Origin of the sequence: Micromonospora sicca (genome assembly GCF_003172935.1) — a bacterium.
Taxonomy (GTDB): Bacteria; Actinomycetota; Actinomycetes; order Mycobacteriales; family Micromonosporaceae; genus Micromonospora; species Micromonospora sicca.
In genome coordinates this window covers 1-51353 of the sequence record NZ_QGKS01000211.1, presented here as the reverse complement: position 1 = coordinate 51353, position 51353 = coordinate 1, and the positions used below count along the sequence as shown (strand labels likewise).

At 69.0% G+C, this 51353-nt stretch carries 43 protein-coding genes, 1 tRNA gene and 1 pseudogene; 24 read left to right on the top strand and 21 right to left on the bottom strand.

The window, feature by feature from the left end; genetic code table 11:
• The 4 genes from DKT69_RS14140 to DKT69_RS14130 all read left to right on the top strand — a co-directional run.
• A partial coding sequence (locus DKT69_RS14140) for a DUF4192 family protein (protein WP_146231078.1) occupies nt 1–190 on the top strand: 190 nt, incomplete at its 5' end.
• A gap of 47 nt (nt 191–237) precedes the next feature.
• On the top strand, nt 238–654 hold the full coding sequence (locus DKT69_RS38310; protein ID WP_161557837.1) for a hypothetical protein: 417 nt from the start codon (nt 238–240) through the stop codon (nt 652–654).
• A gap of 146 nt (nt 655–800) precedes the next feature.
• On the top strand, nt 801–1334 hold the full coding sequence (locus DKT69_RS14135; RefSeq protein WP_109802025.1) for a hypothetical protein: 534 nt from the start codon (nt 801–803) through the stop codon (nt 1332–1334).
• 395 nt (nt 1335–1729) lie between these two features.
• Nucleotides 1730–2095: a hypothetical protein gene (locus DKT69_RS14130; protein WP_109802024.1), complete on the top strand. Its 366-nt coding sequence runs from the start codon at nt 1730–1732 to the stop codon at nt 2093–2095.
• 461 nt (nt 2096–2556) lie between these two features.
• On the opposite strand, the gene DKT69_RS38305 is transcribed toward DKT69_RS14130, so the two are convergent.
• The 4 genes from DKT69_RS38305 to DKT69_RS14115 all read right to left on the bottom strand — a co-directional run bounded on the left by DKT69_RS38305 (nt 2557) and on the right by DKT69_RS14115 (nt 5359).
• Nucleotides 2557–2721 carry a hypothetical protein gene (locus DKT69_RS38305; RefSeq protein ID WP_161557836.1) on the bottom strand — a complete coding sequence of 55 codons (165 nt, stop codon included), beginning with the start codon at nt 2719–2721 and terminating at the stop codon, nt 2557–2559.
• A 33-nt stretch (nt 2722–2754) separates the two neighbouring features.
• A complete protein-coding gene (locus tag DKT69_RS14125; protein WP_109802023.1) occupies nt 2755–3597 on the bottom strand; it encodes a transposase family protein in 843 nt (280 codons plus the stop codon).
• A gap of 78 nt (nt 3598–3675) precedes the next feature.
• Complete coding sequence (locus DKT69_RS14120) at nt 3676–4125, bottom strand: hypothetical protein (RefSeq protein WP_146231077.1); 450 nt, start codon at nt 4123–4125, stop codon at nt 3676–3678.
• A gap of 208 nt (nt 4126–4333) precedes the next feature.
• Nucleotides 4334–5359, bottom strand: coding sequence for a DUF2637 domain-containing protein (locus DKT69_RS14115; RefSeq protein ID WP_109802021.1), 1026 nt, complete (start codon nt 5357–5359; stop codon nt 4334–4336).
• Nucleotides 5360–6006: 647 nt separating this feature from the next.
• Between DKT69_RS14115 and ltrA the strand changes: the two genes are divergently transcribed.
• On the top strand, nt 6007–7797 hold the full coding sequence (gene ltrA, locus DKT69_RS14110) for a group II intron reverse transcriptase/maturase (RefSeq protein WP_109802020.1): 1791 nt from the start codon (nt 6007–6009) through the stop codon (nt 7795–7797).
• Nucleotides 7798–8050: 253 nt separating this feature from the next.
• On the opposite strand, the gene DKT69_RS14105 is transcribed toward ltrA, so the two are convergent.
• From DKT69_RS14105 to DKT69_RS14085, 6 genes are all read right to left on the bottom strand, one after another.
• Entirely contained in the window at nt 8051–11233 is a 3183-nt protein-coding gene (locus DKT69_RS14105) for a LysM peptidoglycan-binding domain-containing protein (protein WP_236647910.1), read from the bottom strand.
• A 301-nt stretch (nt 11234–11534) separates the two neighbouring features.
• On the bottom strand, nt 11535–13676 hold the full coding sequence (locus tag DKT69_RS14100) for an AfsR/SARP family transcriptional regulator (RefSeq protein ID WP_236647900.1): 2142 nt from the start codon (nt 13674–13676) through the stop codon (nt 11535–11537).
• 69 nt (nt 13677–13745) lie between these two features.
• A complete protein-coding gene (locus tag DKT69_RS14095; RefSeq protein WP_236647892.1) occupies nt 13746–15548 on the bottom strand; it encodes an Hsp70 family protein in 1803 nt (600 codons plus the stop codon).
• A 104-nt stretch (nt 15549–15652) separates the two neighbouring features.
• Nucleotides 15653–15823, bottom strand: a complete 171-nt coding sequence (locus tag DKT69_RS38300; protein ID WP_161557835.1) for a hypothetical protein — start codon at nt 15821–15823, stop codon at nt 15653–15655.
• 1385 nt (nt 15824–17208) lie between these two features.
• Nucleotides 17209–17550: an STAS domain-containing protein gene (locus DKT69_RS14090; protein WP_109802017.1), complete on the bottom strand. Its 342-nt coding sequence runs from the start codon at nt 17548–17550 to the stop codon at nt 17209–17211.
• Between the two features lie 2 nt (nt 17551–17552).
• Nucleotides 17553–18014, bottom strand: coding sequence for an ATP-binding protein (locus tag DKT69_RS14085; protein WP_109802016.1), 462 nt, complete (start codon nt 18012–18014; stop codon nt 17553–17555).
• A 278-nt stretch (nt 18015–18292) separates the two neighbouring features.
• Between DKT69_RS14085 and DKT69_RS39750 the strand changes: the two are divergent.
• From DKT69_RS39750 to DKT69_RS14055, 6 genes and pseudogenes are all read left to right on the top strand, one after another.
• A pseudogene (locus DKT69_RS39750) lies at nt 18293–18596 on the top strand (XRE family transcriptional regulator); the annotation flags it as partial.
• Between the two features lie 93 nt (nt 18597–18689).
• Nucleotides 18690–20903, top strand: a complete 2214-nt coding sequence (recD2, locus tag DKT69_RS14075; protein ID WP_109802028.1) for an SF1B family DNA helicase RecD2 — start codon at nt 18690–18692, stop codon at nt 20901–20903.
• 42 nt (nt 20904–20945) lie between these two features.
• Nucleotides 20946–21188, top strand: a complete 243-nt coding sequence (locus DKT69_RS14070; protein WP_236647911.1) for a hypothetical protein — start codon at nt 20946–20948, stop codon at nt 21186–21188.
• Between the two features lie 743 nt (nt 21189–21931).
• Nucleotides 21932–24748 carry a serine/threonine-protein kinase gene (locus DKT69_RS14065; RefSeq protein ID WP_109802015.1) on the top strand — a complete coding sequence of 939 codons (2817 nt, stop codon included), beginning with the start codon at nt 21932–21934 and terminating at the stop codon, nt 24746–24748.
• 665 nt (nt 24749–25413) lie between these two features.
• Nucleotides 25414–26037: a hypothetical protein gene (locus tag DKT69_RS14060; protein WP_109802014.1), complete on the top strand. Its 624-nt coding sequence runs from the start codon at nt 25414–25416 to the stop codon at nt 26035–26037.
• Nucleotides 26038–26554: 517 nt separating this feature from the next.
• On the top strand, nt 26555–27571 hold the full coding sequence (locus DKT69_RS14055) for a DNA-methyltransferase (RefSeq protein WP_201749662.1): 1017 nt from the start codon (nt 26555–26557) through the stop codon (nt 27569–27571).
• Here DKT69_RS14055 and DKT69_RS14050 read toward each other — a convergent pair.
• From DKT69_RS14050 to DKT69_RS14030, 5 genes are read right to left on the bottom strand one after another with little or no spacing between them, the layout of a single operon-like run.
• Complete coding sequence (locus tag DKT69_RS14050) at nt 27568–27987, bottom strand: hypothetical protein (protein WP_109802013.1); 420 nt, start codon at nt 27985–27987, stop codon at nt 27568–27570. The genes DKT69_RS14055 and DKT69_RS14050 overlap by 4 nt on opposite strands.
• Nucleotides 27984–29936: an AAA family ATPase gene (locus DKT69_RS14045; protein ID WP_109802012.1), complete on the bottom strand. Its 1953-nt coding sequence runs from the start codon at nt 29934–29936 to the stop codon at nt 27984–27986. Before DKT69_RS14045 ends, DKT69_RS14050 begins: the two co-directional genes overlap by 4 nt.
• On the bottom strand, nt 29933–30214 hold the full coding sequence (locus tag DKT69_RS14040; RefSeq protein ID WP_109802011.1) for a hypothetical protein: 282 nt from the start codon (nt 30212–30214) through the stop codon (nt 29933–29935). The genes DKT69_RS14045 and DKT69_RS14040 overlap by 4 nt, the downstream gene beginning before the upstream one ends.
• Entirely contained in the window at nt 30207–32354 is a 2148-nt protein-coding gene (locus tag DKT69_RS14035; protein ID WP_109802010.1) for a DEAD/DEAH box helicase family protein, read from the bottom strand. Before DKT69_RS14035 ends, DKT69_RS14040 begins: the two co-directional genes overlap by 8 nt.
• Nucleotides 32351–32941, bottom strand: coding sequence for a hypothetical protein (locus DKT69_RS14030; RefSeq protein ID WP_146231076.1), 591 nt, complete (start codon nt 32939–32941; stop codon nt 32351–32353). Before DKT69_RS14030 ends, DKT69_RS14035 begins: the two co-directional genes overlap by 4 nt.
• Before the next feature lie 202 nt (nt 32942–33143).
• Between DKT69_RS14030 and DKT69_RS14025 the strand changes: the two genes are divergently transcribed.
• The 4 genes from DKT69_RS14025 to DKT69_RS14010 all read left to right on the top strand — a co-directional run bounded on the left by DKT69_RS14025 (nt 33144) and on the right by DKT69_RS14010 (nt 37611).
• A complete protein-coding gene (locus tag DKT69_RS14025) occupies nt 33144–33833 on the top strand; it encodes a hypothetical protein (protein WP_146231075.1) in 690 nt (229 codons plus the stop codon).
• A complete protein-coding gene (locus DKT69_RS14020) occupies nt 33830–34939 on the top strand; it encodes an XRE family transcriptional regulator (RefSeq protein ID WP_109802007.1) in 1110 nt (369 codons plus the stop codon). The genes DKT69_RS14025 and DKT69_RS14020 overlap by 4 nt, the downstream gene beginning before the upstream one ends.
• 270 nt (nt 34940–35209) lie before the next feature.
• Nucleotides 35210–35938 carry a TIGR02391 family protein gene (locus DKT69_RS14015; protein WP_109802006.1) on the top strand — a complete coding sequence of 243 codons (729 nt, stop codon included), beginning with the start codon at nt 35210–35212 and terminating at the stop codon, nt 35936–35938.
• 146 nt (nt 35939–36084) lie between these two features.
• Nucleotides 36085–37611, top strand: a complete 1527-nt coding sequence (locus DKT69_RS14010; RefSeq protein WP_146231074.1) for an AlbA family DNA-binding domain-containing protein — start codon at nt 36085–36087, stop codon at nt 37609–37611.
• 114 nt (nt 37612–37725) lie between these two features.
• On the opposite strand, the gene DKT69_RS14005 is transcribed toward DKT69_RS14010, so the two are convergent.
• The 4 genes from DKT69_RS14005 to DKT69_RS13990 form a co-directional block, all read right to left on the bottom strand.
• Nucleotides 37726–38397, bottom strand: a complete 672-nt coding sequence (locus DKT69_RS14005; RefSeq protein WP_109802004.1) for a 2'-5' RNA ligase family protein — start codon at nt 38395–38397, stop codon at nt 37726–37728.
• Nucleotides 38394–39734, bottom strand: a complete 1341-nt coding sequence (locus DKT69_RS14000; RefSeq protein WP_109802003.1) for a helix-turn-helix domain-containing protein — start codon at nt 39732–39734, stop codon at nt 38394–38396. Before DKT69_RS14000 ends, DKT69_RS14005 begins: the two co-directional genes overlap by 4 nt.
• Before the next feature lie 259 nt (nt 39735–39993).
• Nucleotides 39994–40923, bottom strand: coding sequence for a phosphotransferase (locus DKT69_RS13995; RefSeq protein WP_109802002.1), 930 nt, complete (start codon nt 40921–40923; stop codon nt 39994–39996).
• Entirely contained in the window at nt 40920–41507 is a 588-nt protein-coding gene (locus tag DKT69_RS13990) for an HD domain-containing protein (RefSeq protein WP_109802001.1), read from the bottom strand. Before DKT69_RS13990 ends, DKT69_RS13995 begins: the two co-directional genes overlap by 4 nt.
• Before the next feature lie 36 nt (nt 41508–41543).
• On the opposite strand from DKT69_RS13990, the gene DKT69_RS13985 reads away from it, so the two are divergent.
• On the top strand, nt 41544–41990 hold the full coding sequence (locus DKT69_RS13985) for a hypothetical protein (RefSeq protein WP_109802000.1): 447 nt from the start codon (nt 41544–41546) through the stop codon (nt 41988–41990).
• Here DKT69_RS13985 and DKT69_RS13980 read toward each other — a convergent pair.
• Nucleotides 41980–42591, bottom strand: coding sequence for a hypothetical protein (locus DKT69_RS13980; RefSeq protein WP_109801999.1), 612 nt, complete (start codon nt 42589–42591; stop codon nt 41980–41982). The two genes, DKT69_RS13985 and DKT69_RS13980, sit on opposite strands and share 11 nt — an antisense overlap.
• Before the next feature lie 474 nt (nt 42592–43065).
• Here DKT69_RS13980 and DKT69_RS13975 point away from each other — a divergent pair, with 474 nt between their 5' ends.
• The 7 genes from DKT69_RS13975 to DKT69_RS13945 all read left to right on the top strand — a co-directional run bounded on the left by DKT69_RS13975 (nt 43066) and on the right by DKT69_RS13945 (nt 50316).
• Complete coding sequence (locus tag DKT69_RS13975) at nt 43066–44472, top strand: APC family permease (protein ID WP_109801998.1); 1407 nt, start codon at nt 43066–43068, stop codon at nt 44470–44472.
• A gap of 5 nt (nt 44473–44477) precedes the next feature.
• Nucleotides 44478–45482, top strand: a complete 1005-nt coding sequence (locus DKT69_RS13970; protein ID WP_438361836.1) for an acetamidase/formamidase family protein — start codon at nt 44478–44480, stop codon at nt 45480–45482.
• Nucleotides 45483–45491: 9 nt separating this feature from the next.
• A complete protein-coding gene (locus DKT69_RS13965) occupies nt 45492–46175 on the top strand; it encodes a GOLPH3/VPS74 family protein (protein ID WP_109801996.1) in 684 nt (227 codons plus the stop codon).
• Between the two features lie 30 nt (nt 46176–46205).
• Complete coding sequence (locus DKT69_RS13960) at nt 46206–46835, top strand: GNAT family N-acetyltransferase (RefSeq protein WP_109801995.1); 630 nt, start codon at nt 46206–46208, stop codon at nt 46833–46835.
• A gap of 234 nt (nt 46836–47069) precedes the next feature.
• Nucleotides 47070–47585: a hypothetical protein gene (locus tag DKT69_RS13955; RefSeq protein WP_109801994.1), complete on the top strand. Its 516-nt coding sequence runs from the start codon at nt 47070–47072 to the stop codon at nt 47583–47585.
• Nucleotides 47586–48364: 779 nt separating this feature from the next.
• Nucleotides 48365–48637, top strand: coding sequence for a hypothetical protein (locus DKT69_RS13950; RefSeq protein ID WP_109801993.1), 273 nt, complete (start codon nt 48365–48367; stop codon nt 48635–48637).
• Entirely contained in the window at nt 48634–50316 is a 1683-nt protein-coding gene (locus DKT69_RS13945) for a recombinase family protein (RefSeq protein ID WP_109801992.1), read from the top strand. Before DKT69_RS13950 ends, DKT69_RS13945 begins: the two co-directional genes overlap by 4 nt.
• On the opposite strand, the gene DKT69_RS13940 is transcribed toward DKT69_RS13945, so the two are convergent.
• Nucleotides 50298–50381 (bottom strand) — tRNA-Leu (locus DKT69_RS13940). The two genes, DKT69_RS13945 and DKT69_RS13940, sit on opposite strands and share 19 nt — an antisense overlap.
• A 243-nt stretch (nt 50382–50624) precedes the next feature.
• Here DKT69_RS13940 and DKT69_RS13935 point away from each other — a divergent pair.
• On the top strand, nt 50625–51353 hold a 729-nt coding region (locus DKT69_RS13935; protein WP_201749661.1), incomplete at its 3' end, for a tetratricopeptide repeat protein.

Sequence of the window (51353 nt, the reverse complement as noted above, 5' to 3'; positions counted from 1 at the left end):
CGCCAGCCTGCTCGCCTTCGCCGCCTGGCGCAGCGGCGCCGGAGCCCTGGCCTCCGTCGCCGTCGACCGGGCCCTGGCGGCCAACCCCACCTACTCCCTCGCCCAGCTCATCGACCGGGCGCTACGCGAAGGGCTCCCGCCATCCGTGCTCGACGGCTGGCCCGACCAAGGCTTCCCCACCACGCCCTGAACCGCGCCCGGCACCACGTGTGAAGCCCCCACTTTCGGAGGAAACCTGTGTCTGACCACCTTGACGTCCTGCGACGACTCACCCGCGGCGAGGGTTATGCCCTCGACGCCGACGAGCTGGACCAGACCTGCGCGCAGCATCCCGACGCAGTGTGCGCGCTGATCTCGGCCGTCGGCACCATCGCTGCCGCCGACGCGCAGATCGCCGTGCTGACCGCCGCCGCGAACCTGCTCGCCGACGTTCACGGTGGCGGGGACGCCGACAAGGTCCTGTCCCTGCGGCAGCGGCTCGACCGCGTCGCCGACACCGTCACCTGCGCCTTCGCCCAGCGGGACAGGGCCACAGCCCGCCTACGCCACGAGTGCGACGCCCTCGCCCAGCTAGGCACCGGCCTGATCGCCCGCCCCGACGACGGCTCCCCGCCGGCTGACCGGCACGACGACCCAGCCCCGCCGGCACACTGACCACAGCGGCACCGACACCCGTCGGCACGAACCGACGCTCTGCCGGCACTGACCTGGCCGCCGGCAACTTCCACGCCCCGCGCCCATCCCGGCTGCGGGCGCCCGCACGTCCACCCCACTGACACCCGACGAGGAGACCGTCACCGATGACCAGCGCGGAAAACCCACCCAGCCAGCCGGCACTCGAAGCCGTCCTGCGCACCATCTGGGAGGCCTTCCACCCCGGCCAGTCGGCGCCGCTGGGCTGGCTCACCCACACCACCACACAGGTCCTGTCCCACCTGCGGCCCACCCACACCAGCACCCCGCTCACGCCGGGCACCGCCCGGCGCCCTGAGGCGCTGGAGCTGTTCCATCGGCAGGTCCGTGAAGCGCTCGCGGACGCCGTCTGCCAGGAGCAGCTGAGCATCGGCGTCGCGAACACGCTGCTGGACGTCCTCGATCTGCCGCTGCTGCCCCGCCGCTGGCAGGTCCGCCTCAGCCTTCCCCTGCTCATCGACGTCACCGCCACCACCCGCGAGGACGCCTTCACCACCGCGGAGAACACCATCGAAGCCGCGCTGGCCGATCTCCCCACCCAGATCGAGTGGGACGGGCAGGACGGCTACGAAGCCATCGGCGGTGACCTTGACGCCGACGAGCCACTGGTACACGAGGGCCGGAGCACTACCCACACCTGAGGGTCGGGCCCTGCCATGCACACGAGCCCGGCGCCGGCGCTGCACCGCCTCACCGACCTGGTGGCCGTCCGCCAATGCCCCCAAAGGTAAGTCCGGACTCCGCAAGATCACGCTAATTGGTAGATCCGCAGTCCGCAGGGTTTGGCTTGCTTGACACGAATGAGCAATCGGTCACCCCGTGCTAACCAGCTTGCCCAAGGGCCAACCACGGCGCCCAGTCACAGCCACGCGACCGCCTGAGCCCCGCCAGGACGTGGCCGCGACGACTTGATCTATCCGCAAAGTCGAGCGTCACTCATCGCGGTCGCCACCCCGGCGAACCCGACGGCGGACACCGTCCGACGGCCGAGGTGGCGACCACCCGAGCCGACCTCGCTACGAAGGGCAGTCGCCTGATGTCGCAGCCGCACCGCCGCGCCGTACCCCGCACCGTCACCGACGTCCTGCTGTGGCTCCTCGCCGCCGACGTCGCCGCCGCCCACCTACCCGACCCCGACCGGCCCGGCCGCTGCGTCAACCTGCGCTGCACCCGCGAGGCGTACCCATGCCCGCCGGCGCTCGATGCCCAACACGCCTGCCAGGCAGCGACCAGACCCACCCTCCTCGCCCGGGGCCGAGCGCAGGTCATCGCACCGGTCACCGCCGCAGCCGCACGGTTCGCCGGCTGGTTCCCACCCACCCGGCCGAGTACGACGCCAAGCCGCCTGCCCGCGCCACAGCCGCCACATCACCGGCCGCTCCCGTCGCCGCGGGCCGCCTGAACTGGCGCGCCCTCGGCGATCCCGGCCTTCCTGACACCGGCGACACCGCCGTCGCCGGCCCCCGCAGCCTTCAAGAGGGGTCATGAGTTTCCGCACCGGGATGCTCTCGGCCGTCGACCTCCGCCGGATGACCTACATCTTCCACAGCGGGTTCGCCCCGCAGTATCTGCGGGCGTTTCTCGAACCCCTGGGTCGCTCCGTTACGCGCGTACGACCGCACCCGCGAACCTGGTGAGCGCCTACCAGGCCGCGATCGGTTCGCTGGAGCGCCGGCCGGACGTCCTCGCCTATGCAGCGGCCCGTGTCGTGGCCGGAGTGGAACTCCGGCAGCGGAGCCCAGGCAGCCGCGACCTCTACCACAGCAAACGGCCCGGGCCGGAGCGAATGCTCCGGCCCGGGCCGTTTCGGTCAGGCGAGCTGACGAGGCACTGCTCCCAAACTCGTTCTCGGCGCCAGCGACATCAGCTGCTGTCGCGGCCGCGATAACGGCTGACCATGATGAGAACCATGGTGACGGAGCCCGCCAACCCAGCGAAGGTCAGCAACCAGAGCCCGGACCCGACGCTCACCTGTACAGCTGCGCTCATCGCCTTTCCGATGCCCAGGACATCGTCCTCCCCGGACATTTTCGCTCGCATATCCGCCTCAGTGAAGTGATCTCAACAAGATTCGGGTAGGTAGCGGTACTCGAAGTGCGTGAGATGGAGTGCGGCGCGGACGATCGCGCCCATTCTGCGGGGGCTTACGGTGCTGTGGCGCAGGGTGCGCCAGCGTCCGGTGAGGATCGCGAAGCCGCGTTCTCCTTGGCAGCGCAGCGATCGAAGCAGGCTGTTGTGGGTGCGGTTGTCGACGGCGAGGCGGCGGCCGTCGGCGGGTTGCTTGTAGGGGGTGTGAATACCCTGGCCAGCGCCTTCGTAGCCGGAGTCCGCCAGGGTGGGCAGGTCCAGCTGCGAAGCGGCCCAGTAGAGGGCGCCGGTGACATCCAGGCGTTGGGCGCAGGTCAGGTCGTGCAGGTGCCCGGGCATCGCGTCCGAGGTCCAGATTGGTAGCCCGTCGGGGCGCATCACGGCTTGGATGTTCGCGCCGAAGTCGCGGTGTTTCCCGGAGTACCAGGCGTCGATCGTGTCGCCTTTGACGCTGGTGGTGGTCTCGGCGAGGCGGTCGGTGTCGAACAGCTTGCCATCGAGGATCACGTGAGACCAGCCGTCGGCGGCGACCCGCGCCAGGGCGTCGTGCAGGGTGGGGGTCTGCACCGCCAGGACACGCACCGCTTCGGCGACGTACCGGTAGGCGGTGGCGCGCGACACGCCGAACCCGGCGCCGAGGGTGGCCTTGTCCTCGCCCTTGCGGAACCACACCAGGACCAGCAACGCCTGGTAGAAGCAGGTCAAGGCGCGGGTTCCGGGACGGGTGCCCACCGCCCGGCGTTGAGCGCGTAGCAGCGACGCGACGTGCCGCACGAGTTCCCTGGGGACGTCGAGCCTGGCAGAATACGTGATCACGTGGAGCCCTCTCGGAGACTGATCTTGTCGCAAAGACCTGTCTACCGATGGCTCCACGCCCATATCCAATACTGTCCGCTATGGATGCAATGCCCGTGTCGCCCCGATCGGCGCCGCGACCCTTGTTGAGATCACCTCAGTCGCCTGCAGGTCAACAATCTTCCATACGCCTACACCAAGCAGCCCGAGAGCAGCGAGAACGGCAAGGACGGGCACGGCCATGGGCGTGCGCTGGCCGCGCAGGCTCATGCCGGCGTAGACGACCAGCACCAGGCCGAGACCCGCCGTGATCCAACCGTCCGATCCGTCGACACCCGACACAGTGACCGTGCCAAGAATTGGTGCGCTCACTTTGCCCCACGGCATGAATGAGCCGATGACGGCCGCAATACCGGCTCCCAACACGGTCCATTCACGGACTGGTCGTGCTGCGGTGGGCACAGCCGCAGCCGGGGCCTCGACGGGTTGGTCACCGGACGGCGGTTGGTTGGGCGGCGGCGGTACGGGCGGGGTGGAAGGCTGCGCCATTTCGATTCCTCTGAATGTCGATGCCTTCTCACCTCTCGAGGCAGGCATGAGGACTGCAATCTAGAACAACGCTGGAGCAAGAACTAGCGGCCGTACGGGTGGTCAGAAGTAAGCGGAAATATGGCCGGAGTGGCCGCGAGACTTGCCGACCAGAGCATGAAGTCGATCTTTTTTGCGTTGGAGGGCCGACCGGTTGCCGGAACGGGCGTCAGCGGCGCAGGCCGTCAGCGACGTGGCGAGCGTGCGGGCCGTTGACGGGAGGCGTGGCGGTGTCTGTGGGCGGCGGCCAATGCCGGCGTACGGTGCGTTCGGATCGGCCGATTCGCGCGGCGATCTCCGCCGGATGCAGATCGGGATCCCGCCGGTACCAGTAGGCCACAGCGGCAGCGGTTGTCGAGGGCACGTGGCCTTCCGTCGCCTCGTCGTTCGGCACGCCGTTGCTCACCAGCGTGCGCGGTGGGCGATCGTCAGCCGGGACGAACGCGGGGACGTCACCGCTGGCAGCAGGTGCCCGCGGGCTGTGCTCCTCGTGGCGTGCATCGGATTCCGGTGGCGGTGTCCGCTCGGCAGGTGGGCCTTCGATGCCCCTCGTCGCGGACGGCGGATCAGCAGCATGCGCGGGACCGGAGGGCACGGCTGACTCGGCCCGCCGGTGCTCGCCTGCGTCAGCCGCGGGACCCGCCACTGTCTCATCAGCGGAAGCAAGATCGGGTCCTGTCACCGGTTCGGCCGTACGGGCGGCGGCTGGTGTCGCGGCAGCCGGAAGAGTGTCCGCGTCCGGACGGTGCGCGGCGGTGGCGAGTGTGGGAGTTGTTGTCGAGGGCGGTGCTGGCGTGACCGCAGGGGGCACGGACGGTACGGGCTTGGGCCGGGCGATCGACGGGGGGCCGTGTTCGGGTGTGGCCGCGCGGATCCGTGCGGTGATCTCGACAAGGCTGACGCTGGCGACGATGACGAGTCCGTCGACGGAGACGGGTAGCAGGTACGCGGCGGCGGCCTCGGTCTCCCCGTACCGCACGGCGACGCCGACGAGATGCCAGTAACTCACCCATGTCGCGATGCCGGCAATGATGGCGGTCGCGACGATCCGGATCGCGCCCAGGGAGCGGCGGTGGTGCGGGACGCGGGAGATCAGCTCGACGGTGAGCAGCAGCGCCAGTGGCGGCCACGCCGCGATGATCTGGCTGATCGGGTTCGGTCGGGCGTGCAGGACGTGTGCGACACGAGGTCGCACGCGGTGAGTGAGTGCGTTGAGGAGGTCGGCTGATGCCGATGACGTAGCTACAGGTCAGTGCTCGACCTGTCCCCACCGTGACATGCGTGGCCGGTTCTTGACCGGTCGGGTGTGAAGCTCACGGGAAAGTCCAAGGGCTGTCGTTCCAACCATGGCGGCTACAGGCGAGGGGAAGGGCCGGAGGGGCGACTAACAGGGAACTCTTGATGATGCCTCGTCAGCACGACATCCCGGGTTGGGTAGCGGTACCGGGGTGGTAGGGGCCGGCCGTTGTGAGGCGGCAGGCGGCGGTCGCGGAACGTACGACGACCAGTGGAGCACCGTTGCCCCCGGGGTAAAGAGAGCGCCCTACCGGTCCGTATCTCACGCGTGCGGAACGTGGAAACCCCGTTACGGGTCCGCTGCGGGTGCGCAGGTAGGCGTGTCCGTGGCGGTAGGCCGACCGTAAGGAGGGCGGAAGTCCCCGGGCGGGTAGGGGTGCCCAAGAAGCGAATGCCGGCGGCCGAAAGGCAGCGGGAAACCAGCAATCCGCAACACCGGGGACTCCCCCTCGGGTGGGTGCTGGATAACCGGCCGGATACCGGGCCGTGGTGCCCGGAGCCCGTGAGGGCGCTGACGTGGGCAGGTGAATCTGTGAAGCGAAGCGGATGGAAGTGCCGGAACCACAGGACAAGTTAGACACTTCGGTGAACGGACCTGAGGACTCGCGTCTCGGGTTCGACGGTGACGCCTGGGAACGGGTGGACTGGCGGACTCATGAGGAGCGGGTACGGCGGCTGCGGCGCAGGATCTTCACGGCGGTGCGGCAAGGGCGCCTGGCTGAGGTCAGGAGCTTGCAGAAGCTGATGCTGCGGAGCTGGTCGAACACGCTGGTCAGCGTGCGGCAGGTGACGCAGCGCAACACGGGCCGCAGGACCGCGGGAATCGACGGGCAGGTGGCGTTGACCAGCGCGGCCCGAGCCGAGGTGGCGGTGCAGGTGCACGCCAGCCGAGGCTCGTGGACGCCGTCCCCGGTCCGGCGGGTGTACATACCGAAAGCCAGTGACAAGTCCAAGAAACGTCCGCTCGGGATTCCGGTGATCATGGACCGGTGCCATCAGGCGCGGGTCCGCAACGCGCTGGAGCCCGAGTGGGAAGCCCGGTTCGAACCCCGGTCGTACGGGTTTCGGCCGGGTCGGGGCTGCCATGACGCGATCGAGTTCCTTCACGTCACCCTGCGCGGCGGGGCCAAGCGGGTGTGGATTCTCGACGCTGATCTGGCGGGCGCGTTCGACAACATCGACCATGAGCGTCTGCTCGCGGTGCTCGGCGACTTCCCCGCGAGGAGGATGATCGCCGGGTGGCTGCGGGCGGGGCTGGTCGAGCCTGGAAAGGGGTTCTCGCCGACGATGGCGGGAACGCCGCAGGGTGGGGTGATCTCGCCCCTGCTGTTGAACATCGCCCTGCATGGGCTGGAGGAGGCCGCTGGTGTCCGCCGATACATGCGACCCGGTAAACACTACGGGGAACTGGTGGGCACCTGTCCGGCGCTGGTGAGGTACGCCGACGATCTGGTGGTGTGCTGTCACACCAGGCAGCAGGCCGAGCAGGTCAAGGCACGGCTTGCCGAATGGCTGCGGCCTCGGGGCCTGACCTTCAACGAGGCCAAGACCAGGATCGTGCGGCTTGACGAGGGGTTCGACTTTCTCAGCTTCACGATCCGCCGCTATCCGAACGGCAAGACGCTGATCAAGCCGAGCGCCAAGGCCGTCAAGGAGTTCCGTCTACGGCTGGCCAGGGAGTTCCGGTCTCTGCGGGGTGCCAACGTCCAAGCGGTCATCGCGAAGATCGTTCCGATCGTTCGCGGGTGGGTCGCCTACTACCGGACGGTGGTGTCGTCGAAGGTGTTCAACACCTTGACGGCGTACCTGTGGAGGCTCACCTACAAGTGGGCGTGCTGGACTCACCCGACCAAGCCGAAGCACTGGATTGTCGACCGGTACTACGGACGGTTCAACAAGTTCAGGAACGACCGGTGGGTGTTCGGAGACCGGGAAACCGGCCTGCACCTGCCCAAGCCGTCCTGGACGCCGATCACGCGGCATACGCTGGTCAAGGGATGGGCGTCTCCGGACGACCCCGAGCTGACCGCGTACTGGGCACAGCGTCGCCGGAAGGTGAAACTCCCTCTGGACGCCTACAACGAGCGCCTGCTCACCAAGCAGGACGGACGCTGCGGGCTATGCGGAGAGAACCTGCTGACCTTGGAGGACCCACCCCAGACCCCGCAGGGCTGGGAGTGGTGGTTCCTCTGGGTCGTGAAGAAGGCGATCACGGTGGACTATCTCGTTCACCAGGACAAGCCCGGCACGCCCCGTGACAGACGGACACACCTGGTTCACGCGAGCTGCGCACGGATGAAGAACCCCGTCCGGGCGGCAGTGAGCCCCGCGATGTGACAGCAGAATCCGCAACGCCCTCGTGGCTTGCTTGGGCCGTGTGCGCGGAAACGTGCATGCACGGTCCTGAGGGGGGCCCCGGTGCGGCAACGCACCGGGGCTACCCGACTCGCTGCCACCGAGGCGGCGACGCCGAGGGTGAGCGTGGCGCGTACGGCCCACCGCAGCCGACGCAGATGCGCTCCGGTGTCAGCGGACGCTGTGGTGCTCGCGGCGGTGGCGCCGCCCGGCGGCGGGGTGCCCGGCGTGGCGCTCATCTGGGCGCTCCGTCCGTCTCGGATGGGCGGCGTGTGCGCGAGTCGCGTGCTGATCGGCGCAGGTTGGCGGCGAGTTGGTCGGCTAATGCGTGGGTGTTGTCGCTGGGTTCGGCGTCGATCTCGGCGAGCCGGCGGGTCAACGTCCGGCGCAGAGCGCGCACGGCGTCGAGGTCGTCGAGTTGGGCGCGGGCGCGCATCGCTGCCTGGTACAGCGCTTCGGCGTAGGGGTGGTGGCCGATCGCGGCGTCGAGGACGGTGAGTTGGTCGGAGGGTTGGCCGGCGAGCTCCTCGGTGAGGGCCACGGCGGCGTCGAGAGCCTCCTGGCGCACGGCCTCCCGGTAGGGCTCGAGCCATTCGTACTCGCAGCCCTCAGCCAGTGGCTGGCGGTACGCGTCGACGGCGCGGCGCAGCGCCGCGACCCGTCCAGGTTTGGAGGTGGCGGTGTCGGCGGCGCGGATCGCGCGGCGCATCCGCCACAGGTCGATGTCGAAGCGGTCGGGGTTGAGTTGGTATCGGCGGTGGGGGTGGGTGAGGTAGCTGCCGGGGCCGCCGTTGTGCCGCAGGACGCTGCGCAGGTCCGAGACATAGGTGTGCAGCCGGTGCACGGCTTTGCTGGCGGGCGCGTCGGGAAGCAAGTCGTCCAGGATCGCCTCCGTAGACGCGCTGCCGTCGCGGACCGCCAGATACACCAGCAGTTCGAGGGACTTCGCGCGCAAGTTGCGCTGCGGGTCGCCGTCGATGATGCCGGGTTCCCCGAGCACGCTCACCCCGACCCGTCCGGGCTGCGGCGCCGGCTCGGGATCGACGTCGCGGTCACCTGCGCCTCGTGACCGCGAGCCGACACCGCGGGCGGAGGGGCCGTCGATGGCCGCGGCCGCGTCGTCGGGTGGGCGGGGGTGGCCGGCCTCGCCGGCCGCGGCGGTCAGCTCGGCGGGAACCCCCGGGGCGTCGCTGATGCTGCCGGTGGCACCCGCGAGGGTCCGCTCGTTGTCGGTGTCACCGCTCTCGTCGTGGCCAGCCTCCTCGTCCGGCTCAGCGTTGGCCTCCACGGAGGCCATGCGAGGTGGCGGGTCGACCAGCCCGTCTGCCGGTGTGGACGCGTGGGCCGGCCGGGCGGGTGTCGCGGGCCGCAGCGGCGTCGGTGCGGGTTCGGTCGGTGCCGGCGTCTGAGGTTGGCCGGTGTGCGACTCGGCGAGGGTGGCCAGGAGGTCCGCGGCCTCGCGACGGTTGAGGATGGCGAGCCGGCCGATGTCGGCGGGGTGCGTGCCGTGGCGGAGGCTTTCCCCGTCGGCAGGGGTGGTGACGCCGTCGTCGGCCACCACGACGGTGTTGTCGGGCCATGCGCCGAGCAGCACGCCGTGGATGTCCAGGCGTTGGCCCTGCGCCAGCAGGGCGGCGACGCGGGCGCGTTCGTGGCGGGTGTTCACATCGGCCAGGAGCATGATCGGCGGCTGCGGCTCCTCGTAGGGGTCGGCGTGCCGCAGTGCGGCGACGGTGTCCACCTCGTGCCGCTCGGCCAGCCGAGTACGGTGCATGGTCTGCGCTTCGAGGATCTCCAGGGCCTCGTCGAGGCCGGCGGTGACGGTCAGCCGGGGCGTGCGCGGCAGGTTGACCGCTGCGGCACCGACCAACGTCGCCGCGGTCGCGGACGGCATCACCACCTCGGTGCGGGCGTCGGGGTCGTCGAGGCCACCGGCGGCCAGCGCGGTGGCGAGGAACCCGCGGGCGGCGGCGTGCGCACCGGGACCGGTCAGTCCGAGTCCGGCGGGCGGCCACAGCGTCGACAGCGGGTTGGCCAGCGTCGGCACGACCGGTACCTCACTGCTCGCTGTGGTTTCGCGGCGGTCGTCGGCCTGGTTCGGCTCGTCAGAGCCGCGGCCGGCATCGGCTTCCGCACCCGCGCCCGAGTTCTTGAGGGCGGCGGCGCCCACGGCAACGTCTTCGCGGTCGATGTCGACGTCCACGTCGGTGATCACATCGGGGGCGTCGCGGGTCGGCGCGTCGGCCTGGCTGGCGGTGAGCCGGCGCAGTCCTCGGCGGATCTGGCCGATCAGCGGCGGCATCGGCGCGAGATCCGGATCGGCTGTGCGGGTGGTGGTCGAGGGGGGCCGGGGGATGTAGCGGCGCTGGCGGTGCGCCCACACCAGCGCCACAGCGGCGGTGATGGCCAGGGCCAGGCCGAGGTCGACCCAGCTGCCGCTGGGCAGGGACACGCCGCGGGCATCCCGGTCGCGGGTGGGGGCATGATCTGCGTCGGGGTTGTCGGCCCAGCCAGTGGCGGTGGGACTGGTAGGGGCGGCATCCGGGACACCGCTGCTGGAAGGTGCGGCCGTCGTGGTCGACGCGGGGGCATTCGGTGTGACGGTGGCCGGCGCCGGGCTGGCCGGCATCGGGGTGGCCCCGTCCGACGGAGGTTGCGATGCCTCGGCGTCCGGTGAAGCCGGCGGCGGCAGCTGCGGCGGCCCCGGCCGCCGCGGCTGGCCGTCTCGGGTGGCGTCGGCAGGCAGGTCCAGGATCCAGCCGGGGTAGATCAGGTTCGGGTTACGCAACGTCCCACCGACGTCGGCGAAGTGGGTGCCACGGTTGAGGGCGAAGATCTCCGGCCAGCGGCGGGCGTCGCCGAGGCACCGCTCGGCGATCTCGGAAAGGGTGTCCCCGCGTTGGACCGTGTAGGTGTTGTCAGGGCGTCCCGGGACAGGGGTGAGGATCGTGCTGCTCGCCGCCAGGTGAGCGGCGAGGGTGGGACCGGCCATCGGCGGGGTGGGGTACGGCGCGTTCTGCTGGTCGGAGGTGACGCCGATGCCGGCGGAAGCGGCGTGGGCGGGGATGCCGCCCGTGGTGGCGGTGACCGCGGTGGCCCCCAGCACGGCTGCGGTCAGTCCCTGCAGCGGTCCGGGTAGGTGCAGTGTCGGTAGCCACCGCAGCGTGCGGGTGACCCGCGTGTAGATGCGGGCGAGGACGGCGGTGGCGAGCAGCACCCAGATCAGCCAGGCGCCGGCTTGCGCGAGACCGGCGAGGAACCCGGCGGTCAGCGGCTGTCGGACCCAGTCCCGCAGCGCGGCGCCCAATGGCAGTTCTGGCGTCGGCCATCCGCCGAGGTGCAGGAGCGCGGTCGGAACGGCCGCGAGCAGGAGCACGGATGTCGTCGTGGTGACCACAGAAGCTGCTCTGGTTCGCATCGTTGCCTCCTTCCTGATCGGGTGCCGCCTCGCTGGACCCGTGCGCCAGCTGGGGAATGGCAGGCGTGGAGTCGCAGGGGCGGCCGACGATGAGTTGCGGTGCCTGGCCGGTGGGTCGACGGTATGGCCGCAGGCCGTCCTGGAGGATGTGGTGAGGGCTGACAGGGCCTCACACAGCCTTACGGGACCTCACACCAGCAGGTCATAGGCCCGCGACACGGGCCGCTGGCAAAGGAGGCGCTGATGTCGACGCGCGCGTCGATGCCTCCCATGGCGAGTGGGTGAGGCACTCAGGTCGGTGCTATCGGCCGGACACGGGGTCGGCGTTAGCCAGGTGGGCTACCGCGTCACGGATGTCGTCGCCGGGTTCGAGTCCGGCCGCGGCGAGGCGGCGGGTGTAGCGGTCGCACAGATCGGTGATGGCGGTGTGGTCGCCGAGGGCCGCGAAGGCCTTCACGGCGCGCCGGTGCAGGTCTTCGTTGTAGGGGTCGACGCGGATGCCACGCTGGAGCAGGGCCAGGGCGCACCGGGGGTCGGACTCGGCGGTGGCCAGGGCCGCGTAGGCGTCGATGACGTGCCGGCGGGTGGCTTCTCGGGTCGGCTCGAGCCAGGGCCAGGCGTGCCCGGCGGCGAGGTCGCCGGTGTAGGCGTCGATGACCGCTTGCCAGGCGGCGGCGTGGTCGGTGACGGCCGTGGCGGCGTACTGGGTTGCGGCCCGCAGCCGCCACAGGTCCGCGTCGAGGTGTGTCGGATTGATGCGGTAGCGGTCGTCGGTGTGGTCGATGACGCTCAGCCCGCAGGCGGACCGCGCGATGCTACGTAGGTCGCTAAGGGTGGTGTAGAGCCGGCCGGTGAGTGTGTGGGCGGGCGGGCCCGGCCAGATGGCCTCGACCAGCTGCCGGCTGCTGGCCCCGTCGCGGTGGACGGCGAGCAAGACGAGGGTCTGCAGGGCTGCGCTGCGCCGGATGGTCAGCGGCTCACCGTCGAGGAGCAACGTCGGCTCGCCGAGGACACGCAGGTCCAGCCGCCGGGCCACCGCCGTGGCGGTGACACGTGGGCGGGATGTCGTCTCGTCGCTGGTCGCCTGGCGCGGGACCCGCGGGCGAGATGGCGTGACCGCGCGTTCGGAGGAATTGTGGGGACGCGTGTCGGGTGATGGTGGGTGGGCGTGGCCGATCACGGTGAGCAGGTCGGTTGTCGCGACCGGGTCGAGGACGCACAGCCGGGGCCCTGCCTGCGTCGGCTTGCCCGGGTCGAGGGTGTGGCCTGCCGCGTCGACCTGCCAGGTGACACCGGCGGGCCAGGCATCCAGGACTACGACGACGGCGGCGCCGGCGACAGCGAGCCGGCCGGCGACAGCGGGTGCAGGTGGCGCCTCGACGATCAGGACCGGGCGGACACCGGCGGGTGTGTTGCCCTCGTGCCGCTCCCCCGGTTGGGTGGCGGGGTGAGTCGGGCCGCCGCCGTTTGGGGATTCCAGGAACGCCACGGCGTCCTCGACGGTGGCCGCCACGCGAAGGCCTGGCAGTCGTTGCCGGACCGTCTCGGCGGCGGATCCGAGCAGAGCGGTCAGGGCGGTGTGGGTGATGACGAGCGGTGCCGCGTCCGACGGGTGTCGTACCCCGGCCAGTAGGACGGTGACCAGTACTCCCCTGGCCGCGGCGAGGGCGCCCGGGCCGGTGAGACCGACGCCGGCAGGCGGGAATCCGGCGACCGGTCCTGGCAGCGCGCCGGAGGCGTCGCCGGTGAAGGCGGGGGTCGGCTCGGCCGATGGTGGCGAGTGGGTGCCGTCGGGGGCGAGCGCGGCTTGAACGACCGCGACGGTCGCAGGCAGGGGCATCAGGTCCGGATCGTCCCGGCCCGGAGAGGCTGGTGGGCGGAGCCGGTAGGCGCGGCGGCGGCGTAGCCACACCAGCGCCGTGGCGGCGCTGACCTGCTCGGCGACCTCCCGTGGCAACCAGCCGCCCGACACCGCGATCCCGTCGCCGGCGCGGTCTGCGACCGGTTGGCTGCTGTCGGCGGGGTCAGTGTGGTCGTGGTCGTCCAGTGTGCCGGCGGCCACGGCAAGGGGATGATCCGGCGGCGCCGTGGTGGTGGCGTTGGTGCCGACACCGAAGGCCGCGGCCCCGGCCATGCCGGTGGCAGTGGCCTGCAGGGGTGTGGGCAGCGGCAGGCGCCGCAGCCAGCGAGCCCCGGCCCGCATCCGTGTCAGGACCCTGAGGGTGACCGTGGCGGCCAGGAACAGCCAGACCAGCCAGGCCAGGAGCGTCAGTGCGGCGGTCAGGGTCTGCTCGGTCAGCGGCTGCGCGACCCACTGCCGGGCCTGCCGCATGCTTGGCCAGTCGTCCAGGGGCCAGCCGATGATCTCCACCAGCACCACCGGTGGGACGGCCACGAGCAGCGCGAGGAACAGCAGGGACGCCACCTGTCGCGGCCATCGCACCTCACTCACCTCCGCCCGGTGTCGCGACCCTGCTGGCGGCGCACACTCGCCGCCCTGCGGTGGAGATGGTCATGTTGCGCGGACCGGCGGCCGGCCGGGGCGGACGATGCGCGTCCACACCTGGCGGATCCACCACAGCGCCACGGCGATGGCGTAGATGACACCGAGGATCCCCGAAGCGGGCCGGCTCACGATCGCGGCGGTGATGACCGCCAAAGGGGCGGCCAGGATCATCCGCAGCACCAGTGGTGACACCACGGCCATGACCACCCCGACGCCGAGCAGCAGGCCACCAACCCGACCGGCGATGTCGATCCACAACACCCGCTCCGGCCACCGGTCGGCCGTCAGGGAGTACTGGATCAATGCCATCCCGACGGCACCGGTCACCACCGAACCCGTCGGGAACGCCAGCAGTTCCGACCAGCCGCCGCGGGGTGTGCGCCACTGGCGGGCCGCGACCAACGCCATCACCGCGGCCACCACGACGATCGGGGCTACCGGCAGCAGCGCCCAGCGGAGGAACGGGCCGACGTCGGCGCCGATGTACAGGCTGCCGACGACCGCGTACATGCCGGCGACCGCCACGCCCAGTGACGCCGAGGCCAGGATGCCGGTGCCGACCTGACCTCCGGGTGAGGTCGGCTCGGTGGTGCTGCGGGATGCGATCGCGGAGGCGATGACCGTGCCCGCGCCCAGGCTGGCGATTACGGCGAACACCGCGGCCATGGCCAGTTCACCCCAGTTGAGCACGGCCCAGGGGCGCAGCAGGCCACCGTGCCACTCCGGGCTCAGCAGGAACTGCGATACCAGTCCCAACGACGCGAAACCCGGCACGGCGATTGCCGCGGCCCGCCGCACCGGCGGTAGCGGCGGCGGAGCGTCGACGGGCACGTCGGTGGCGGGGCCTGCCGCGCCGGCGTCGGCGGCCCCGCGCGCCGCCGCGAGGGCGGGGTCGGCGACCAGCACCGGGGTGAGGCCGGCGTGCTCGGTGAGGATCTTCTCGGTCAGGGGCATCTGGGCGGCCCCTCCGACGCAGTAGACGCCGGCGATGTCGGCCGGGCTCATCTCGGCCGCGGCGATCGCTTCGGTGGTGAGCTGCGCGGTGCGCTGCAGCACCGGCTGTGCCGCCTGCTCCAGCACGGCCCCGTTCACGACCGCCGCCGGCCCGGCGGGCAGTGGCACTGTGACGGCGGCGTGGTCGGTGAGGGCATGCTTCGCGGCGTGGACGCTGGCGGTCAGCGCCCACCAGGCGCCCGCGTCGACGGTCGGGCCGGCCTCGTCGCCTGCCAACAGAGCGGTCAGTGCGTGGTCGATGGCGGTGCCGCCGGCGGCGGGGTCGGCGAGGGTGGCGAGCACTTCGAATCCGGCCGGCCCACGTCGCAGGACGCTGGCCTCGGCGCCGCCGCCCACGTCACACACGACGATGAACGACCCGACCGGTAGCTGCACGCCCGTTGCGAGGAGGTGCGCTGCCACGGCCACTGGTGCTTCCACCAGGCGGGGCTGCGGTAGGCCGGCGCGGTGGGCGGCGTGCCTCATCCACGTGCGCCGCCGTGGCCCCCACCCGGCGGGCACCACCAGCCGCACGTCCTCGACCGGAGAACCCACTGTCCGCCACGCCTCGGCGGCGACGCGCCGCAAAGTCGCGGCGACCAACCCCAGGGCCTCGACGTCGGTGCCGGCGACCGTCATCTGCTGTTCGACGGATCGGCGGGGCGCGGGGATGAACCGTTCTGGTTGCGCGACCGCGGCCTGCCAGGCCCGTTGTCCCGTCAACAGGTTCCCGTCATCGCACAGGAACACCGCGCTGGGCAGCGCCGGTTCGCCGTCGAACATCAGCGGTATCCAGGTGCCGTCGGGCCACGCCACCACCGCGACGGTGCTAGCGCTGCCGCAATCGATCGCTAACCGCGCCTCCCCCGGTCGCATAGACCTCAGTCAAACATGAGGATCGCCTTCACGTCACCCACGAACTACCCGAAGCCATCAAGCGGGGCGGCCCCACCAAGCAGCACGTCGTCAACAACGTCGAAGCGATCGAGTGTCGTGAACGCCGCGAGCCCCAGGAAAGCGCCTGGGTCAGGCTCACAGTCGGCGTAGGGGTCGACGCCGATCGCCACCAGGATCAGCACGAGCTTGCGCACGGGATCGAGCTCAAGGATCCCTGCCCGCCCTTTCAGCGGCTCAGCGCGACGGTCAGTATCGCGATGAACCCCACCAGAAGGGTGATCCCGCCGAACACGCTGTAGGACCACCACCGACTGGAGGGCGGCAGCTGCGCGGCGGTGGCCGGAGGTGGCGAGTCCCGCCGTGGCGGTGAACCGAGGCGACGCCGCGACTGCGGGGCGACCGCTGCGGTGACGGGGTTCGCGGTGTCGGCTGAGCCATGGCTACTCCCGGCGGGGCGTCACTGTGCGTTGTTCGGACCAGAGCGGGCGGGACCCGGGGGTCGGGGGTCCCGCCCGCCACGGAGGCCGCGCACCCCGACCTCCACAAAGCACAGGCGTCGAGCTTCGCAGTGCCGTTACAGGGGAAACCGCCACCGCTGACGGCGGTCAGGAAACTTCGTCGCCGTTCCGGCGGGGTTTGGTCATGTCGCGCAGCGCGTCCTGCGGCACCGCCCGGGACAGGTAAGTCCCGGCGCGTTCTCTGCCGTGACGTGCGGCATCGGCCGCACGCTCACGGCAGCGGCCACCACCGGCCGCAGATCCAGCACCGCACCCGTCGATCCACGCAAGCACCACCGCCGAAGGCATCGGCGAGCAGGGTCGACGGTTCCGGTGACGACCACCGCAAGCTAAGATCATATCTACAGAGGACAGTCCATCGACCGGTGGCCATACCTGGTCACCCGGCCGCTGCAGGACCTGCGAGCGGCGGCTGCAGGCTAGTGCCGGGCATGTCATCGCGAGGCCCGTCGAGGACGGCATCGCGGCGCTCCAGGCGGTGCCGGTGTTCCGACACGGGGCGGGCGGCGTGGCCTTCGAGCGTTGCTGGGGCGGGGCGGAGGGGTATCTCCGAGCGGGCCGGCGGTGCGACGCCGCGCTCGTATCAGAGGCGTTCACCGCGTTCGTTGTTCTGGGACGCCTTGAGACGCTCACACCGTGGGCAGGAATTGTAGGGATGGGCCACATGCATCCGCACTACGTAAAGGCTCTCCTCATGTGCGCGAGCACGGGAAGCCTCCTGAAGTACTGCCTCCCGATCTCGAAAGCCGTACCGACCGGACTTCGTTGCCAGCCGTCCCAGCCGGGCAACAGTGACGGTGCATTACCTCCGCTGTGCGAGTCGTGCCGCCATCTGGCCCTGAGTCCTCAGCGGCTGCAGGACAGGGTCGCGGAACGTGCGTTGACAGGCTGGGATGAGCACCACCGGGTGGGAGCGGTGGTTATCGGTTGCTAACCGGACAGGCCGCAGCAGCCCGAAGGCGTACAGCTCGCCAGCAGCCCCATGGAGCCGCACGAGCGCCAGCGGAGCCGTCGCCGCGGGCAAACGGCCACGGCTGCCCGCACGTCGCGGCTTGCACCGTTCAGGCCGAGGGATCAGGCGGCGAGGGCATCTCGCCGAGCGTGTGCAGGATGCCGGTCACGGCGAGGACCCGGCGGACCTGACCGGTGAGGTTGACCAGGGTGAACCGGACGTCGAGGTCAGCGGCGTGCCTGTGGGCGGTGACCAGGGTGTTGATCACCGCCGAGTCGATGAAGGTCAGCTGCGCCAGATCCACGTCGACGCGGGCGGCCTGGGCGATGGCCTTGCAGAGCACGTCGCGCAGGCGATCGGCTCCGGCCATGTCGATCTCGCCGAGCAGCCTCACGACCGTCCGGTCGGGCTCGATGTCGCAGCGCCACTGCCAAGTCGTTTCCTGTTCCACCGTCACCGTCCCTGAGCGGTTGGCCGTCGCGGTGTGATGCGCGTCGTGACGGACGCGGTCACCCCGCCGGGGCTGCTGTCGATCACGAGGGCGCCGCTGAGCCGCTGCGCCAGCCAGAGCCCCCGGTGGCCGGCCTCCTCTGGCGCGGGAAGGCGTATCGCGACGTCGTCGAGGCCGGGGCCGCGGTCGGTGACTTGGCACGTCAGCACCTCCCCGTCCTGGCGCAGCAGCAGTTCACCGGCGCCGCCGCCGTGGCGTACGACGTTGGTGACCAGCTCATGCACCGCCAAGACGAAGTCCTCCAACGCGCCCTCGGTCAGGCCTGCCGAACCGGCTGCGGCGGTCACCGCGTGGCGCAGGCGTGCGAGCGCAGCCGCGGTGATCACCTCCGACACCAGCGTCACCGCAGCCTGCCCGCCACCGTCTGGATCGTCCTCGCCAGCGTCGTGGTCACCGCTGCTCATGTCACCGGACGGTACACGGCGGAGATTCACGCAGCGTGACGCTTGGCGCCGCCGGCACGCCGACCGCTCGATCCATACGGCAAGCAGGCGGGCGTCGCGCACGGCCGTCTGATCAGACTTGATCAACGGGGGGTGGGTGCGATCTACCCTGAGGGAATGCGACGGCTCATGGAGGGTCACGACTGAGGATGGGCCCAGTGGCGAGCACACCGCAGGCGGCCTTCGCCCAGTTCGTTCGTCGGGCAGTCAAAGACGCCCGGCAGGAGCGCGGCTGAACTATCGGCGACGTCGCCCGGCACACCGGCGTCAGCCGCTCGACCACTTTCCGCTGGCTCGCCGGCAACTGGCAGCACTATCCCGAGCTGGCCAAGGTAAGCGGCCTGTGCCCGGCACTCGACCTGCCCGATCGCGGCGGCGAAGCGACCGCTCGCGCTGCCCGACCCCTCCCGCCGGGGCGGCGACCGCGGCGCGGAGGAGGTCGAGGCCGACATCAGGATCATTCGACAGCGGGTGGCAGACAACTCTGTCCCCGAGGCCGAGAAACACCAGATCCACGACCTACTGCGCTACCTGGCCCGCCGCGGCCATCCGGCAAGCTGCCCGCCCTGGCCGCCACCGCCGCATGGCACGGTCGCGTCGACGCCGGGTGGCAGCCCACCGTCTGGAGGCGGCAGGATGGTCGCCGTGACCGCTCCCACCCGTCCGCCCCTGGCGGTACTGGACGCGGTGCTGGAGCGGTTGACCTACGTCAACGAGGAGACCGGCTACACCGTCGCCCGGGTCGCCACCGACCGCAGCAGCGACCTGTTGACGGTGGTCGGTGCGCTGCTCGGCGCTCAGCCCGGGGAGAGTCTGCGCCTCCAGGGACGATGGTCGTCGCACCCGCAGTACGGGCGGCAGTTCGAGGTCGACTCCTACACCACCGTCCTGCCCGCCACCATCCAGGGCATCCAGCGCTACCTCGGCTCCGGCCTGGTCAAAGGCATCGGCCCGGTGTTCGCCGAGCGGATCGTCGCCCACTTCGGCCTCGACACCCTTCGGGTCATCGAGGAAGAACCCGCCCGGCTGGTCGAGGTCCCCGGCCTGGGCCCGAAACGCACGGCGAAGATCACCGCGGCGTGGGAAGAGCAGAAGGCCATCAAGGAGGTGATGGTCTTCCTCCAGGGCGTCGGCGTGTCCACGTCCCTGGCCGTGCGGATCTTCAAGAAATACGCCGACGCGTCGATCTCGGTGGTGCGCAACGAGCCGTACCGGCTGGCCGCCGACGTGTGGGGCATCGGCTTCAAGACCGCCGACACCATCGCCCAGGCCGTCGGCATCCCGCACGACAGCCCACAGCGGGTCAAGGCCGGCCTGCAGTACACCCTGTCAGAGGCCACCGACTCCGGGCACTGCTACCTGCCTGCCCCGCAGCTCGTCGCCGATGCCACCAAGATCCTGAACGTGCCCGGCGACCTCGTCGCCCGCTGCCTCGACGACCTCACCGCCGAGGAGGGCGTCGTCCGCGAGACGCTGCCCGGCCCTGACGGCGAGCCGGTGCCGGCGGTGTACCTGGTGCCGTTCCACCGCGCCGAGCAATCCCTGGCCGGGGCGCTGCAGCGGCTCCTGGGAGTCCGCGTCGACCGGCTGCCCCACTTCAGCGACGTCAACTGGGACAAGGCCCTGGCCTGGTTGAAGGCCCGCACCGGCGCTGACCTGGCTGCGGAGCAGGAGCAGGCGGTCCGCCTCGCGCTCACCTCCAAGGTCGCCGTGCTGACCGGCGGGCCCGGGTGCGGCAAGAGCTTCACCGTCCGGTCGATCGTCGAACTCGCCGCCGCGAAGAAAGCCAAGGTCACCCTCGCCGCCCCAACGGGGCGCGCCGCGAAGCGCCTGTCGGAGCTGACCGGCCATCCTGCGGCCACCGTGCACCGGCTGCTGCAGCTGCGCCCCGGCGGCGAGGCCACCTACGACCGGGACAACCCTCTCGACGTCGACCTCCTGGTCGTCGACGAGGCGTCGATGCTCGACCTCGTCCTGGCCAACAAGCTCGTCAAGGCCGTCCCACCCGGCGCGCACCTGCTCCTCGTCGGCGACGTCGACCAACTCCCCTCCGTCGGCGCCGGGGAAGTCCTCCGCGACCTCCTCGCCGCCCCGGCCATCCCCCGGGTGCGGCTGACGCAGATCTTCCGCCAAGCCGCCGAGTCCGGCGTGGTCGCCAACGCCCACCGCATCAACGCCGGCAAACCACCCCTCCTACAAGGCCTCAGCGATTTCTTCCTGTTCGCCTGCGAGGACACCGACGCCACCGCCGCGCTGACCGTCGACGTCGCCTGCACCCGCATCCCCGCCAAATTCGGCCTCGACCCGCGCCGCGACGTGCAGGTCCTCACCCCCATGCACCGGGGCCCCGCCGGAGCCGGCGCCCTCAACGGGCTGCTACAACAGCGCCTCACTCCCGCACGGGACGGGCAACCGGAACGCCGGATGGGCGGGCGGGTGTTCCGGATCGGCGACAAGGTCACCCAGATCCGCAACAACTACGACAAGGGCCAAGCCGGCGTCTTCAACGGCACCCTCGGCATCGTCACCGCCCTCTCCACCGAGGAACAGGCCCTCACGGTGCGCACCGACGAGGACGAGAGCATCGACTACGACTTCGACGAACTCGACGAACTCGCCCACGCCTACGCCATGACCATCCACCGCTCCCAAGGCTCCGAATACCCCGCCGTCGTCATCCCCCTGACCACCAGCGCCTGGATGATGCTGCAACGCAACCTGCTCTACACCGCCGTCACCCGCGCCAAACAACTCGTCGTCCTCGTCGGCTCCCGCCGCGCCCTCGCCGCCGCCGTCCGCACCATCGGCGCCGGACGCCGCCACACCGCCCTCGACCACCGACTTACCTGACACCAGCCAGTCGAACGCTTGTACGATGCCGGGGTGGAGGAAATGGCGGGACGCTGGTGGAACGGAATTTGGGGCCGCCTGGCCCGCCGGGACGTCTGGCTGACCCGCGAGATCCGGTGGAAGGTGATTGCCCGCGCCGGGGACAGCGAGACAGGCCGCGTGCTGCGGTGGGAGTTCGACACGGAACCCGAGGCCCTCGCCATGGTCAAGCGCCTCCTCGCCGCCGACGCCGGCGGCCAGTGGCGCAAGCAAGCCGGCGAGGCTGCGTCGTCACCACCCCAGTGACGGCACCAGGCCCCGCCGGCGGTCCCGCTGTCCAGAAGGACGCCGCCGCCGGCCGGGGGTACGCGGCCAGGAGCTGCAGGTGTTGAGCATGCTCTGCAGCTCGGACCTTTCTCCGACGACTGCAGGGTCAGACCCCAGCCATCTTCAACCCGACCGGACCGCAGCAGGTAGCACAGGCCGCATGTAATCGGGCATTGTCCGTCATCCACAGCCCTCGCGGCAGGCCGACCAGCCCGGCTTGCGTTCCAGGAGCATCAGCGTGAGAGATATCCAAAGGTCCGGGGCGGCCGGTGGCGTGGCCGACATGTGCCAGGAAGGCTGAGCCAGTCAGCGAGGTCGCCGCCCGGCTGCTGGCCACGGCCACGCACAGGTGGAGCAGCCTCGGCCGCGGGCCACCGACCACCGGCCCCGCGGCCTGCCAGCCGGTCAGCGAGGTGCGGCAGGCGCTCGAGGTGCAGGTATCCGCGGCGCGGATGCCCGAATGCGCCGACTACGGCTTTGTTCTCGCCGTACACGAGCCTGGTCACCAACGCGGTGCGGTACGGGGGCGGCCACGGGCACGTCCACCTCCGGCGCCAGGATAATGTGCTGGTCTGCGAGGCTACCGACCACGGACCGTTGCAGCATGCCGGTGCGGCTTCGGCGGCAGATGGCCGCCCGGCTAGCAAGGACGGGGGTGGCGGCCGGTTAGTTCATTCTGAAAACCTACCGGCGAGGTCGGCACCATAGGCGAAAGGGCCAGCATGGCAGTCCGCGACGATGACAAGGCCAGCGACCCGCGAAACAGCCTCGTCACTCGCTATGGCCAGCTCATGAACGGGGGCCTGTCCGACGGCGAGCGTGCCACGCAACTGACAACGCTCGTCCTCGATACCTTGCGTTCAGGAGGCCTCGCACCCCGGAAGACAGCCCGGGCGTTCATCACGTCCGGCCCTGGCATCGGCGTTAGGGTCGACGGCCGGGATTATCTGGTCGACGTCATCTGGTTTTCGAAAGCCGCGTCCGTATCCCAGGTCCGAGCCTTCGGGCGCGCAACCCAACCGGTGCCTCACGCGCAGCCCGTCATGCTCTCCGTGTCGGGGTTCGCCCGCGGCGCAGTCGAGGCTCTGCGCGACGCGAATTCGCAAGCGCTGCTCCTGGACCGCGCCCATCTCGAAGCGATGATCTCCGGTTTGCTGCCGCCGGCGGAACTGTTCGAAGAGGCCACGGCGAGGCTCGTAGGCGGTGGCAGCCCGCACACTCCCCTGACTGAGCTTCTCGTTGATCGGGAACGAGCGGAACCCGCTGAAGGGTTCGTCCCGCCGCATCGGGTGGCGGCACCGCCGCCGTGGGAGGCGCAGACGGCCTCTGGCGTCGAGGCCCAGTTGGTCCTCGTCGGCGAGGGTGGGTGGCCGGAGCCCTTGGGGCTGGCCGTGCGGCACGATCAGAGCCTCCTCGTCACGACCGAGGACGGAATTGCCGAAGTCGACGCGAAGCGCGGCACCAGCAGGTGGCTGCTGCCGATTGCCGGCTGCGCCGGCTCCGCCCTCGCAGAGGCAGACGGGGGCGTGCTGACAATGTGTCGCGGCACAGTCGTGCATTGGAAGGACCAGAGGTTGACGGTCGTCGCCGGTGGTTTCCCCGGGCCCGCCAGTCTGGTGGCCGGAACCGGCGTGGAGACTTGGGCCTTGTCGGGTTCCGGCGTGACATACGGCGTTGGTGCTGGCAGCCTGGCCTTGAATCTCTTGGGCAGGGCGCTGGGAGAGCAGCAACGGTATGACGTGGGTTTCGGCGCGGCCGTCCGTGCGGCGGGCCAGCTAACCGGCCGCCGGTTCTTCCTGGCAGCCGGCGGACACTCCGCGGTCATCGACCTTGCCAGGACCAGCGCGGTCGGGCGCACTGACTGGATCCTCTCACCTCAGTCGTACCCGGCTCACCTGGTTGTCGTGGGCGAGGAAACCGTGCTCACGGCATCGCCCGACATGCACGGGGTACGGGCCACGATCTACCGCACTCATCCCGCCACAGGCGAGAGCGAAATGATCGCCACCCTGCCGGTCAACCACGTGCGTGGCCTGGCCATGGGGCCAGACGGCTGCGTCTACGTTCTCGCGGACATCCGCGGCAACGATGTGCGGGTCCCGCGCCCGGTCGTGGTCCGGCTTACCGGTGTCACGCCGGCTGTTGGGAACCCAGCGGCGCACCCTGTGGGCGCTACTGCAAACGAAAGCAGCGTCGTCGACCCCTATGCCAGGGTCCGGGAGGCTGCCCGGGGCAATCGGCGGGACTACTCCCTGGACCCAAGACCGATCGCGCGCGGCGGCCAGGCGACCGTCACGGCCGCAACCCACAGGCCGTCTGGGATCCGGGTAGCTGTCAAGAAGCTCAGGTCGAGCAGCAAGGACGCAACCGCCCGCATGCGGCGGGAGCTCGACGCGGCGCGGCTGTTCGGCGAGCACCCGCACGTCATGCCAGTGTTGGACTTCGGCCCCGCCAACGACTGGTTTGTCATGCCCCTCGCCGACGACACCGCCGAGACCCTTGTCCACGAACTGAAGGACCCGGAACGGCTACGCGCGATGGTGACCGCCGTGTGCCATGCCCTGCGCCGTCCCCACCAGGAGGACTGGATCCATCGCGACCTGAAACCAGAAAACATCCTGCGCCTCGATGAACGGTGGACGGTCGCCGACTGGGGCCTCGGGCGTCGCCCGCGCGGCCAGACTAGCGACGCACGGCGCACCCAAGCCGGCACTCTATACGGCACCCCCGGATTCGCGGCGCCAGAGCAGTACGTTGACGCCCACGGCGGCAGCAGCCCGCAGACCGACATCTACGCCATCGGGCAGATCATCGGCTGGGTCCTCACCGGCACCGCCCCCCAGCCCAACGTGCCGCTCCTGCCGGACGACGGACCCTGGCGCAACGTCGTCAAGGCAGCCACCAACCCTGACCCGTCCCGACGCCCCAAGGACGTTGACGAACTCCTCGCTGTCATGGCCCGCGAACTCGACGAGCCACCAGAAATCCCAGCAAACCGCGGCGAACAGTTGCTGCGGGCAGTCCGCGACAGTGACACCGCAGCGCTCGGGCATCTGTTCACCCTCGCAGCCCGCCACCCCGGCGACTACGACCTCTGCACCGAGGTCCTATTCCATCTCGACCCGGAGCACATCCGCGAAGGCGTAGTAGCTGAGCCGGCCGCCGCTGGCGAGGTGGTCCGAGGCATGACCGCACTGAACAGCGGCGGCCACGTCACCCTGGAACACGGCCAGGTCGACGCGGTGATCCGGTGGCTCCTCGTTGCCGCACGCGCCGCCGCCGACAGCGGGGCGTGGGACCTTCTCGAGGACAGTGCGGACGCCATCTTCTTCTGGGACCAGCGGGACAGGTGGGACGTCCAAGCGGAGATCGGCTCGTGGTTGGCAACCTTGACAGGGCAGGCCGCCGCCGTCGTCGCAGCGGCGTTGCGGCGCCAGCCCGACATCCACCAGCACTTTGATCACCTGTCCGGCGACCGGCACCTCGATCACCAGATCCGGCTGGCCCTCATCCAGCAGGAACCGCTGTCGCCCACCTGATAAACGGCCACGCCCTGGCAGGCTCGCTACCCTGCGGGCGGCGTCTCGAACCTGGTACCGATACTGACACTGCGACCGTGCCGGTCAGAGGTAAGATGGGCGGGCCCCCCGAGCACCCGGGTTCCGCAGGAACGGGGCCGTTCTGCGCCACGGAAACCGCCCCTGACCTGCGCGGACAAGCCGTCGAATAGGCGGCGAGGCGTGTCACTAGGACGTCACGTTCCCGCAGGTGAGAGCCCGTATCCGTGTCACCAGGTCATGGCCGCAAAGGCGCCGGCAGGCGCCTGGCAAGCCTGGACATAACCGTCTGGGCGTGTGTCTTGTCGGATCGGCCAGCGCGCGTGCCGCTATGGTCGCGGCACCCAGGTAGCGCGCGTGGCCCCTCCTGGGCGGGAGTAGCGCCCGTCGTGTTCACCCGCGTGACCTGCGGAAACGCCGTCGCCTAGTGACACGCCGCCGATGCTGTCCTGATGTGTTTCTCCAGCTCAGGCCGACGATTCGTAGCCCAGAAGCCGACAACTGCTGCGGAACTTGGGGAGCACGGCAGGCAGGAAAGCGAGGCGGTTGTCGTGAGCCAAGGCAGTCTGGGCTGGGCAGGCCCCGCGCAATCCGACCTTCTCGTGCACCTGTGCGGCCGTCCTACCAACACGCGCCAGACTCCGCACGTGCCGCCGGACATCGCCAGCGCCTCGGCCGCCGCCCGGCTTGACCGGATCCTCACGACTGGGCAGATGAAGGGCTTCCCACCGTTCGGCGCCGAGGCCGACCAGCCCACAGCCTGTTTCTCCGAGAGCCCACTACCGCACCTGATTCATCTCCTGAAACGTGGTTGGCAGCCGTGGGGGCTGCTGTTCACCCGTCAGTGGGTCTACGACCAGGGAGGCGAACCGGTGTCCTACATGCGTAAGGCACGATGGGACACACGGCAGCGCCAGGACAAGCCCTTCGCCGTCCGGCTCGAGGCGGATCCCGGCGAAGGCTGGTCTGACTGGACTCACGAGCGCGAATGGCGCGTCCCCCTCGACCCGCAGCGGCCCTACCTCACGTTGACTCCCCAGTCCGTAGCCGGGATCCTTATCGGCGACAGCTCGTGGCAGCCCACTCCCGGCTGGGGACCCTTCATCAACCGGATAAGCGGACAACTCAGCGACGGCAACGATCCCTTCGACGAGCCCTGGCCGGAACCGCCGCCGATCTGGACATCCGCCCCGAAGTGGCTCTGGAACTCTTCGACCGGGCAGTTCCTGACGTCGCCGCAAGCCCCCGCCCCCAGGGCCGGCATCGGTTAGGACTTGTAACCTGCAGCCCCTGGGAGGCAGCGGAGAGTCGCGCGTTCGTCAACGGAGACCTCTGGCACCCACACCTAACCACTCGGGCCGAACAGGCCAGCGCCGGTGCAAGATCGCGGACCGGCTCTGGGACGCCCGGAGGCTCCTGCTGAGCCCATGAATGAGGCCTGGTCGTCTGCGTTGACACAGACAGGGTAGTTCGCTATCACTGCTACGGCGATCACGCTCGTTAGCCCAAGCGGTAGGTTGACCTCGCCGCGAGGTCTGGTGAAAGATCTTCGCAACGCGCACGAGGAGTAGCGATACCGCGGCGAGTCACGCGAGGTGCTGCTGGGTGAGGGTGCTGGCGCCAGCGGCGGTCGCGCATGGGGGCATCCCAGAGCGGCAACTTGCTTACGGACGACGTAGCCGGGAGGCTTGCACAGTGGGTGGAATTCGGCGACGTCGACCGGCAGCAGATACGGCGGGCGAGGAAGCAGTCGCACCTGGCCTGTTGACCGCTCATGCCCCTCTGGATGTGTTCGAGCCCGGCTCGGTGCTGTACGGCACGCATCTGGGTGCGCAGGTCGTCGGGGACAGCATGGACCTTCTTCCGTTGTTGCCGGAAGAGTCCGTGGACCTCATCGTGACCAGCCCGCCGTTTTCTCTGCTGCGGGAGAAGAGCTACGGCAACGAACCGCAGGAAGCCTACGTCCAGTGGCTGGCCGGATTCGGCAAGGCGGCGCTTCGGGTCCTCAAGCCGGGCGGCAGCCTGGTGCTGGATCTCGGGCACGCCTACCAGCGCGGTGTCCCAGTGCGCAGCCTGTACAACTACAGGGTGCTGATCACATTCGTCGATGAACTCGGCTACCATCTCGCGCAGGAGTTCTTTTGGCATAACCCGGCCAAGCTGCCTTCGCCCATCGAGTGGGTGAACAAGCGCAAAATCCGGGTCAAGGACTCGGTGAACACCGTCTGGTGGCTGTCGAAGACTGAGCACCCCAAAGCGGACGTGCGTAAAGTTCTTGGTCCCTACTCACCGCGCATGGAGCAGCTGCTCAAGGGCGCGGAGAGCTTCTACGCTCCTCGCCTGCGGCCCTCAGGCCACGACATCAGCAAGGGATTCCGCCGTAATAACGGCGGAGCCATCCCGCCGAACCTGCTCACGTTGTCCAACACGGAGAGCAACTCCTACTACCTGCGCACCTGTAAGCAGCTCGAACTTCGTAGCCATCCGGCTCGGTTTCCGGCGGGGTTGCCACGTTTCTTCATCCAGATGCTGACCGACCCAGGCGACCTCGTCGTGGATATCTTCTCCGGCTCAAATACGACCGGTCACGTCGCGGAACTTGCTGATCGACGTTGGCTGTCCTTTGAGCTGGACAAAGACTTCGCCGCACTCTCGGCTCTGCGCTTCCTGGAAGGCGAAGACCTGGACGCGGTTCGCGCCGTGCTGGAGACGATGAACACCGGTACCACGGCACGGTTGCACTCGCGCGGTCACGGCGGTGAGCCCGCGAAGGAGCCGAGTTCGTGGGTCAGTCCGACTGACTAGGCGGGGATCGCCCTTCCGGTGGCGGGCGGGGTGATGAGGTCCCGGAGCGAGAGAATTTGTCCTGCGGCGACGCGCTTGTCCAGTTCGATGGCGCCGACGCTCATCAAGGTTTCAATAATCCGGTAGGGGTCCTCGTCGATCTCAGGATGCAGCGCGAGCAGCAGATCCCTCAGCTCGCCTTGCGGGTCGACCGAGCCGACGTTGTAGTTCGATCCGTTGGCTGCCCCGAAGTCGCCGGGCCGTGTGAGGGGTAGCCTCTCGCGTAACGCGTACGCTGCCCCGACTCGGGCCACATCGAGAGGGCTGGCAAAGGGAAACCGCTCGACCAGTCGACGGGCAGCTTGTTCAGCAGCCGCCGTGAAAGCGATGTTGACCCGACCCCCGGTCCGGGCGGTGTTGGCGGACTGCGTCATCACGGGTGCGCTCCTGCCTCGATCTCGGTGTGCCGGCCGGACACTCGTCGTAGGTGATGTTCGCCGACGAGGTGTGTGTTCAGCTCGTTGACCGCGCTCTGGCGGTCGAGTTCGTCGTCGTGCACGAGCAGCACCACCTGGTCGGTGATTTGAGGCAACGCCTGGAGGACGTGCTTCTTGTGGGTGGCGTCGAGACGTCCGAATGGCGAGTCAGTGATGATCGGGCCGGCCATGGGTGAGCAGCGCTGCAGGGCGGCGATCAGCGACAGCGCAACGACATGTTCGTAGCCGCTGGACCGGTTGAGGACCTCTGTGCCGTCGGCGTAGAGGATCGTGAGGCCGTAGTTGTCGTTGATACGTAGCCGGTCGTAGTCCCTCTCCGCGGACAGCGCGCGAAACACTTTGCTCGCTTCGTCTTCGATGCGGTCTCGGAGCCGGTCTCGGAACTCCGCGACGGCGGCGGCTAGGAGCGCTTGCAGTTCGACGAGCAGCTTTACCTTGCGGTCTTCGGCACCGGTGCTCGCCGTCCCGAGCCTGCGTAGCTTCTCCGATAGCGCAACAACAGCCTGATCCTTACGTTGCAGGTCCTCACGGCTGTCCTTCAGCCGTCTCCGCGTGTTCGCCAGGCTCACGTTCTTCTGGCCAAGCGTGTCGATCAATGCACCTATGGCCTCGGCGGTACCCGCAGGCGCCTCGTCCATCTGTGCTTGCAGGTCGCGTAGTTGCCCTTCGGCGTCGGACAGGTCCACTCGGGCTTGGTTGGCGTCCTCTTCGAGGCGCGCGATCCGATTGCCGTCGGCCCGCAGCTTGCGTAGGACGTCCCGCCGCGCGCGAAGCGTGGTCAGCTCGGCCTGCACTGTGTCAGCGTCTTCGGCGGAGCCGTGATCGTGCAGGGTCTGGGCAAGGTCAGCGCCGACCGCCTGTTGACAGGTCGGGCACACGCCCGTCGATACCGCGCGGGCGGCTTGGCGGGCGGCGAGCGCCGCCACTAACCGGTGATTCACCGCATCGGTCTGCGTTTCGATGGAGGCCAGCTCCTGCGCTACCAGCGGCGCAAGCACAACACGCCAGACATCCCCCGCGGCGGCGTCTAGCTCGTCGTTGCGATCCTTGCTCCGCGCGGCGAGTCGCTCGACTTCCTCGCGTTTAGCGTTGCGGGTGGCGAGGAGCCCCCGGAATCGATTGCTGGAGGTGAGCTGCTTCTCCATCTCGTTGACGTCGTTCTGCAGGTCCTCGAGTAGCTCCGCGAGCGTTGCGACGTTCTTCCGGGCATTCTCGGCCTCGTCCGACGCTAGTTGCAGGTCGTTGCCAAGATTCAGCGTCGTCTTGTCCTTCTGCGCTGCCTTGGCCTGCTCGGTGCGAGCGATGGCGAGATGGGCGGCGACATCATCGCGAGCTTGGGTGAGTATTGGCAGGCCGAGGACGCGTTCGATCGATGCCTTCAGCTTTTCGCCAGCGTCGCTGCCGGGCGTCAGTAGCTGCTCGTACTCCTGCAACAGTTCCGCGTCGAACAGGAAGAACCGCGCGATCTGCTCGGGTAGAAGGTTGGCCAGCTCCCGGTCACGGTCCTCAGGGCCCAGGACGTCACCATCCTTGACCAGGCTCTTTCGCTCCCGGAAAGCCCCGGCGCCCGTCCAGTCCGTCTCCTCCCGGTAGGCCCGGGTCAGCTTGTAGGTGTGGCCACCATGGGTGAAGGTCAACGTCGCTTTGAAGGACCGGACCGTTGAGCTATCGGTGTCATCACGATTCCCCACGGTACTCAGGTCGATCTTGCTGGATGCTCGTCCCAGGACGACACCGAACAGTGCCCATCGGACAGCATTTAGGAAGCTGGTCTTGCCGCGGCCGTTCTCTCCCCACACAAGCTCCACCCCAGGTTCGGAGGCGAAGCTGAACTGCTGGGTTCCGCGGTAGGGACCGAAGTCCGTCACCTCGAGCGCCACAAGCCTCACGCGCTGTCCCCCTCCTGTGCGGGCTCACCGGTTGATCCGAAGGTGGGCATGGGCGCACTGATCAGATAGCCGTCGACCACGCGGCCCACGGCCCGTGCCGCGGCCGTCCGGTTGTCTAGGTTGTCCCGCTCGGCGGCGAGGACGTCCGCGAGAAGCTGAGCGGGGACATTCGGGAAATCGGCTGCGCGCACCTCCTCTGTGGCGGCAAAGACATCTTCGACCCGGGCCGTCGACAGGATCGGTTGTCCGGTGGCGTCGGGTGTTAGCGGCTCAGGCATGGTCGCCCTCGTCTTCGTCGGTGTCGTCTTCCAGGCCGGCTGCGCCAGCGGCGCCGGTAGTCAACTCGATCGGCACACCGTAGCGGATGCAAAGCGCCTCGACCTGGGTGAGCGCATGGGGATTGGCGGCCCCATGCGCGAATTCGAGCACACGGTGCAATTCACCGGCTAGCAGCCGGTCGCCGCCGACCGCGGGCCGGTCAGCATCCGGGGCCGGTACGACGATCGCGTCGTGCAGGAAGGCGAGCGTCTTGCCTGGATAGCGGCGCAGGATGCGGCCCCGGCGCTGGATGAACTCGCGGGGATTACGACTACTCGCCAGGATCAGCGCGTGGCTCACAGATGGTAGGTCGACGCCCTCGTCGAGACAGCGCACACTCACCAGAATCCCGCCATTGATGTCCATTTCGGCCAGCGTTGCCTGTCGGTCACCGGCCATCGCCGTGTGGTACTCAAGTGACTCCAAGCCCGCTGTCCCCAGCGCCTGCCGCACCTGCCGGAGCTGCGTGAGGCCGTCGCAGTACACAAGCCAACGCTGGCCCGATTGGTAATGCTCAGAGAGCACACGGACGGCCAGCGGTACCTTCCCGGCGGCGCGCTTGAGGATGCGGGCGCGGGCGATGGCGAGCTTCCGCAGTCGCTCGTTGCTGTCCAGATCGTCGAGAGCGTCACCTCGTCGCCCGGCCTCCCGACGTAGCTTGCGAGACAAATCGTCGTAGCCTGCCTGCTCTGCCGGCTCAAGCTCGACTTCGTGCGGCACATAGTTGTAGGGCGTCAGCACCCGGTCGCGGATCGCGTCCAGCAGCGTGTACGGCGGCGGCAGGATGCCACCGAAGTAGTCCATGAGCCGAGCTGTGCCCTCTGGGTCGCCAGCGCGAACAGGCGTGGCGCTCAGCCCGAGACGCCACGGTGCGCTCAGTTCGAATAGCCGTTGGGCGCTGGGACTGCCGAGCCGGTGCGCCTCGTCAGCGACGACCAGTAGGCGGTCGTTGGGGGTCATACGTGTCAGGAAGGCGTCCGTGGCGGCAGTGGGGATCATCGCCACGATGATGCGGGGCGCCGGTCCGGCGCTCGACGGTGCGGTCCACAGTCGTAGCAGCTCCTCGCTGCGCCAGGCGTCGTTGCCGGCTCCGACGAGCAGGATCTGAGGCGCGAGATCGGCAAGATGCTGTTTCAGCTCCCGATGCCACTGCTGCAGTAGCAGCGCGCTCGGGACAAGTACGAGAGCCGTGCCACCCTCTCCGAGCACGGTGCGCACGGCCTGCACCGCGGTATACGTCTTGCCGCTGCCGGTCGCGTGTTCGAGTAGCCCGCGGCGGTGGTGCAACTCCCAGGTTGCCAGTGCCTGCACCTGGTGATCCCGCAGGGGACGCGCGTTGTCCCGCGTGAGGTGTCGCACCGCAGCTTCGGCTAGCACTTCGTCGACTAGCACCTCCCAGTCCGCCGGTCCAGCGTCTCTGATTACCTGCGCGGCACTGTCCGGTACTCGGCGGACATCAACGGCGTCGATCTCGTTTCGCCAGAGTGCGTCGAATCGGTGCTGGGCGTCGTTGACGCGCTGAGCATCCCGGCCGCCGCTCCACGACGGGAAGACGTCGATACTTTCCAGGTTTCCGTCGGGGGACAGCCCGAGGTAAGTCTCATTCATCGAGCCGCGAAAGCCGACGGCGTCGCCGACGGCGTCGGTAAACAAGCCGACCTTGTCATGGAACAGCCTGCGGTCCCCGGGCCCAGCGGCGGCGGTGAGGATTGCCAGGCGGACGTCGACGACGCCGGCGGCGATCAGGCCGGCCAGGACTTGCGCAGGCTTGCGGGACCGCTCTGCGTCGAGCAGTACGCGCAGCTCGGCAATGAGCGCGGCGCCGAGTTCCGCGTCGGTGAGTGCCTGGTATCCCTGCCGTAGCGCACCCACGTCAGTGCTGGAAAACACCGGGGAGCAGATGAGCCGCATCCTGCCGCCTGCCTTGACGAACTCCTTCAGCGCTGGCCATGCAATGGAGAAGATTGCCGAGGAGAAGTAACCGGAGATCCGGTCGTAGCGCACCGCTGCCCGCATGCACGGCAGGTAGAACTCCTCAGCAATGTCGTCGACGCTCTTGTCATAGCTCGGGGCATACTCCCGATCGCGCAGGCCGCTCATATCGCCTCCTCCCCTGAGGATGCTGGCTGCGACGGTGAGTCACCGAGGAGCGCCTGCCGGCTCAGCTCCTCCCGTCGCCGTACACCCTCGGTAAGGCGATCGGCACGCACCGCTACTACCCACTCGCGATAGCCGTTGCCGCGCACATCTCGCTGCTGCTCGGCCAAGCCGTGAATGGCCGCATGGTGAACCGTGGAGGCGGCTACTTGGACGCCCTTCGAGTACGGGAAGTCCTGGTGCGCGTTGGCATCCCACAGGACGAAGACGTCAAACTCGACAACGAACCCCGCAAGTACCAGCAGAGCCCCCGGCGCCCGGGCGAGTTGGCCCCGTTGGCGTCGCTCCTGGCCCGGAAGCCGCAGCTGAATCCGATAGTCACCGGCCCTGCGTTCGGAAGGGTGGTCGGTGCAGTTGAACAGGTATAGACGCAGATGCGGTGGCAGTGGCGGCCTACACGTCAAGTCCAACGGCTTGGTATCCAGCGGAGCGGCCGAGAGGTCAGTGATCAACATGTCACCGAGGCTCTCGCCGAAGAACCGATGCAGCGAGGGCAGCCGCCGCTTCTCACTGGGTGTCCACTCCCTCACCGACACAGGTTAATGGCTCGATCGCGATAGCACGACGTCTGAAGGTTCGAACCCTACAGGCCCCGCCGGACAGAACTGCTGGCACAAGAACAACCAACAGACCGCGCTGGGGGACGGCCACGGCAGCCTGAGGGCTGCGGGGGCGCCGCGCCAGCACTTGACTTCCGCAACATCAACAGCCGCTGCTGCTATGTTTCCGTTCGTGGACCATCTGAGCGAAGCCGTCGCCACCCTCGACGAGGGCGGCGTCCTCACCCCCCTGGCGGACCTGATTCGGCAGGTGTACCGGCGGGCGGCCGACCGGCACGAGCCCGAGTTGGGCGACGACGCGATGAGCTTTGGGACCACGGTCTGGCGGAACCTCACGAACCTGGGTGCGGCGCAGTCCGCCGGGGTCGACGCGCGAATTGAGGACAACTCCCTGGAGATCCTCTGCGCGGGCTACATCGTGCGGCTGTACTCCCTGCAAGGCGGCACCGGCGCGAGCGTGGAGTCGATCCGTTGGGAGGGCAGCGAGGCCCGGCTCGGCGGCGCCGTGGAGAACAGCCGGCACGGCCAGCTCGCCCTCGATGACGAGGAGCAGTTCCCCGACGCCTTCGCCGGGGTGGTTCCCCGCAAGCGGCACGTGCGCATCGCACACGCGGGCGACATCGACACCGGGGAAGCCGTGGCCTACCTCGGGCTGCCGCGGGACAACCGCGACGGCGGGTCGCCCTGGTTCCAGGTGCAGCTCTGGTTCGGACAGCCGGCCCCAGCCGTCCTGCACGTCGTCAACGACAGTCGAATGAACGACGCCCTGCGGCTCCCCGGCGAGATGCCGATACCCGAACTCGACGTGCAGGTCCGCCCGCAGCGGCGCGGCGCGGGCGCCTCGCTGTCAGCGCTGGCGTGAGGGCGGCCGGCAGCCGGGGCGAAGCTCCGGCGCTGGCGGTGGCGGCGTTCCAGCCGCACGCCCTGACGCTCGCGCGACGGTGGCGCCGGATGCGCAAGAAGGAACTGGCTCAGCAGGTTGGTGTAACGGCAGCCGCGGTGAGCCAGTACGAGCTGGGGCAGTCGCGGCCGTCGCCCGCGGTACTAGCCCGCCTCGCCCTCGCCCTCGCCACGCCGGTCCAGTTCTTCGCCGCCGGCTTCCCCGCCCCCGCCATGGCAGGCCAGCCCCACTTCCGCAGCCTACGTACCACCACTCAGGCCGAGCGGGACCAGGCCCTCGCCTTCGGGGAGATCGCCTGGCGGGTCGTCGACGTCATGGAACGACACCTCCATCTGCCCGAGCTGCAGCTGCCCTCGGTGGACCTACCCGAGGACGCCGACAGCCGCGACGTCGAGGTCGCAGCTCTCGCCGCGCGCCACGCCTGCGGCCTGGGCGACGAGTCTGTGCCGCACATGGTCCGCCTGCTCGAAGCACGGGGCGTCGTGGTACTCACCCTGCCCGACGTCTCCGACCAGGTCGACGCCTTCTCCCACTGGTACGGGAGGCGACCGTTCGTCTTCGTCAACCCGAGCAAGAACGACAAGGCCCGCTCCCGGATGGACGCCGCCCACGAGCTGGCGCACCTGCTGCTGCACCACGACGCCGAACCCGGCAGCCAGATCCTCGAGCGGCAGGCCACCGCCTTCGGCTCAGAGTTCCTCGCGCCGAGCAGCCGCCTGCGCGACGAGCTGCCAGGCCGGCTCGACTTCGAGCGCCTGCAGCAGATGAAAGGGCGGTGGGGCCTGTCGCTCAAGGCGCTCGTCTACCGGGGGCATGCCATGGGCATCTACCGTGACCACACCTATCGGCGGGCGATGACCATGCTCGCCGACTGGGGGTACCCGGAGCCTGGCGATCTGGGGCCTCGCGAACAGCCGTCCCTGCTGGGCAAGGCCGCAAGTCTCCTGGCCGAGCAGCAGTGCAGCGCCGAAACCGTCGCGGCCCAGGCGGGGATGTCGACGGACCTGCTGCGCGTCGTACTGTCGGCAGGCTCGGACAGGGCGGAGCGCGTGACCATTCAGGGCTAGCGGGCGCCGGCAGTCCCAAGCGACACCGGGGTGGAGTTCACACACCACTGGGCGACGAGGTGGCTGCACACCAGCGAAGGGCCGTGGCAAGCCGGCCGATGACTAACGGCGAGACACCCCACGCCTCCGAGACACCTCACGCCTCAGCCGATGGGCGCGACACCCGGCCGCCTGCGGCTTGACGCCCCGCAGCGCTAACCTGGATAAGCCGATCACGGTAGAGATGGAACGGAGTTGTCCTCTCTGCCGGGTGTCGGTACTTTCGCCGAGGTGCAGATCACATACACCCCACCGGCGTCGGTGGAAGAGGCCCTGAACCTGCCGGTCGACCGCCTGGCTCTTGTCCTGCTGAAGCGATTCGCCGCAAGCACCGGTGGACTCTTCCTGCGCAACAGCATGATCCAGGGCGCGAAGCAGGCGTACGCGGCGAACCGGGTCAGCGATTACGCGGAGGCGCTACGCGCCCTCGGGGAGGCGTTCGACTGGCTGCGCGCGCATGGACTGCTGGCGGCCGACCCGGAGCAGAGCTCCGAGCAGTGCTACATCACCCGGCGCGGCCGGGAGGTCCTCGACGCATCTGACGGGCCCGCTCTCGTTCATGCCGAGCAGCGGCTGAACGTGGACCTGCATCCGCGGATCGCGGCCACGGTGCGCACCCAGTTCCTGCTCGGCGAGTACGAGCTGGCGGCCTTTGCGACGTTGCGCGAGGTGGAGATCCGCGTGCGGGAACTTGCCGGTGCCAGTGACTCCGACATCGGCGTCAAGCTGATGCAGCAGGCATTCGGCAGTCAAGGGCCGCTCGCTGACCCTGCCCTCGACCCCGGCGAGCGCGACGCGCTGGGCGCCCTGTTCGCCGGGGCCATCGGCGTGTTCAAGAACCCCAGCTCGCACCGACAGGTCGAGTACGCCGATCCCACCGTCGCCTCCGAGGTCGTGCTCTTCGGCGATCTCCTGCTGCGTATGCTCGACCGCACCGCCGTCCGGCTCGGCCGGGCCTGATCAGAGCGGCGCAGCGCGCCGACGCGCTCCGGCAGTTGGCTGAACGGACAGCATGAGACCACGACGCCGCAACAGGCATCCATCCGGATGAACGACACGACACCGGCGACTCCCGGCGGTGCTCAGCTTCCCGACGAGGAGGGATCGTGGCAGCGGTAGTGGAGCCTGTGCTGACGGAGGAAAAACTCCGGTCACTGCTGGCCGAGGGCTGCGAGCAGTCCTGCCTGGACTTCAAAACCATGTGCGATCTCAGCCACACCTACGACGTGGTCGCGCTGGTCAAAGACATCGCGGCGATGCTCGGCAACGACCAGGGCGGCTACATCATCATCGGGGCCGCCGACGACGGCACCCCAGTGACCGGCCTGACCCGACGACACCTCGAACTGTTCGACGAATCCCGCCTCCGCGTCAAGATCGCAAAATACATCACGGAACCGCTCGAGTTCGGCGTCGCCCGGCACACAATCGACGGGTGCCCGATGGTGCTGCTCTACGTCGCGGCCAGCCCCCGCGGGTTCCACATCTTCACGCGCAACGGCGAGTACGAGATCGACGACCCGCAGGCCAAGGGCGGCAAACGCAAGGGGTTCGAGTTCCGCAGGGGCGAGGTGTACGTCCGGCGGGGAACCTCGAGCGTGGTGTGGGAACCCGCCGATCGTGAGCGCCTCATCGCAGCGATCGTCGAACGGCAGAAAGAACAGTGGCGTGCCGAGTACCGCGACGAGATGACCGCACTGATCAACGTCCGGCTCGCTGCGCACAACTTGCAACAACTGCCAGCCGCCGCGATGACCTGGCGGCTCGACGCCGGCGCCTTCGACGAGCTGGCGCTGGAACTGATGCGCCGCCATGACGACATCCCCCTGCGCCGCGCCTTACTGCAAGCGATCATCGACGCGGCCGAGATCCCATCGTCCGATCTGGCGGAGCTCGGTACCCTGCTGAACCGAATGACGAGTATCGCCGCGCTCGCCCTGACCTACCGGCAAGACCACTGGTTCACCGAGGCGGTCACCGCGCTGGTGCGCATCTACGAATCGCCCGCACCAACGGCCGACCAGCTCAGCGCACTCCAGCGGCGGCTGCTCATCGCCGCCCACGCCTACGCGCTGGGCGCGCAGGCGGTCCGCGCCAAGGACTGGACCGCGGTCCGGACGCTCGCCGACCGGAAGCCCCAGGGCCCCGAGTTCGACTACTACCGCAACTGGCTGCGCCACGCCATCCTCCACGCCTCCCGTGCCAACCTCCTCGACCAGCCCAACGTCGACATCATCGGCCGGGCGCACAACGTCATCCGTGAATCCCCGGCCCTGCACACCGACGCGCCCTCAGACTCCGACCGACTGCTCGACAGCCTCTGCCGCTTCGACGCACTGACCGGCATCGTCTTCCTCACCGACCCCGACGGCTCCGGCAGCCCCAGCTACCACCCGAACTTCGCGCGGTACCGCCACCACCGAACGGAGCCGATCTTCGTCGCCCTCGTCGGCGACCCGGTGATGCGTCAACAGCTCGTCGGCGGCAATGACCAGCGATTCGCCGACGCGATGATCACGATCGATGCGATGGCCCGACAGGCCGGATTCCGCTACGACGGCTGGGAAGGCTTCGCCTACACCAACAACCCAGCCGTTATGACCTACCTCGCTCAGCACGCCACGAACCCATAACCGCGTGCGTGATCAGTTCGGCGCCGGCAGTTGATTGGTGGTGCGGCCGATGAGACGAGCTGGGATGGTGGTGCACAACGTCGCCCGTCCGATTAGCGTAGCCCGGCGCCATGCTCACCGGGCACTGCCGAGGCGGATGGTGGCTACGGTATCCCACTGGTAGACGCGATCGTCCCGTCGCAGAGCGATGAGCGGGACTTCGGTGATCCTGACCGTCACGGGCGGAAGGTCCCGGGCTGCCGCCAGGCGCGCGCGGATCGGCTCGGTGGAAACCGGGGCGCCGCTGTAGGCGATCGTCACGTGCGGGCGGAAACCATCGGCAGCCTCGGGCACGGTCGTCCAGACGGACTCAATGGCGTCGCGAATCGTATGGCGCAATTCCTCGGCCGCATGCCAGGGTGTAACGAGGAGTCCGATGCCTTCGGCGTCCGGGTCGACGGGTCCGAGGGTCAGTTCGACCGGTGTGAGAGCCGCGCACCGACGGCGTGCTTCTTCGATGATTCTGGCCAGGTCTTGTTGATGGACCTCGTCGGTGAAGCCGAGTCCCTGCATGGTGAGGTGCAAGCCGTCGAGCGGTACCGGGTCAAGACCGGGAAGGGCGAGTTCCTTCTGCAGGTTGGTGACGAGTTCGTGCAGCGCGGTCTTGCCTTCGAAGGTCACGTGCCAGGTGTAGAAGCTGCGGTCGGGCCCCCAGCCCGGGCGCCAGTACCAGTGTTCAACGAGTTCGGGTAAGCGGTGGTAGGCGTCCCATCGTTGCTGAAGGCTGTCGCGTTCCCGGCTGGTCATGGTGGCGATGGTAAGGCCGGCGGCGTCTGCTGTGCCGGGCGGCCGCGCTCCACGATGAGGTCCGCGACGTGACGCACCTCGGGCAGGGCGGCGAACGGTTGGGCTATCGCCAGGAACTGGCGGGCTCGCTGCCGGACCGATTCGAAGCGCTGATCCGCAGTAAGGGTCATCGCCTCGACGGCCAAGGTGCACGCCCTCTCGACCTCGGGCCGGTCTTGCTGAAGTGAGGCGGTAGCCAGATCGAGACGGCTGAGGGCTTGGGGTCCTCGGAGCGCGGCTTGGTCGAAGGCGTCCAACGCGTGGATCAGATATCCGGTGACATTCTGCAAAGCGCCGATGGTGAGGTAGGCGGTCGCAGCGTTGGCGGACGTCCTGGCATGACAGTAGGAACCGGTGGTCAGACTCGCGCTGACTTCCACATCGGATGGACGAGCATTCAGCACGGTGAACGCGCGCTCCACGGCCTCGTCAACGCCGTAGCGGTCGCCGAGGCGGGCCAGCGCCCTGGCTTCTCCGTTGACGGCGAGGCGGATGCTGTGCGGCCCACTCGGTGAGCGCCGGGCGCCGTCCTGGGCGTAGGCGAGTGCGTCGTGGTACGCGCCGGCGTAGTAGGCGATCAGGCTCTGCACCGCCCTCGCCCAGGCCTGTACGTCAGGCTGTCCCCCGGCATCCGCAAGCTCGAAGGCCTCGGCGCTGTAAGCGTGCGCTGGCCGGAAGGCACCCACGTCGAGTGCGACTGCCCCGAGCAGCCCGGACAGATAGGAAGCGAGCGTGTACAGCCGGGCTCGTTGCGGGGGATGCTGCCGACCCGTCAGGAGGTGGTCGACGTGGTCTCGTAGCTGACGCACCCGCGGCATCAGGATGGCGGGTGGGCATCGCTCGTTGTCCGCAATGGCGCGCAGGACCGCATCCTCGAGGTAGCTCAACTTGGCGTCGTCCGCGTTCGTGGAGGAGCTGCGTAGGCGGCGCTCGTAGATAGCGTCCACCTCTTCCAGAGCGCCTCCGGCCGACAGGTCCGGCCTTTGCGCTGGCCCAGCGATCGACGGTGCGCCGGTCGATTTTGACCTGGCTCGTACCCGTTGTCGGTTGCGTCGCCTCAGCGCATCTGCATGCTCATAGCCGGCAACGAGCGCTCCGCCGGCGCCAAGGACGTCGTCTACCCGACGCCAGAATCCGCGGTCGGCATGCTGGCTGCCGACCTCGATGTTGGCGATACTGCTACGGGTGTAACAGACGAGCGGGGCCAAGCTCTGCTGAGTGTGACCGGCCCCCTGTCGCCATCCGGCCAGTTGTCGACCGAGCTCCCGCCAGGCCGCCTGGACGTCCTCCTTGATCACCTCATCCTCCCGCGCCCCGCCGAATCACATCGATATTGGACCGCACATCTTCCCGCCGGACGGTCGTGTCGATGTCAAGGAATTGTCAGAGCCGTGCAGCGATCATTCCGACGACCATCTCGCCTCACCCGTATGCGACGCGGCCACCCAGTGTTCGTCAGTCGTCGTCACGTCTGCGGACACGGCAGCACGCGCTGACCACATCGTCGGCGTCCACGCCGCCCTTTCGGGACGATTCCCTGGTCTATCAAATCGTGGATTACGACGACGTCAAGAGCGTGACGGCACCGGTGAGCTGGCGACGGATGATGGAGCGGTGCGCGTCGTCTGTCATGCGGCCGTGGTGCCTGGCGGCGGCGTGGGCGAGGAACCAGTGCGCGGCCCAGATGCGGTGCCAGCCCAGTGCCCACTGGTCTGCGGGAAGCCCGCCGCGACAACTCGCCGCATCTGGGTGGGCGCCGACGTGAATGTAGGCATGGATTAGTCGGTTCAGGCTCTGGGGCTTGGCAGGAGCACGGGTGCCGAACCAGGTGGCCAGGTCCAGCAGGCCTGGACCGTTGAATGCCTTGGCGACGTCGAGGAGCCGCGTGCCGTCGGTACCGACGTGCAGGGATGTCGGGTGGAACTCGCCGTGGCATACGCCGAAAGGCGGTCGCTCGGCGCCGACCGCTCGGGTCCTGGCGAGGGGGGCCAGGCGCTGTAGGGCTCGCTTGATGTCCTTTGCGTTGAGGAAGCGACCCTCGCGTTGCAAGGCGGCGAGCGCGGCCAGCCCCCGTTCGGGCAAGCTCGTCAATGCTTCCTCGTCGAAGGTATCGAGGTACGCGAGGGACGGGATGGCGTGAAGCCGTACGGCCGCGGTCGCTGCGTCGTTTTCGGTCGCGAGCCGCAGGGGTACGCCAAGGTCTTCTGTCAGCATGCCGAGCGTGTGGTCGCGCACTGCCCAGGCTTTTACTGCTACGACTGGGATGCCGTGACCGGCGAGGTTGATCAGGATGTCGGCTTCGGTCGTGAATGGCGTCACCGCGAACTTGAAGATCATACTGGCGCCGTTCGACAGGTGGAGTCGTTCGACTCCTGACAGTTCCCAGATTCTGATGACTTCTGAAGCTGTCATCGTCGAGCCGGTCTCAGCGAGCAGATGCTGACGGAGGACGTCGACAGTGGGTCGAGTCCACTGGGTCGTACTCATCGGGCCACCCTTGGAGGCAGCTTGGACTCGACCTGGTCGAGCAAGTTCAGAACTACGTCTAGCGCCGCGGACATGCCCACGGGCGTGTGGGCTCGGGCGGCTTGGCTGTATTCCCGGAAGTACGGAAGCAGGGCGACGAGCCGTGACCGCCTGGAGAAGAACTCGGTGACGTCACCACTGGCGCGGGCACGACGCAGTTGCGAGGTGAGGGCGACGATCTTGTCGGCTGTCGAGGCGAGCACGACGGCTAGGTCCTCGACGACAACTGGCGGATTGGGCTGGTCAAGCGCTTGATGCTCGGCTTGCAACGCGGCGATGATCCGAGGCACTTCGGGGCCGTATGCCTCGGTCAGCGTCCGGTACAGCTCCTCGTGCGACGGCACGAAATCGGGCACATCGTGAAGAAGAGCCGCGGCGATCAGGTCGGGTGCCGGGGCGGGGATGTGTTCGCCGATGGTGACGGCGACGCGAACGGCGTGTGCGAGGGCGGGCCGGTCGTCGATGGTGTGGCCGGCGCACCAGCGTTGGGCATCTCGCAGCGCCTGGTTGACGAGCCGGGGGCGTGGATGGGATAAGACGGTCATACCCGGATACCTCCTGGTTGTCGTAGCATCGATGCCGTGACGGGTCCGCGGCCGGAGTGGTGTGAGCAGACCTGCGCGGTGTGCCCGGCGCAGGAGCTGGGGCCAGGCCAGTTCGACGTAGTGGACCGACCTGGCCCCGAGTTCGCCTACAACAAGGACATCGGGTGGCGTGTCGCCCCGTCCGGCACCGCGGTGTGTGTGCACCCCTACCGGGTCGGGTTGCCTCCCGGCCGCTACGCCTCCGCCGGCGAGCCTCTTCCGGTGGAGTCAGCTCGGCCGGCGCCGACCGCTGCCGCCCTTGAGCTGCCTACCGAGCTGGTCGACCTTGAAGGCTGGCTGGTAGCGGTGTTGCGTAACGCTGACCCGGACGGCATCTTCACCGCTGTGGCGCGCGCGGAGCGGCTCGCCGGCGGACGGTTCGACCCCCGGCAGGTCGTGGCCGCGATGCGCCGGGTCCTGTCGGTGGAACTCGCTAACCGCTGACCGACACGGCACCGGCCGGTGAGATAGGCGCGTCGAAGTCGAAGTCGTGGCTGCGGCCGTCGCGCCCCAGCCCGGCCTGCTGGTAGTACGCGTTCAGCACCGCCAGGCGGCGGGACACTTCGGCGGAGTCGAGCCAGTACCGCAGCGGCTGCTCGCCCCAGCCGGCGGCGGCGTAGTAGGCGTCGGTGATGCACCCGCGGGTGTAGGTGAACTCCTCGAGCTCGGTGGCGTGCGGGAAGACGACCTGCAGGTCGGCCTGCATGCGGGACATGAGGGTGAACTGGGCCAGCACCGCGTGGATCATCTCGTCGACCGGTGCCGGCACGAGCAGCTCGGCGGCCTGCTCGTCGCCGCCGGCGAGCTCGAACACCGCGGCCTTGAGCGCTAGGACGCGCAGGGCCTCGGTCAGCAGCGGTCCGGCGTCGCGCTCCAGGGACCAGCGGCTGATGGACGGGTAGCCGGTGAACGTGGCCCAGCAGCTGGAGTACTTCATCGAAGAGCTGTGCAGCCGGTCGTGCGCCGGGTGCTCCTTCATCCGGTCGAGGATCTCGGCGGCGCGCTGGCCGACCGCCGCACACTCTGGCATGGTCGTCGAGGTCATGGCCCTTCCCTTCTGGTGACAGCGCTGGCGCCTTCGCGCCCGCTGGTGTGGATCACCGACTCCGTTGCCTCGGCACGACGCAGGGCGGTGACGCAATCAAGGGGACACCGCCGCTAAGTGTGTCGATAAGGGTTGTCGGTGGGTTCCGACAATCCAGCGACATCCATGCCAGGAAGCGACCTGCGCTCGCCTGAGGCGGTCTGAGGCGTCAGGCGCGGTCCTCCCGGAATTGAACAGGGGGTCCTGCGGCTCAACGTCCCGGCCCTCTGCAGGGGCGTTCGGTCGGACTCGCATTCGTGTCAGCGGACTGTCGTGATCTGCGGCGCGCTCTTACCGACATCGGCGCAGGTCCCATTGGGTGGTGTCGTAGCCGCCGTCAGGACGTCGTCCTGGTTGGTGCAGCCGAATCACCTTCGGTTCCGGCTCATGACCGGCACATGTCCCCTTGCAGCGTCATTGAAGAGAGGTTCGTTGATGTACGACCCTGACGAGCTGTTGCGATACGGCTATCAGCAGGAGCTGAGCCGGCAACTGCGGTTCCGCGACCTGATGGCGTACGGCTTGGTCTACATGGTGCCGATCGCGCCGATGGCGATCTTCGGCAGCGTGTACGCCGCCTCCGGCGGGATGGTGGCCCTGGCCTACGCGATCGGCGTGGCCGCGCTGGTGTTCACGGCCTTCTCCTACGCCCAGATGGTCAAGGCGTTCCCCATGTCGGGCAGCGTCTACAACTACGCTGGCCGTGGCGTCCATCCGGCGGTCGGCTTCCTCGCCGGCTGGGTGATCCTCCTCGACTACGTCCTGGTGCCCGGGCTGCTGTACCTGGTTGCGTCGGTGGCGATGCACGCGACCGTGCCGTCGATGCCGCTCTGGGTGTGGCTGCTCGGGTTCGTCGCCGTCAACACGGTGGTCAACTCGGTCGGGATCCGGCTGACGGCGGCGGTCACCCGGGTGATGCTCGTCGGCGAGCTGATCATCCTGGCGATCTTCCTCGTCGTGGCCGTAGCGGCGCTGGCATCCGGGCAGGGCAGCTTCAGCTGGGACGCGTTTTACAACTCCGGCACCTTCACCTGGTCGCTCATCGCCGGGGCGGTGTCGGTGGCGGTGTTGTCGTTTCTCGGCTTCGACGGCATCAGCATGCTCGCCGAGGAGACCCGGGACGGTTCCCGGCAGGTCGGACGGGCGATGGCCGCCGTTCTCGTCCTCGCCGGGGTGCTGTTCATCGCCCAGACGTGGCTGGCCGCGATGCTGGTTCCCGACCCTGCCCGTCTCCTCGCCGATGGCGATCGGAACGGCACTGCCTTCTACGACGCGGCTGGCGCCGCTGGCGGGGGCTGGCTGGCCACGCTGTGCGCGGTCGCAACCGCGATCGCGTGGGGGCTGCCGAACTCGATGGTCGCGCAGGTCGCCACCAGCCGTCTGCTGTACGCGATGGCCCGTGACCGGCAGCTACCAGGCTTCCTGGCGAAGGTGTCTCTGCGGCGGAGCGTCCCGATCAACGCCACTCTGCTCACCGGCGCGGTGTCCCTCACCCTCGGCCTGTACGTGGCCACCCGCGCCGACGGCATCACCCTGCTGTCGTCGCTGATCAACTTCGGGGCGATGGTGGCCTTCCTGGTCCTACACGTCTCTGTCGTCGTGCACCACCTCATCCGCCGCCGAAGCCGCAACTGGTGGGCCCATCTCGTCATGCCGGCGGTGGGATTCGTGATCCTCGCCTACGTGGTGGTCAACGCCAACATCGCCGCCCAGCGTCTGGGCCTGGCATGGCTCGCCCTCGGCGTGCTCGTCCTCGCCGGCCTGTATGCCACCGGCCGCCGGCCGGTGCTGTCCGGGCTGGCGCCGGTTCAGCCGCTGCAGCGTGGCGTGGAGCGGGTGTGAGCGAGATGGACAAGATCGTGTATCGGCCGGTCCGCGACGAGCTGGCCTACACCTTCGGCGGCCGCATGCCGGTGGCGCACCTGCGCTCCGGTGACGTGCTGCAGGTCTTCACCGAGGACTGCTTCGGCGGCCTGGTCCGCGGGCCGGCGGACCTGCCCTCGCAGGTATGCCGCATGCCCTACCTCAACCCGGTGTCGGGGCCGTTCTTCGTCGAAGACGCTGAGCCCGGCGACACCCTCGCCGTCCACATCGTCTCCATCGTCCCCGCCCGAGACTGGGGAATCTCGACGACCTTCCCCCACTTCGGGGCGCTGACCTCCACCACGCACACCGCCACCCTCCATCCGCCCCTCGAGGAGCGGGTATGGGTGTACCGGTTCGACCGACAGGCGGGCGCGGTGCGGTTCGAAGCGACGGACAGCGACCACACCATCGACCTGCCACTCGACCCGATGATCGGCACGATCGGCATCGCCCCCGGCGGATTCGAAGCCCGCTCCACCATCGTCGGTGACACCCACGGCGGCAACCTCGACACCCCGCAACTCCGCGCCGGCACCACCCTCTACCTCGGGGTCAACGTGCACGGGGCGATGCTCGCCCTCGGCGACGCCCACGCCCGCCAAGGCGAAGGCGAAGCCTGCGGAGCCGGCATCGAGATCGCCGCCACCACCACCCTCATCGTCGACGTCATCAAAGGCGAACCCACACCGTGGCCGCGGCTGGAAACCGACACGTCGATCATGTCCGTGGGATGCGCCCGACCCCTCGAAGACGCCTACCGCATCGCCCACCACGACCTCGTCACCTGGACCAGCACACTCACCGGACTGAACGTCCTGGACACCTACCAGCTTGTCTCCCAGATCGGACGGGCACCCATCGGCAACGTCTGCGACCCGAACTACACCGTGCTCGCCGCAGCCGACAAAGCGCTACTGCCCGCAGCCGGCACCCCGTATGGCGGGATGCACGAGCGGTTGCGGCAACTCGCCGCCAGACAGCAGTAGGGGCAGCCGATGAACCTCCCACTCCCCCGCCTGCCCCTGCGCGACGAGCTCTATCTCCTCGGCCACCACGACGACACCGGCGAACTCCACCTGCACCGGCAGGCCCTCGCCCTCGGCCTCGGCGGCGCGGTACTGATCGACCTGTTCCTCGCCGGACGGATCCACCTGGGCCCGCACGACGGCGCCCGCCCTCGCACCGACCAGCGCATCCGCCTGCACACCGACAAGCCGGTCGGCGACCTCATTACCGACGCCGCCCTCTCCTCCATCCGACACACCGCCCCACCACTGAAGATGTGGCTTCGAACCTCCTCCAGCGACATGTACGACCGCACCCGCGCCGGACTCGTCGCCGCCGGCATCCTGCGCCAGCACAGCCGACGACGCCTCGGCGGCCTCATCCGCGCCGACACCTACCAGGCCACCGACAGCAAATGGGCGGTCGTCGCCCGATCCCGGCTGCGCTACCTCGTCGCTGGCCGGGAACAACCCGACAACCACACCGCCGCCCTCGCCGGCCTCACCGCAGTCCTGGGCCTAGCCGAACACCTCTACCTCGACCACGACACCGCCACTGTCACTGTCACCAAGCAGCTGACAACAATCGCCGACCAGCACTACCAGGCGGTACGGGACATCACCACCGCCGTCGACGCCGCCATCGGCGATCTCGCCACCGCCGCCTACCGCTGACCTCGCGCCACGACAAAGGACCTCCGCCACGTGCCCGCCCTGCCCCGTATCCGCGCCGCCCGCTGGACCGACAAACGCGCCGTCGCCACCCTCACCGCCGACGCCCTCCACACCGAACCGCTCGGCGCCTGGCTCGTACCCGACGAACATCAACGCAGGCGCATCCTCACCGACGTCCTAGAAATCTGGGTGGAGCACGCCCTGTTCTTCGGCGAAGTCCACGTCATCGGCGACCTCTCCGCGGCGGCGGTGAGCTTCCACCGCTACCGCCCCATCCCGCCACCGACCGCCTACCGACAACGCCTCACCGAGGCCACCGGGCCCGACACCGAAGCCTTCGACATCCTCGAGGTGTACCTGCACAGCAACCGGCCCGCCACACCGCACCACCACCTCGCGTTCCTCGCCGTCTCGCCAGAGCACCGTCGCAGAGGGCGGGGCGACGCGCTACTCGCCCATCACCGCCAACGACTGGACCTCACAGGCCTGCCCTCGATGGCGCAGGTCACTACGACCAACCGTGGTCTGTACCTTCGCCACGGCTACCTCCCTCAGCCTGAAGTGATCTCGCCTGGCGGCATAAGGCTGCTCCCGTTGGTCCGACCAAGCCCATCGCTGAGCGGTATCTCAACCCCTGGCAGTCCAGAGCGGGGCGTGTGAATCGGGCGAGTGGCAGCAGCCCGCCGGCGTCCAAGACGAACAGTGCGAACATCTTGGTGCGGACCGACGGTCCTCGTCAGGGCCATGCCGCCATTCGGTCTGTCCGGGCCAAGTGAAGGTGGCCAAGTCCACGCGAGTTGGCCAGCGGGGTGGCCAGTGTCCACGCGCAGGTGGCCAGTCGCGGTTGCCTGTCCGCGGTGGACCCGTCGACTTCCCAATGCGATGATCGTATGGATGGACGTCGCCGTGGTCCGCTCGAACATCCGGAGCGTTGTCGGGCTCGCGGGTGTCGCGCTGGTGCTCACGGCTGTCGTGCGCCTGGTCCCGCACGACACACACGATTCGGCGCGGGCGTGGCAGCCGCCCGGAGGCTACGTCGTCGCAGACACGGTATCCGTGGGCGGTGACCGCACGCTGCGGCTCTGGACCGGGCCGGCCGGCTGGTACGTCGAAAGCCTCGCGGCCGGCAGGCACGAGGGAAGTGTCGGCGCCTCCGGCGGCGGCGACCAATTCACGGTCAGCGAGATCCTCGGCGGGTTCGTCGGCAACGTGCCAGTGGCCGGTACCCGCGCAGTATCGGTCCGACCTCACGGCGGCGTCGCTATGCACGCCGATGTCCACGACGGGATGTTCGTCCTGCCTGCGCACGTGGCCGGAGCAACCGAGCCGGCGCTTCTCGTCACACCGATCGACGCCGCCGGAAAACCGCTCGCCGCCGAGACATCCGTGTCAATCGCTGGCCGCATTTGAGGCACCACGCCAGGGTCCCGGGCCGCACATGGAGATCCGGCCGACGTTAGCACCGGTGCAGGTAAGGCAGGGATTGAAAGTTCCTTCGGTCCTCGGCGCGCAACGAAAGCGCCAAGTTGACCCGGACGGGGCTGGGCCCGTCGTCCGTGCCAGCTTGTCCCGCCGCTGGTCGTGGAACCGCGTGAGTGCCACGTTGAGCCGGACCGGACACGGTCCTGGGCCGCTGCTCCCAATCTGCTCCCAAAGTAAGCCGTCGAAACCGCAAAGCCCGTTACCGGCTACTCCGGCAACGGGCTTCTGACCTGCGAATATTTATGGTGGGCGATACTGGGATCGAACCAGTGACCTCTTCGGTGTGAAGAAAGTGCTCTCCACAGCATTGCTAGTTCACCCAGGCTCGCAGCAGCAAGCCCCGCCATCAAGCAGCGCTCGCCCATGTCGAGGCTGCCAAGGGACATGACAACCGCAGAGATGTAACGCCCGCCCTGCTCAACCAGCGGCCGGTGCCCGACGGCACCGGCCGCTTCTTCATGCCCGCCGGAGCAACCGGCACACGACCAACTCTCGGAGGACCGCTCCATGACAACCCACCCATCCGCCACGGCGCGAGTCGCCGACGCATCGAGCTACAGCGCCACCACCCCGCCCGCTCACAATGCCGATGCTGCCATCGCCCTCCAGTCCGCCCTCTTTCGCGTCGGGGTCGCGGAGGCCAAGGAGCGAACGATGCACGCCCACCGGCGCGTGTCTCGGCCGGGCCAACCGCCGGACGGAGGCGCATGACGCTGCCGCCCGATGACCAACATCAGCAACGCAAGGAGCCCGATCCGGCAACGGCCGCGGCACCGGGCAAGCGACTTGACCAGGCCAGCGAAGACAACGGTTCATGGACGGTCGACAACGCCGATGGCCGCGCAACGAACGGGTTCACCAACGTGGTGGCTCCCGGCCAGCCACCCGATCTGCACCCCGGCGCAGCTGCCGCCCTGCTGAAGCTGCTCAGACGCGTCAACGACCGCCGCACGGACAACTCGAACGAGGAGAACCGATGACCACCCCTCAACCGAAACCCTTCGCCTTCTACGGCCGCGTGTCGACCGAGGACAACCAGGACCCCGAATCGTCCCGGAGCTGGCAACTCACCCGGGCGACTACCCTGATCCAGCCCCACGGCGGCCGCATCGTCACCGAATACTTCGACGTCGGCCAGAGCCGATCCCTGCCGTGGCAACGCCGAACCCAGGCCAACCAACTCCTCGCCGCGCTGCGCAACCCACGGCGCGGGTTTTCCGCCGTCGTCGTTGGCGAACCCCACCGGGCCTTCTACGGCAACCAGTTCGGTCTCACGGTGCCGCTGTTCGCCCACTACGGCGTCGAACTTTGGGTGCCGGAGATCGGCGGCCCCATCGATCCCGACAATGAGGCTCACGAACTGGTCATGTCCGTCTTCGGCGGCATGAGCAAGGGCGAACGCAACCGAATCAAGCTCCGGGTCCGCACCGCCATGGCCGCCCAAACTCTGCTCGAAGGCCGGTACCTTGGCGGACGCCCCCCATACGGCTACACGCTCCGGGATCTCGGTCCCCACCCCAACCCCGCCAAGGCCAGTGACGGCAAACGCCTCAAGGGCCTCACGCCGGACGAGCAGACTGCGCCAATCGTCAGGCGGATCTTCGCCGAGTTCCTCGCCGGTATCGGACTCTTCGCCATCGCCGAGGGACTCACCGCCAATCACGTGCCCTGCCCATCGGCGCACGACCGGGCCCGCAACCGGCACCGCAGTGGCATCGCTTGGTCCAAGAGCGCCATCCGCGTCATCCTCACCAACCCCCGCTACACCGGGCGGCAGGTATGGAACAAGCAACGCACCGACGAGGTGCTGCTCGACGTCGACGACGTAGCAATGGGCCACACCGGCGTCATGCGCTGGAACGCCCGCGACAAGTGGGTGGTCTCCAAGGAAGTCACCCACGAACCGCTCATCGACGACGCGACCTTCGAACAAACCCAAGCGATCCTGCAACGACGCGGACGGGGAACCGGCGGCCAACACGTCAAGCAGCGCACCCGCAACCCGTACGTCTTCCGCGGCCTGATCTACTGCGCCGCCTGCGACCGGCGCATGCAGGGCCAGTACAACCACGGGGCCGCCTACTACCGCTGCCGCTTCCCCCAGGAGTACGCCCTCGCCAACCAGGTCGAACATCCAAGCAACGTGTACCTGCGCGAGGACGCCCTCACCGACCCGCTCGACACCTGGCTGGCCTCCGCCTTCACACCCCACCGGCTCCAACAGACGATCACCGCGATGACCGACGCCCAGCCCCTGGAGCATCCACCCGCGCTTGCCACGGCAGCCCAGGCGATCATCACGGACTGCGACACCAAGCTGGAGCGGTACCGCGCCGCCCTCGACGCCGGTGCAGACCCCACGGTGGTCACCGGCTGGATCACCCAGACCCAGGCCGAACGCGCTCGAGCCGAAGCTGATCTTCACACGCAGCCGGGCACCGGCCCGCGCCGGATGAGCCGAACGGAGATCTCGAACCTCGTGCGAGCGCTCGGCGACATCGCCGGCGTGCTTCGCGACGCCGACTCCGCCGACAAGGCCGAGGTCTACCGGCAACTCGACCTGCGACTCACTTACGAGGCTGAAACGCAAACGGTGCGCGCTGCAGTCGATCTCAGCGCGCACCGTGGGGTAATGGTTTGTGTCCGAGGGGGGACTTGAACCCCCACGCCCTATACGGGCACTAGCACCTCAAGCTAGCGCGTCTGCCATTCCGCCACCCGGACCTGCTCGTCCAGCCTACCCTGTCGGCCGCAGTGACCTCGTCACCCGTCGGCCGCCCCGGTGGGCCGCACGGGGCATTACTGTACACGGCTGGGATGGATCATGCACATCGCCGCCCGCCACGCTCCGGCGACGGAGATTTGCGCAGCTCAGGGCGTCGGATCGCGGACCTCACGGACGGCCTGGTCCCAGGATGCGTCGGGGTGGGTAGCGTCCGAGCCCCGATTACCGGCAGCATGACTCACGTGTCCCACCCCTCCCCCCTGACCGCCGCTCAACACCAGTCCCTCGCCCTGCGCTCGGCCGGTGACCTGGCCAGCGCCCGCCGCCTGCTCACCGACGCGATCGTGACGGCCCGACCGACGTACGGGGAGGACCACCCCGAGGTGCTGGGCAGCGCCCACCTGCTGGCCCGGCTGCACCGGGAGGCGGACGACCCGGCCGCGGCCCGCCGGGTGCTGGAGGAGGCGTACGCGGCCGGCGAGCGCCGCCGTGGGGACGCCGATCCGCTGATGTTGGCGCTCAGCTTCGACCTGGCCGGGGTGGCGGAGGAGTTGGGCAACCGGCACGAGGCCCGCCGCAATTACACCCGCGTCGCCACCGCCGGGCCCGCGGTGCTCGGCCCCGAACACCCGGCGGTACGCGCGGCCCGCAGCTACCTCGGCGGCTCCGCCGCCGCTCCCGCCGGCCCACTCCCCGATCCGGCGGCGCTCGCCGGGCCAACGATGTCGCTGCCGGCTGTACCCGCACCACGGGCACCGCAGGCCCCGCCGCCTCCGCCGGTCCCCGGCGCGCCGCGGCCTGGTCCGCCCGCGCCGGCCGTACCCGGGTCGGAGTGGGCGCCGCAGCCCGCGCCGCCGCATTTCGGGGTGCCGCAGTCCGGGGTGCCGCAGCCGGCCCGGCCCGGCCCGGCGCCGGCGCACCCGTACCGGGCGTCGTCGGGGTGGGCGCCGCCACCGGCCGCCGGACCGGGC

Coding starts and splice junctions, on each gene's coding strand:
- DKT69_RS14135 (WP_109802025.1), top strand. CDS start 801: ATGACCAGCGCGGAAAACCCACCCAGCCAGCCGGCACTCGAAGCCGTC.
- DKT69_RS14130 (WP_109802024.1), top strand. CDS start 1,730: ATGTCGCAGCCGCACCGCCGCGCCGTACCCCGCACCGTCACCGACGTC.
- DKT69_RS38305 (WP_161557836.1), bottom strand. CDS start 2,721: ATGTCCGGGGAGGACGATGTCCTGGGCATCGGAAAGGCGATGAGCGCA.
- DKT69_RS14120 (WP_146231077.1), bottom strand. CDS start 4,125: ATGGCGCAGCCTTCCACCCCGCCCGTACCGCCGCCGCCCAACCAACCG.
- ltrA (WP_109802020.1), top strand. CDS start 6,007: ATGGAAGTGCCGGAACCACAGGACAAGTTAGACACTTCGGTGAACGGA.
- DKT69_RS14105 (WP_236647910.1), bottom strand. CDS start 11,233: ATGCGAACCAGAGCAGCTTCTGTGGTCACCACGACGACATCCGTGCTC.
- DKT69_RS14085 (WP_109802016.1), bottom strand. CDS start 18,014: ATGAGCAGCGGTGACCACGACGCTGGCGAGGACGATCCAGACGGTGGC.
- recD2 (WP_109802028.1), top strand. CDS start 18,690: ATGGTCGCCGTGACCGCTCCCACCCGTCCGCCCCTGGCGGTACTGGAC.
- DKT69_RS14070 (WP_236647911.1), top strand. CDS start 20,946: ATGGCGGGACGCTGGTGGAACGGAATTTGGGGCCGCCTGGCCCGCCGG.
- DKT69_RS14065 (WP_109802015.1), top strand. CDS start 21,932: ATGGCAGTCCGCGACGATGACAAGGCCAGCGACCCGCGAAACAGCCTC.
- DKT69_RS14040 (WP_109802011.1), bottom strand. CDS start 30,214: ATGCCTGAGCCGCTAACACCCGACGCCACCGGACAACCGATCCTGTCG.
- DKT69_RS14035 (WP_109802010.1), bottom strand. CDS start 32,354: ATGAGCGGCCTGCGCGATCGGGAGTATGCCCCGAGCTATGACAAGAGC.
- DKT69_RS14005 (WP_109802004.1), bottom strand. CDS start 38,397: ATGACCAGCCGGGAACGCGACAGCCTTCAGCAACGATGGGACGCCTAC.
- DKT69_RS13995 (WP_109802002.1), bottom strand. CDS start 40,923: ATGAGTACGACCCAGTGGACTCGACCCACTGTCGACGTCCTCCGTCAG.
- DKT69_RS13990 (WP_109802001.1), bottom strand. CDS start 41,507: ATGACCGTCTTATCCCATCCACGCCCCCGGCTCGTCAACCAGGCGCTG.
- DKT69_RS13980 (WP_109801999.1), bottom strand. CDS start 42,591: ATGACCTCGACGACCATGCCAGAGTGTGCGGCGGTCGGCCAGCGCGCC.
- DKT69_RS13975 (WP_109801998.1), top strand. CDS start 43,066: ATGTACGACCCTGACGAGCTGTTGCGATACGGCTATCAGCAGGAGCTG.
- DKT69_RS13970 (WP_438361836.1), top strand. CDS start 44,478: ATGGACAAGATCGTGTATCGGCCGGTCCGCGACGAGCTGGCCTACACC.
- DKT69_RS13965 (WP_109801996.1), top strand. CDS start 45,492: ATGAACCTCCCACTCCCCCGCCTGCCCCTGCGCGACGAGCTCTATCTC.
- DKT69_RS13955 (WP_109801994.1), top strand. CDS start 47,070: ATGGACGTCGCCGTGGTCCGCTCGAACATCCGGAGCGTTGTCGGGCTC.
- DKT69_RS13950 (WP_109801993.1), top strand. CDS start 48,365: ATGACGCTGCCGCCCGATGACCAACATCAGCAACGCAAGGAGCCCGAT.
- DKT69_RS13945 (WP_109801992.1), top strand. CDS start 48,634: ATGACCACCCCTCAACCGAAACCCTTCGCCTTCTACGGCCGCGTGTCG.